We start from the raw sequence: 55567 nt of genomic DNA on the forward strand, positions 1-55567 counted from the left end.
CGATGACCAGTCCCAGATCGGTTACCCGCCGTTCGCGTTGGAGGAAATTTCTCAGCCGCTATGTCTCCTGATGGCCGATAGTGTGAGTTGATGAAAAGAGTAAGCGGTCATCCCGTTCGGATAACTGCGTGCCGACTTTGATGACCGCAGTGGCCCTCCCGCCAGGGTCCGATTGATACGCTCCCCGTCCAGCGCCATCTTGCTTATCTTGCGCCGGATCGCCGCTAGATGATCGGGCGGCAGCGCCATCAGGCCGTGCTTCAGCAGCGCCCATTCCGCCGCGCTCAGGCGCGGGACGTCGGCCATTCGCCGGCAGCAGGCAGTATGCCGGCCGCGGCTGGCAGCCGGTGGCGCTTGGGCAAGCTTGAGCTCAGGCACGCTCCGGCGTGAGCCGGGTGAAGGTGTTGAGGACGAAGGCCTGCGCATCGGGCGCGTAGTCCCAACGCTCGATGATGCAGTCCCCGCGCCCCGCGTCCTCGCCCGGCGAACCTGCGCTGCGCCAGCCGCTTCCCCCACCCCAGCGCACGATATTCACGGAATTGGGCCCCCCGGGTCGGGTGCGCGCGGACACGGCGGTGCCGGCCTGGACCACCCAGAGCCGGCGCGCCAGGCCGGCCGGCGCCAGCGTGTAGGGCAGGTGAATGTGTCCGCCCAGCACGAGGTCGGCCCCGGCTGCGGACCACGCCCGCAAGGCGGCATGGTGGCCGCGCAACAGGTGCCTGCGGTCCTCGGGCCGGCACACGGCCGCCGGCTGATGCACGACCACCACGCGCAGTTGCTGCGGTTGGGCCTCGCTCAGCGCGGCGGCCACGCGATCGATCTGCAGCGGGGACACCTCGCCGTGCTTGTGCCGCCAGGCGCGCGTGGTGTTGACGCCGACGACGAGCAGGTCCCGCGACGCATGCACCGGCTCGAGTTCGGTCCCGAAGGCGCTGACGTAGCGCGCGTAGGGCCGTGTCGCGCGCGCCCACAGATCGAAGAGCGCAATGTCGTGGTTGCCCGGCACGGCCAGAACCGGCGCGCCCAGGCGCTCGACGAAGGCCTTCGCGGCGCGGAACTGAGCAGGCCGCGCCCTTTGCGTGATGTCTCCCGAAAGCACCGCAAGCTCGGGCCGCTCACGGGCGGTCAGCGTGAGGAGGGCCTCGACCACCTGCGCGCGTTCGGTGCCGAAGTGAGTGTCGGAGAGATGCAGCAGGACGCTCATGGGACCGTCCGGGGCGCGGGGGTCGTGTCCGCGGCGTCATCGCGTCGGAGCAGGTACAGGGGCGTGTCGAGCACGCGGATGTCGATCGGCGTGCGCATGCGCGTGACCTCGCCGTCGCAGGCCACGACCACCTTGCGGTGTCCCGGCGCCAGCGTGGGCCTCACCACCATGTGCGTGAATTCGAAGCTCTCCACCCCGGCGGCCTCCCTGAGCCGGCCCATCGCCCCGTGCACCATCAGCCCCAGCAGCGCCAGCGTCCCGATCGGCCGCAGCACCAGCGCGGCGAGGCTGCCGTCGCCGGGCGTTCCCGGGACGGTGTCTTCCGGTTCAGCCCCGAACTGCTGCAGCTGGAGCGGGTTATTGCCCACGAACAGCGTCAGCGTCTGCACGTCGCGCACCGTGGCGCCCGTCTCGATGTGCAGGCGCAGCCGGCGCTGCGCGCGCAGCAGCGTTGCGACGGCCGCCACGAACGCCACCCAGCGGCTGCGGCCGAAGCGTGCCTTGAAGGCCTCGCGGTCCTGCAGCAGGTCCGGGTAGAGGCCGAGGCTGGCATTGACCAGAAAGACCCGCTCGTTGATCGAAGCCACCTGTATCGGCGTGGGACGCGCATCCAGCAGTTGGCGTGCGGCGGCGAGCGGCTCGGTGGGGATGCCGTGCGCGCGCGCGAAGTAGTTGAAGGTGCCGTAGGGGATGACGCCCATGGCGCAACCGGCCGCGTGCGCCGCGCGCGCCACCGTGCTCAGGCTGCCGTCGCCGCCGACCGCCACCACCGCCGTGCTGCGCGCCAGCGCCGCCGTCGCGGCCTCGGTGGCCACGCGTGGCAGCTCTTCGGGCTGGCAGACGAGCAACTCGCCCTTGCGCCCACACGCGGCGAGGGCCGATTCGATCACCGCACGCTTGGCCTCGATATCATGGGCGCCCGCAGCGGCGTTGATCACGAACAGCAGCGGCGACGCAGCATCGAGCCGAGGGACAGGGATCGAGGCGGACGGCGCGAAGGCCTCTCCGGGGGGCCGGGGCTGCAGGTCTTCAGGCACGCCGCACCCGCGTGGAACTGTGAAACTTCATCGGGAGTCCGAATGAGCAAGACGGCAACAAGTCTAGCGCTTGCCGATCGACCTGGGCTTCGGTGCAGGATCGGCAAGCGCGCTATTGGGATGATCGTGAGAGACGAGAACAGCCAGCCATCTTCCGGGGCAGAATCCATGAACGACAAACGCCGGACGACCGTCGAACGGATCGCCGGGGCACAGCTCGCATCGATGAACGGCACGATGGGCGATGCCCTCGGCCAGAGCAACCGCCAGCGCGTGGTCTGGCTGGGCCTGCTGGCGATGCCGCTGCTGTTTCCGGTTGCACTCCCCGGCATGGCCTCGGCGGTCGGCGCCCTCAGCCTGCTGATCGCCTTCGGCGTGTTGGTCGGTCAGCCGGTGCCCTTGCCGGGCTGGCTTGCCCGGCGCGAGATGAACGGTCGCGCCCGGGCCTTGCTGGAACGCATGCTCGGCCGCGTTGTGAATGTGATCGCCTTGTGGGGGCGACCGCGCCTGCTGCCCCTGAGCGACCGGCCGGCCCGCGTCCTCAACGGGATGATGCTGTCGGCCGCCGGGCTGTCGATGATGGTTCCGGTACCGATCATCAGCTTCGACAACGTGCTGCCGGCCCTGGCCATCGTGCTGATGTCCTGGGGGCTGCGTCTGCGCGACGGCCTGATGTTGCTCGGCGGCTACCTGGTCACGCTGGCCGCGGCGGCCTCGGTGATGCTGCTGTGGTGGGGCGGAGCTTCTGCCGCAGCCGACTTGATGTCGATGATCGGGCTGGCGCCCGCGCAGTGAGCGTGTTCGGGCCGGGCGCAGGCGGTCGCCAAGGCGCTCGGCTTCAGGGCGCGATGTCGCGTTCGAACCACTCCGTCAGCGCCCTCGCCTCACCCAGCGCGCCGAGCGCCTGGTCGACCGCATCGTGGTTGCCCCACACCACCTCGCCCAGTTCGCCACCTTCGACGCGCGCCTCGATGTCGCCGCAGTAGAGGCCGAGCCCGCGCTGCACGTAAAAGCCATACGTCCTGCACGCGACCGGGCGCCGGGCATGGACCCGGCAGGCGCCCGCCGCATGAACACCACATGAACACCCCCTTCAGCACGCATTCAGGCCCGGTGGCGCAGCATGGCATCACGGTCGAAGCAAGGCCGCCAACCAGACTGAAGGAGAAGCCATCATGCGTGCCACCACCCTTATCGCGACCCTCGCCCTGACCGGCGGCATCATCGGTGCCGGAGCCATGTTCGTGCCCGCGTTCGCGCAGAACGCCGCCGCCACGGCCACCACGACCACCCAGGCCAACTGGATGACGATGGAGCAGGTGCAGACCAAGCTGGAATCCGCCGGCTACCGCGACTTCGAGAAGATCGAGCACGACAGCGACAAGTACGAGGTCAAGGCGATTGATGCACAGGGGCGCCGCGTCGAGCTCGATGTCGATCCGGTGACCGGCGACATCCTCAAGACCGAAGTCAAGCGCAGCAAGTAATCAGCGGAGCCGGGGGGCGCGTGGCGTGCCTCCCGGCCGTCCAGCCTGGCAAGAGGAGCGTGCGTCATGGATCCGCGTCCCACCGAATTCTTCCTCGACCTGCCCGTCGCGCAGGAGACATTTCAATCTCCGCCTCGTTTCAGTGTTCAGGACGGCATGGCCGCCCACTTCCACCTGACGACGCAAGGGCAGCCTCACTATGAACATCCACTTTGCCGCCCGAATGCTTACGGTCAGCGCCCTCTCCATCCTCGGCGCCGTGTCGCCATCAGACCTTGCTGAAGCATCAAGGCCATGAAGGTGGCGACCCCCAGGCGAAGCGACGCACCGATCATGATGGATCAGCGCAATGTGTTCGAAGCAATCAAGGCGAGGAGCGCGTTGCGCGGCGGCAGCCAGCGGCGCGGCGCCTCGAGCTCCTGCAGGGCGAAGGGCTTGACCAGGTAGTCGTCACCACCGGCCTCGAAGCCGAGCAGCTTGTCCGCCAGGGCGTCGCGCGGTCAGTGTCAGGATCGGCGTCGCACACCCCTCGGTGCGCAGCCGGCGTGCGAGCGCGAGGCCGTCGCCGTCGGGCAGGTTGCGGTCGAGGACGAGGGCATCGACCCCGGTGCGCGCGAGCAGCGCCGAGGCCGCTGCGATCGAGTCGGCGTAATCGCACTGGTGACCGCGCGCCTCGAGGTAGTCGTCGATGTTCTCGGCGATGGTGCGGTCGTCCTCGATGATCAGCAGGTGCATCGGGGCGCGTTGGACTTGGTTGGACTTGGTTGGGCGTGGGTGATGATCAGGTCCGCTCGGCCGCGGTGAGGAGGATGATCAGCGCGGCGATGAAGATCAGCCCGCCTTCGAAGGCGGCAGAGAAATACACGGCCTTGCCGTGACCGTACTGGTGCTCGTCGTCGGCGGGCTGGCGGGCATAGGACACCATCCACAAGGCGAAGCCGTCGCCGGCCAGATTGACCACCGATTCGAGCGCGTCGGACAGATAGCCGATCGAGCCGGTGGAGATCTTCTTTCGCGGACAGGGCGGTCTGGCGGAGTCGGTCGGCGAGTGGGCCTTCTACGCAGCCGTGGTGCTGATCGTGCTGGCACTCGCCAAGCGCTTTCCCTACCGGCTGTTCTTCCTGATCAAGGGCATCGGCGACTACACCGCCTGCCTGCCCGAACTGCTCCGGGTCGGCGATCTCGACATCACGCCCTCCATCGCCCGCATGAAGGCGCTGGCGGTGGCGTCCGACTCACGGTTCAAGCAAGACCGCCCAGCAGACTGAAGGAGGAGCCACCATGCGTGCCATGCCGCTTGGCGCAACACGGGGCATGGGTGCCGAAATCCTCAAGACCGAAGTCAGGCGCAGCAAGTAAGCCGCGCTGCCTAAGGGGCGTGGAGTGCCTCGTGGCCGTGCCCCTGACACGCGGGCATCGTGCGAACCGCTACGGGGCGACGAAGCGCCCGGCTCAATGGGTCGCACACGCTGCCCGTCACCTAGCCCAAGAGGGTACGGGTCGCCACGCAACAGACCCATGATCGAAGCCCGCGCGGTGCCTTGCGCTCAACATCGTTGAGTCGGCGTCGCCTGCAAGCCTGGGCGCCACCGCCTACCAAGCAGGACGAGTCCAAGGCCGACGAGCAGCAGCACCGAAGGTTCGGGCACGCCCAAGGCCTCAAGCGCCAAGCTGCCGGCGAGCTCATGCAACGTTGCCGTGGGGTGGAGCTCATCCACGAACAGTGACGTATCACAGCTCGGGGCATTCGGCGCGAAGCATGGGAGCACGGCATTGACGAGGCCGAAGCGGCCGCCACCGGCCAATGCATCGGCATGCACGGCGCGCAGCAAGCCGAAGAAATCAAGCTCGACGACACTTGGCGCGAACACTGAATTGCGCAGCGTCTCGAGGCTGTCGGCGAGAATTGCGTTGAAGTAGGTACTCACCTGGGTGGAGGCCGCGGCCGCGCCTCCGAGAGCCGCCTCGGGGGTAAGGCCGAGATCGGGAACGTTGGGGATTAGAAGATTGCGCGCGCCGGCAGCAATCAGCGCATTCAGCGAGAAGCTGAGGTTCCCAAGGGCAGCGTCGGCGATCCCGTTGCGAAACGCGATGTCATCGGCTCCCATGCCGGCGTTCGCGCCCACGGCTTCGCGCAAGTCGTTAGCGCCAATGCCGAGGACATAGAGCGCGTCGGGGTCGGCAGCGCCGCCGCTGATGAGCGGCCACTGGCCGAAGACTTGGGTGAGCAGTCCGGTTCCCGCTCCGCCAGCCCCGTCGGCGCCCGAGTACGCACCGGCCCAGGCGAAATTGTTGCCACCCTTCAACCATGCGTCGGAGGCGGCCGGCAACCCGAGGCCGCTTGCGAGGTACTCCACCCACAGTGGGCCGTCCGAGAATCGTCCGTCTTGGTAGGGCGAGGGGGGAAAAGTCCCACCACTTGCCGTATAGCCGTTGCCCGTGTCGGACAGGCTATCGCCGAAGAAGAACACATTGGAAAACGCAGCCTCGCCCGACACCGCGGTCATCGACAGCAGGAGAGCGGCGAGATGCGACTTGATGCGGCGGATCGAGAACATGCTTTTTCTCCTGGGTCGTCATGCAAAGAGCGCTCAGTCAAAAAGAAACCGCTGATCAATTTCTGTCTTGAGGAAGCACGCCCAAGCCGGCCGTTCGCTCCACCCCGGCGATCGATTCTTGCGCGTCTTACGCTGCGTTTCGAGATCTCACCGCCCCCGAGCGAGGCGTGTGCGTCATCATCCTATGACCTGGGAATTCTAGCGACTTTGAATGAATCGGAGCCCCTCGAGTGCGTTCGCCTGGATTGCTCGGCGTGCCCGGCAGCTTCGAGGCTCCACCGGACGCTTGAGCGCGTTTCGTCTGGGTCGGGCCTTGCACTCAAGCACACATATTTGCTCACCATCGAGACACTTGCTCGGACCGCGTCTCGCGCTTCGGCCTGAGATAATTCCCCTGAGTTTGAAACCACGCTGCCGAGCGCTCGTTCCCCCCGACACCCACAGGACGCCCCTCATGCCCCTCCGCCAACTGACCGCCGTCGTACTGGCCCTCGCCAGCCTCCCGCTTTCCGCCCATGCCGTGGAAAACATCCGCCCCGGCCTGTGGGAGTTCCGCTCCACCCACCTGAGCGTGGGCGGCCTGCCCGACCTGTCGGCACAGATGGCGCAGTTGCAGCAGCAGCTCAAGAACCTGCCCGCCGATACCCGCCGCATGATCGAGCAGCAGATGGCGCAGCGCGGCGTGAGCCTCGGCCAGGACGGCACCGTGCGCACCTGCATCACGCCCGAGCAGGCACGCCAGGACGCGATCTACGCGGGCAAGGTCGAGGGCAACTGCACGCTGACCGAGGTGGTGAAGAGCGGCAACACCGTGAGCGGGGCGATGCGCTGCACCGGGCCGGAGGCGACTGGCAGCTTCCGCGCGCGGATCGACAGTCCGGAGTACTTCACGACGCGGGTGACGATGCGCTCCACCCGTGGTGATCTCGATGTCGAGACGGAGGGCCGCTGGCTGGCGGCGCAATGCGCCGGCTGACGCAGGCCGCGGGTGTGCGTCCGGTCACGGCACGATGATGATCGCCCGCCCGGGCGGTAGGAATTGAGCCGGAGCGTGACAACGATCACTCCCCTGCTTCGCTCAGTGCGGGAAAGTGGGTCAGGCTCGCAGCAAGCGGGCCGTTGAAGGCTTTGCAGGCCCACCCCCGGGCACCCCGACAGAGGTCATCATGAGCACCCAGTCCCTCTCCGTCATCGAGGGCAAACGCAGCGAGAACAGCCCTCACCCCTGCCACGGCGGCGTCGAGCTTGCCGTCAATCGTGCGATCCGCGCCGGCTACCGCGTCGGCCGGCGCGTCTGGATCGGCCATGTCGCCGGTTACGTGGTCGGATACAACATCGGCAGTTTCGGCCGCTTCAGCGGCGCAAGCTACCCGCTGCTGGTGCGGACCGAATTCGGCGTCACCAAGTGCAGCCTGAACGAGGTGGCTGCGGCCTGAGCAACTCCGCCGGCCCCGTGCTCAGCGGACCGGGATCGGCAAGGCGCGCGCCACTGGCACGGCGGTGACGTTGTTCTGCGGGCTGCCGTCGATGAGCTTGTCGCTATAGACGAGATAGACGAGCGTGTTGCGCGAGCCATCCACCATGCGCACGATGCGGATCTTCTTGAACAGGATCGAGGCGCTCTGGGAGAACACCTCCTCCTGCTTTCGCAGCGGCTCGGCAAACGCGATCTCGCCGACCTGGCGGCAGGCCACCGAAGCGTCGGCGGTATCCTCGGCGAGGCCCAGCGTGCCCTTGACCCCACCGGTGCGCGCCCGCGACACGTAGCAGGACACCCCCTTCACCTTCGGGTCGTCGAACACCTCGACGACGACCTGGTGGTTGCGGCCGATGAGCTTGAAGGCGGTATCGACACTGCCCACGGTCTCGGCCTGCGCCAGCGAGGGCAGCAGCAAGCCCAGCAGGGCAAGGGATAGTGCGGTTTTCACGACTGGTACCTCCACGTGGATAGGACAGGGAGTATCGCACCCGCATCGAATCGGCGCCGCACCCGCGCGCACGATTTACCCTGGATCAAGGCGCGGGGCTGCGCACCGGCGTATTCCTTTCATCCAGCGCCTGTCGATGTCGACGATCGGCTCCAACACACCACCGGCCCCCGTGCAGTGACCGCCTCCCTTGCCTTTCCTGAGCGCACCAACGCGCCCGCCCCCACTCCCGCGCAGGCTCATGCTGGCCGCATTCCCGGCAGCAAGGCGATGTGGGTGGGCATCTTTTGCGAGCTCACCGAGTTCGCCCTGCTGTTCGCGGTGTACTTCGTCGCCCGCGCCCATCACCCCGAGGCTTTCCGCGCCGGTCCCGGCCAACTGTCGCTCGCCGCCGGCACCGGCTACACCTTGATGTTGCTGACCAGCGGCTGGTGCGTGGCACGCGCCCTGCATTCGATGCGGGCGGCACGCAAGGCTGCCTGCCTGCGCTGGCTGCTGGCCGGCTTCGTGTTCGGCCTGGGCTACCCGCTGATCAAGGTGCTCGAGCTGCGCTGGAACTTCGCCCACGGGCTGGACGGCAGCGGGGGCGTCTTCATCATCACCTACTACTACCTGAGCTTCACCCACCTGGTGCACGTGTTCTGGGGGCTGCTCGGCATGCTGTGGGTGATGGCGCGCACCGCCGGCGGCGCCTACACCGTCGCCGAGCACGCCGGGCTGGAGGCCTTCGCCTGCTACTGGCACGCGACCGACATCCTGTGGCTGATGATCTTTCCGCTGTTCTACGTGCTGCGATGAGCGGGCGGGCGACATGAGCGGGACACGCAAACTCGATCTGGTCTGGCTGCTGCTGGTGCTGCTCAGCGTGGCCGGCGCCGGTCTCGGCGGCCGGGCCGAAGCCGGCTTCGGCGTGACCGTGGTGGTGGCCCTGGTGATGGGCATCAAGGTGCGCCTGGTGTGCGACCACTTCCTGGAGCTGGGCAGCGCGCATCGGCGCATCCGGCTAGCGGTGTACGGCTTCGGCTACGGCATGCCGCTGCTGGTGATCCTGACCAGTGCCTTCGGCGACACCCTGGCGCGGCTCACCGGGGCGCTGATCGCCTGAACCCGCTTACCAGTGCGGCGGGACCTCGTCCTCGGGACGCAGCGGATTACCGGGCTGGATGGTCTTCACCTGCTGGGCGAGCTGACGCACATGTTCGCGTAGCAGCTCGAGCTCCTGCTGCTGGCGCCACACCGTGCGGTTGAGTTCGTCGAGCAGATCCTCGGCGGCCATCAGCTTGGTCTCGAGCTTTTCGATGCGGTCTTCCATGCGGTCTTCCACGGGGTATTCGATGGGGTCTTCCCTGCGGGGCTTCCGGCGGAGGGCGGCCGATTCTAGCCGGTTGCCGCCGCCGCATGGCGCGCGAGCGCCCAGGCCACATGCTCGCGCACCAGCGCGCTGTCGTCCTGCGCGCGCGCGCGCAGCGCCGCCAGCACCTCGGGCGTCCCCGGCGCATTGCCCAGCGCGACGGCGATATTGCGCAGCCAGCGCTCGTGGCCGATGCGGTGGATCGCGCTGCCCGCGGTGCGCTCGGCAAAGTCGGCCGCTGACCAGGCGAAGAGCTCGACCAGGGTGGCGCTGTCGAGCCGATTGCGCGGCGCGAAATCCGGCTCGTGCGTGAGCTGGGCGAAGCGGTTCCAGGGGCACACGAGCTGGCAGTCGTCGCAGCCGTAGATGCGGTTGCCGAGCAGCGGTCGCAGGTCGGCAGGAATCGCGCCCTGCAGTTCGATGGTCAGATAGGAGATGCAGCGCCGTGCATCGACGCGGTAGGGGGCGACGATGGCGCCGGTGGGGCAGGCCTCGATGCAGGCGGTACAGCGCCCGCAGTGCGGCTCGACGCCGGCATCGAGTGGCAGCGGCAGGTCGGTGAAGATTTCGCCGAGGAAGAACCACGAGCCCCCCGCACGATCGAGCAACAGGCTGTGCTTGCCGCGCCAGCCCAGCCCGTTGCGGCTGGCGTGCTCCACTTCCAGCACCGGGGCGGAATCGGTGAACACCCGGTACTGGTGCGGCGCCACCGCCGCGATGCGCTCGGCGAACTTCTGCAGGCGGGCACGCAGCACCTTGTGATAGTCCCGCCCCAGCGCATAGCGCGACACATAGGCGCGCTGCGGATCGGCGAGCGCGGCGTCGGCGGGAGCTGCGTCGGGCCAGTAGTCCATGCGTGCGCTGATCACGCGCAGCGTGCCCGGTACCAGTTCGGCGGCGCGCGCACGCTTCATGCCATGGCGCGCCATATAATCCATCTCGCCATGGAAACTGGCCTCGAGCCAGGCCGCCAGACCGGGCTCGGCGTCGGTGAGGTCCACACCGCCGACGCCGACCGCCCCGAAGCCCAGTTCGAGCCCCCACTGTCTGATTTGCGCAACAAGCTTCGCGCCGTCGAATGGCGACGACGCCGGCGCGCTGATCATCCCGTTCCCCTGTCCAGCCGCCATCCCCGCGAGGTTCCCATGATCGAGTTGATTCAAGCCGCCGATGATAACGGCGCCCGTGTGGGCGCGCACTTGCCGGGCGAAATCGACACCGAGGCGCTGGGTGCCGCGCTGGCCCGCGCGCTGCATCCAGGGCTCAGGATCTGGCTGCAGGGCAACCTCGGAATGGGCAAGACCACCCTCACCCGCGGCCTGCTGCGGGCCCTCGGTCACGCCGGAAAGGTGAAGAGTCCGACATACACCTTGATTGAACCTTACGTAGTTTCTAGATTAGACTTATATCACTTTGATTTTTATCGCTTCAATTCGCCCGAAGAATATCTGGACGCGGGGCTGGACGAGTACTTTGCGGGACCGGGGGTGTGCATCGTGGAGTGGCCCGACAAGGCGGCCCCCTACCTTCCCGCTCCCGACCTCGAGATCCGGCTGCGAACCGAGGCCGACGGGCGCTTTGCGGAGATTTGCGGACACACGGATGCGGGGCGGAAATGCGTGATCGAACTGGGAAAGACATTGCAGGGCGCGGACCCGGCGCCCAGGACGGCTTGATCGAACACGACGCTGCGGGACAGGGCCTCGAACTCGCCCCGGCGCGCGCGCGCAGCCTCAATCGGCGCGAGCTGCTCAAGTTCGCCGGCGCGACGCTTGCGCTGATGGTCAGCCCGGTCGGCCACGCCGCCCCGGCCAGCCTGCTCGCCGTGCGCGTGTGGCCCTCGCCGGAATACACCCGCATCACCCTCGAAGGCGCTGCGGCCCTGCGTTTCAGCCACATGCTGGTGCAGGACCCGGACCGCCTGGTGGTGGACCTCGAGGGCGTGCGACTCGACAGCGTGCTGCAGTCGCTGCCGTCCAAGGTCATGGAGTCCGACCCCTACATCCGCCTGATCCGTGCCGGGCAGAACCGCCCCGGCGTCGTGCGCGTCGTCATCGAACTCAAGAACCAGGTCAATCCGCAGGTGTTCACGCTGGCGCCGGTCGGCGACTACGGCCACCGCCTGGTGCTCGACCTGCATCCGACCGAGGAACACGACCCGCTGATGGCGCTGATCCTGAAGGATTCGCCGATGGATGCGGCGATGGGCGAGGACGGCAAGGATGCCACCGCGGTCGCACGCGCGCAGCCACGCGAACCGGCCCGCCGCGGCGGACGCAACGAAGCGGCCGTCAATCGCCTATACACCGTCGTCCTCGACCCCGGCCATGGCGGCGAGGACCCGGGCGCGATCGGCCGTGGCGGCAGTCACGAGAAGAACGTCACCTTGTCGATCGCGCGCCGGCTCAAGCGCAAGATCGACGCCGAACCCGGCATGCGCGCGGTGCTGACGCGTGACGGCGACTACTTCGTGCCGCTGCACCAGCGCGTGGCACGCGCACGTCGTGTGCGCGCCGATCTCTTCGTGTCGATCCACGCCGATGCCTTCGTGCGGCCCGAAGCCAACGGCAGCTCGGTGTACGTGCTGTCCGAGCGTGGCGCCTCGAGCTCGGCCGCACGCTGGCTGGCGCAGAAGGAAAACGACGCCGACCTTGTGGGCGGCGTCAATCTCGCTCGCCAGGACGGCCACATTGCCCGCACCCTGCTCGACCTGTCGCAGACCGCCACCATCAACGACAGCTTCAAGCTCGGCCGCGCCATGCTCGGCGAGCTCGGCACGGTCAACCGGCTGCACAAGCCGGAGGTCGAACAGGCCGGCTTCGCCGTGCTGCGTGCGCCCGACATCCCCTCGGTGCTGGTCGAAACCGCCTTCATCAGCAACCCGCAGGAAGAGCGCCGCCTCAACGACGAGGCCTACCAGGACAAGATGGCCAACGCCTTGATGCGCGGCATCAAGCGCTACTTCCAGGAGCACGCGCCGAGCACGCCGACGCGCGTCGCCCAACTCGATTGAGCCGGCGGCGACCCGTCGCCGACCGCCTGGCTCCCCAGCCGCAAAGCCCGCAGACGCGGGCTTTGTCGCTATAATTGCGGCTTTTTCAGGCGCTTATGCAGGTTCACCGCGGGATTCCCGAGCAGGCCGACACGGCCTCGGTGCTCACCATCGGCAACTTCGACGGTGTGCATCGCGGCCACCAGGCCCTGCTCACGCTGCTGACCGGAAAGGCCCGCGAGCTCGGCCTGCCGGCGGTGGTGCTCACCTTCGAGCCGCATCCGCGCGAGTACTTCAGCCCGGCCGACGCGCCTGCCCGCCTGGCCTCGCTGCGCGAGAAGCTGTTGCTGCTGCAGGCAGCCGGGGTTGATCGCACCTACGTCTGCCGCTTCAATGCCCGCCTGGCGGCGCAATCGGCCGAGAGCTTCATCGACGACACCCTGGTGCGCGGACTGGGCGTGCGCCACCTCTTCATTGGCGACGACTTCTGCTTCGGCGCCCGCCGCCGCGGCAACTTCGCCATGCTGCAGGAAGCAGGCCGCCGCCACGGCTTCGGGGTCGAGGCCATGCCGACGCTGGGCGTGGACGGCGAGCGCGTGTCGAGCTCCGCGGTGCGTGCGGCCCTCCTCGAGGATGATCTTGGTCACGCTGCGCGCCTGCTCGGGCGACCCTACAGCATCGCCGGCCGTGTCAGCCACGGGGACAAGCTGGGGCGCCAATTGGGCTTTCCCACCGCCAACATCCAGATGAAGCACCGCCGTCCGGCGCTCACCGGCGTGTATGCGGTGAGCGTCGAAGGGCTGGCGCAAGAGCGCATCGCCGGCGTGGCCAACATCGGCCTGCGGCCCACGGCAACGGCCAACGGCCGTGCCAGGCTCGAAGTGCACCTGTTCGACTGGACCGCGGAGTGCTACGGCGCCCACATTCGCGTGCATTTCCTGCACAAACTGCGCGACGAACAGAAGTTCCCCTCGCTCGAAGCGCTACGTGCCCAGATCGCGCGCGACGCCGAGACGGCCCGCGCCTGGTTCGCCTCGCACCCGGCTCACCCGACCGAGCCGTCGCAACCGGATCACTCCTGACCGCCCCCGAGCACTGCAGGGCACTCGAAGAACCGAACCGACCCCAAAGACATCGAATCCGCCATGGCCGACTACCGCAAGACGCTCAACCTGCCCGACACCCCCTTCCCGATGCGCGGCGACCTGCCCAAGCGCGAGCCGAACTGGATCGCCGACTGGCAGCAGAAGAAGCTCTACCAGCGCATCCGCAAGGCCAGCGCCGGCCGGCCCAAGTTCGTGCTCCACGACGGCCCGCCCTACGCCAACGGCAGCCTGCACATCGGCCACGCGCTGAACAAGATCCTCAAGGACATCATCGTGCGCTCGAAGACGCTCGCCGGCTTCGACGCGCCCTACGTGCCGGGCTGGGACTGCCACGGCCTGCCGATCGAGCACAAGGTCGAGGTCACCCACGGCAAGAACCTGCCCGCCGACCGCGTGCGCGAGCTCTGTCGCGCCTACGCCGCCGAGCAGATCGAGATCCAGAAGGCCGACTTCATCCGTCTCGGCGTGCTCGGCGACTGGGACAACCCGTACCGCACGATGGACTTCGCCAACGAGGCCAACGAGATCCGCGCCCTGGCCGAGATGACGAAGAACGGCTACGTGTTCAAGGGCCTGAAGCCGGTTAACTGGTGCTTCGACTGCGGCTCGGCACTGGCCGAGGCCGAGGTCGAGTACGCCGACAAGCCCTCGCCGACCATCGATGTCGCCTTCCCGGTCTCGGGTGAGCATGCCGGGAGGCTTGCCGCCGCCTTCGGCCTGGCGAGGCTCGACAAGCCCGCCGCCGCGGTGATCTGGACCACCACGCCGTGGACCATCCCGGCCAACCAGGCGCTCAATGCCCATCCTGAATTCGACTACGCGCTCGTCGACACGGGCGAGCGCCTGCTGGTGCTGGCCAAGGAACTGGTCGAATCCGCCCTGCAGCGCTTCCAGCTCGAGGGCCGCATCGTCGCCACCGCGAAGGGCGCGGCCCTCGAGCGCATCGAGTTCCGCCACCCCTTCTACGACCGCGTGTCGCCGGTGTATCTGGCCGACTACGTGGGCATCGACGCCGGCACCGGTATCGTGCACTCGTCACCCGCACATGGCGTGGACGACTTCAACTCGTGGCGCGCCTACGGCCGCAGCAACGAGGAGATCCTGTCGCTGGTGATGGCCGGCGGCGAGTACGTGTCCGACCTGCCCTTCTTCGGCGGCATGAACATCTGGAAGGCCAACCCGGCCATCGTCGACAAGCTCGCCGAAGTCGGCGCCCTGCTGTCGCACGGCAAGATCACCCACAGCTACATGCACTGCTGGCGCCACAAGACGCCGCTGGTGTATCGCGCCACCGCGCAGTGGTTCGTCGGCATGGACAAGACCGCCGCCGACGGCTCGACCCTGCGCGAGCGCGCGCTGCGCGCGGTGGAAGCCACCAAGTTCTACCCCGGCTGGGGCCAGGCGCGCCTGCACGCGATGATCGCCAACCGCCCCGACTGGTGCATCTCGCGCCAGCGCAACTGGGGCGTGCCGATCCCCTTCTTCCTGCACAAGGAAACGGGCGAGCTGCATCCGCGCACCGTCGAGCTGATGGAAGAAGTCGCGTTGCGCGTGGAGCAGGAAGGCATCGAGGCCTGGTTCAAGCTCGACGCTTCCGAGCTGCTCGGCGCCGAGGCCGCCCATTTTGAGAAGATCAGCGACACGCTCGACGTCTGGTTCGACTCCGGCACCACGCACAAGCACGTGCTGCGCGGCTCGCACAACGACGGCCACGCGGAAGGCCCGCGCGCCGACATGTACCTGGAAGGCTCGGACCAGCACCGCGGCTGGTTCCATTCCTCGCTGCTCACCGGCTGCGCGATCGACGGCCACGCGCCCTACCGCAGCCTGCTCACTCACGGTTTCGCGGTGGACGGCCAGGGCCGCAAGATGAGCAAGTCGCTCGGCAACGTGGTCGTGCCGCAGGAAGTCACCGGCAAGCTCGGCGCCGAGATCCTGCGTCTGTGGGTGGCGTCCACCGATTATTCGGGCGAGCTGTCGATCTCCAAGGAGATCCTCGACCGCGTCGTCGAGGTCTATCGCCGCGTGCGCAACACCCTGCGCTTCCTGCTCGCAAACACCGCCGACTTCGACATCGACAAGGATGCGGTGCCGCTCGAGCAGTGGATGGACCTCGACCGCTATGCGCTGGCCTTCACCCGCCAGCTCGCGCAGCAGGCCGAGGCCGACTACGCGAAGATGGAGTTCCACCGCATCGTGCAGGCACTGCAGGTGTTCTGTGCCGAAGACCTCGGTGCCTTCTACCTCGACATCCTGAAGGATCGCCTGTACACCGCCGCCGCCGGCAGCCTCCCACGGCGTGCCGCGCAGACCGCGCTGTGGCACATCACCCAGACGCTGGTGAAGCTGATGGCGCCGATCCTGTCCTTCACTGCCGAGGAGGCCTGGGCCGTGCTCAACCCGCCCAAGGCCGGCGAGGAGCCCGACAGCGTGATGCTGCACACCTTCCACGCCCTGCCGGCACAGGAAGGCGAAGCCGGCCTGATCGCGCGCTGGGAGACGATCCGCGCGGTGCGCGCCGAGGGACTCAAGGTCATCGAGGCGCTGCGCACCGAAGGCAAGGTCGGCGCCTCGCTGCAGGCCGAGCTCGCGCTCGCGCTGAGCTCGGACAAGTTCACCGCGATGGCGAGCCTGGGCGAGGACCTGCGCTTCGTCACCATGACCTCGGCCGCGACCCTCAGCGAGGCCGCGAGTGCGGACGAAGAGCGCATCGTCGCCACCCCGAGCGCGACGCAGAAGTGCGAGCGTTGCTGGCACTACGTCGACTCGGTCGGCAGCCATGCCGAGCATCCGACCTTGTGCGGACGTTGTGTGAGCAACCTGTTCGGCGAAGGCGAAACCCGCGCCCATGCCTGACGCGACCGCAACGATGACGACGCCCCACCCGACGCCCCAACCAACACCCCACTCGCGCAGCGCGCTGGCCCTGATGCTGCCCTGGCTGATCCTGGCGGTGGTGGTCGGCGTGCTCGACCAGGTGACCAAGCAGCTCGTGCTGGCGAACCTGCATCACGGCCAGGTGATCCCGGTCACGAGCTTCTTCGACCTGGTGCTGGTCTTCAACCCCGGCGCGGCGTTCAGCTTCCTCGCCGACCATGGCGGCTGGCAGCGCTGGTTCTTCACCGTGCTGGCGGTGGTGATCAGTGGCTGGCTGCTGGTGCTGATGTACCAGCACCGCCACGAGAAGCTGCTGCCCGCCGCCTTTGCGCTGATCATCGGCGGCGCCATCGGCAACGTCTACGACCGCCTCGCGCATGGCGCGGTGGTGGACTTCCTGCATTTCCACTACGCCGGCTGGAGCTGGCCGGCGTTCAACCTGGCCGACTCGGCCATCACCGTCGGCGTCGTGCTGATGCTGTGGGGCCAGTTCCGCGGCCACCCTGCCCAGCCCTGACGCCACGCCGGAGCCCCATCGTGAGCCAGACCATCGAAGCCAACAGCCTCGTCACCCTGCACTACCGCATCTCGCTGCCCAACGGCCAGCCCCTCATCAGCACCTTCAACGCCACGCCCGCCACGCTGCAACTCGGCGCCGGCGAGATGCTGCCGGCGATGGAGACGCTGCTCGTCGGCCTCGCGCCAGGCACCCGGCACGTGTTCGAGCTGGAGCCGGAGAATGCCTTCGGCCCGCACCGTGCCGAGCTCATCGAACGCGTCAAGCGCGAACACATGCCGGACGAGGAGATCGAAGCCATGAGCATCATGGAATTCACCGCCCCGGACGGTTCACGCTACTCCGGCCTGGTGCGCGAGATCGACGAACAATCGGCGCTGGTGGACTTCAACCACCCGCTCGCGGGCAAGCACATCCGCTTCGAGGTCGAGGTCATCGGCATCCTCTGATGCCCTCGAGCGCCCCCAACCTGATACCCGAAAGTGAAACGATGAACGACAAGGAAATCCTGCTGGCCAACCCGCGCGGCTTCTGCGCCGGCGTGGAACGCGCGATCGAGATCGTGGAGCGTGCGCTGGCGCGCTTCGGCGCGCCGATCTACGTGCGCCACGAGGTCGTGCACAACAAGTTCGTGGTCGACGACCTGCGCAACAAGGGCGCCATCTTCGTCGAGGAACTCGATGAAGTGCCGACCGGCAATACCGTCATCTTCTCGGCCCATGGCGTCTCCCTCGCCGTCCGCGACGAGGCGGAGAAGCGTGGCCTGCGTGTGTTCGATGCCACCTGCCCGCTGGTGACGAAGGTGCACATCGAGGTCGGCCGCATGCGCGAGCAGGGCCGCGAGATCATCATGATCGGCCACAGGGGCCACCCCGAGGTCGAAGGCACGATGGGCCAGGTGAAGACCGGCATCCATCTGGTGGAAACGCCCGAGGATGTCGCCGCGCTGAAGGTGGCCGATCCCGAGCTGCTCGCCTACGTGACCCAGACCACGCTGTCGGTCGATGACGCCGCGACCATCGTCGATGCCTTGCGCGCACGCTTCCCCAGCATCGTCGGCCCGAAGAAGGACGACATCTGCTATGCCACGCAGAACCGCCAGGATGCCGTGAAGCTGATGATCCCGCACGCGGACGTGGTGTTCGTGGTGGGCTCGAAGAACAGCTCCAACTCCAACCGCCTACGCGAAGTTGCAGCGCTGCGCGGCGTGCCGGCCTATCTGGTCGACAACGCGGCCGGGATCGATCCGGCCTGGATCGAAGGCAAGCGCCGCATCGGCGTCACGGCCGGCGCGTCGGCGCCCGAGGTGCTGGTCGAAGAGGTGATTGCGCGCCTGAAGGCACTGAGCGGAAGTCCGGTGCGCAACCTGGACGGGGTGCCGGAGAAGGTGACCTTCCCGCTGCCGCGGGAATTGCAGGACGCACGCTGAGCCTGCACGGGCACAGTAAGAGCAAACCCCGGCCAGGCCCTTCGCCTGCCGGGGTTTTTTCTTGACGGCGCCGCCGCGATGCGCGGGCTCAGCGCCCGATGTGCGGCTCCATGATCCGCCGATAGAACTCGTGGAAGTGCTGCATGCCGTCCTCGTAGGGCGACTGGTAGGGGCCGGCTTCGTTACGCCCCTCCCTGAGCAGTGCCAGCCGCCCGCGATCCATGCGCTCGGCGATGTCGTCGTCCTCGATCGCCGTTTCCATGTAGGCGGCCTGCTCGGCCTCGACAAACTCACGCTCGAACTCGACGATGTCCTCGGGGTAGTAGAACTCCACCACGTTGGTCGTCTTGTTGATGTCGGTCGGGATCAGGGTGCTCACCACCAGCACGTGCGGATACCACTCGACCATGATGTTGGGGTAGTAGGTGAGCCAGATCGCGCCGTGCTCGGGCCTTTTCTCGCCGTAGTAGTCGAGCACCGCCTTGTGCCACTTGGCGTAGGTGGCCGAGCCCGGCTTGGCAAGCGAGGTGATGCCCACCTTCTGCACCGAATACCAGTCGCCGAACTGCCACGACAGGTCGTCACAGGTCACGAAGTTGCCCAGGCCAGGGTGGAAGGGGACGACGTGGTAGTCCTCGAGATAGACCTCGATGAAGGTCTTCCAGTTGTAATTGCACTCGTGGATCTGCACCCGGTCGAGCTTGTAGCCGGAGAAATCGAGCTCGCGCCCGACCTCCATCCCGGCAAGGTCGGCATTGGCCGAGCGCGGCCCCTTGAACAGCAGGCCCTGCCAGTTCTCGAGCGCATCGCGCCTGAGCCCCAGACAGGGCTTCTGGGCAAAGTGTGGCGCGCCGATCAGCTCACCTTGCTGGTTGTAGGTCCAGCGGTGAACCGGGCACACCACGTGCTCGGTGGTGCCGCTACCCTGCAGCATGATGGCCTGGCGGTGGCGGCAGACGTTGGACATCTGATGCACGCCGGCGTCGGTACGGAACAGCAGCTTGGCGTGGTCCAGCCATTCGAGGGAACGGTAATTGCCGACTTCAGGCACCATCAGCTCATGGCCGACGTACCCCGGACCGGCATCGAAGAGGAGTTTCTTCTCCAGCTCGAAGACCTTTTCATCGAAGTACCACGACACCGGCAGTTGCGAAACTGCCTGAGCCAGATCGGTATTGAAAGCCATGTCGGACACGCCCGAACCCCCCTTGTGCGACCAGAAAGCCGGAAAAATAAACGAGTTAGTTTAAGTCAGCCCCCGTTTGACCGCCAGACGTGCGATCGGTTATTTTTCCGCCTTTGCCGCGCCAGATATTCATCCATGCCAAAGTCGGCGACCTCCCCCAAATCCTTCGAAGCCGCCATTACCGAGCTCGAGGCCATCGTCCAGGAGATGGAATCGGGCAATCTCCCGCTGGAAGATTCGCTCGCCCGCTATCAGCGCGGCGTAAGCCTGCTGCGCTACTGTCAGGGCACGCTCAGCGACGCGGAGCAGCGCGTGCGGATTCTCGAAGGTGACACGTTGGTCGATTTCGCAGCGGAAGGGTTCCGCGGCGACACAAAAGAGGCAGGCGAATGAACGAGCCCCACTCCCATCTCTCTTTCCAGGACTGGATGGGCCAGGTGCAGCAACGCACCGAGGCTGCCCTCGCCGAGGTCCTGCCCGAAGCTTCGATTGCACCGACGCGCCTGCACGAGGCGATGCGCTACGCCGTGCTCGGCGGTGGCAAGCGCGTGCGGCCGCTGCTCGCCCATGCCGCCGGCGAACTTGCCGCGGCACGCCCCGAGCACCTGGACCGTGTGTCGTGCGCGGTCGAGCTGATCCACGCCTACTCCCTCGTCCATGACGACATGCCCTGCATGGACGACGACGTGCTGCGCCGGGGCAAGCCCACCGTGCATGTCGAGTACGACGAAGCGACCGCGCTCCTCGCCGGCGATGCGCTGCAGACGCTCGCCTTCCAGGCGCTTGCCGACAGCTCGCTCGGCCTCGCCCCCGCGACCCAGCTCGACATGCTGTCGCAGCTGGCAATCGCATCGGGCTCGCGCGGCATGGCTGGCGGCCAGGCCATTGATCTCGCCTCGGTCGGCCTCCAGCTGAGCCGGGCCGAGCTCGAGTTCATGCATGTGCACAAGACCGGCGCGCTGATCCGCGCGGCGGTGCTGCTCGGCGCGCGCGCCGGGGCCGGCCTGTCGGCCGACGATCTCGATCGGCTCGACCACTACGCCAAGGTGATCGGCCTGCTGTTTCAGGTCGTCGATGACATTCTCGACGCCGAGGCCGATACCGCCACCCTGGGCAAGACCGCTGGCAAGGACGCCGACAACGACAAGCCCACCTATGTCAGCCTGCTCGGCCTGACCGACGCGCGCCGCCTGGCCGAGGACATGCTCGCCGACGCCTTGCAGACCCTCGCCCCCTTCGGCGCGCGTGCGACCCGCCTGGCCCAGCTCGCGGACTACATCGTGCATCGCGCCTTCTGAGTCCGCGACACCCTGCCGACGACGCCCCACGACAACAAGCAAGGAACGCCGGACCCATGGCCCCCTACCCCAACCTCGAACGCATCGGCTCGCCCGCCGAGCTGAGGGCGCTCGACCGCCGCGAACTCGGCACCCTGGCCGATGAACTGCGCGCCTTCCTGATCGAGTCGGTGTCGAAGACCGGCGGCCACCTGTCGTCGAACCTGGGCACCGTCGAACTGACCATCGCCCTGCACCACGTCTTCAATACCCCCTATGACCGCATCGTGTGGGACGTCGGCCACCAGACCTACGGCCACAAGGTACTCACCGGCCGTCGCCTAGCCATGCACGGGCTGCGCCACTGGGGCGGCATCTCGGGCTTCCCGCGCCGCTGCGAGAGCGAATACGACACCTTCGGCACCGCGCACTCGTCGACCTCGATCTCGGCCGCCCTCGGCATGGCGGTGGCGGCGCGCGCACGCAAGGAAGACCGCCATGCGATCGCGGTGATTGGCGATGGTGCGATGAGCGCAGGCATGGCCTTCGAGGCGCTCAACAACGCCGGCGACATGGAAGACCTCAACCTGCTGGTCATCCTCAACGACAACGAGATGTCGATCTCGCCACCGGTCGGCGCACTCACCAAGATCCTTGCCCGCATGCTGTCTGGCTCGACCTACAACACCGCACGCCGCATGGGCGAGAAGGTGCTCGGCATCGCCCCGCCGGTCGCAGAGCTCGCGCGCAAGGTCGAGGAGTACGCGAAGGGCATGATCAGCCCGGGCACGCTGTTCGAGGAGTTCGGCTTCCACTACTACGGCCCGATCGACGGCCACGACCTCGACGCGCTGATCCCGACGCTGCAGAACCTGAAGAAGCTCACCGGCCCGCAGTTCCTGCACGTGATCACCCGCAAGGGCCAGGGCTACAAGCTGGCCGAGGCCGACCCGATCCTGTACCACGGCGTGTCGAAGTTCGACCACACGGCAGGCATCCAGACCGGCAAGGGCGGTGGCAAGCTCACCTACACCCAGGTGTTCGGCGACTGGCTGTGCGACATCGCCAAGGCCGATCCGCGCATCGTCGGCATCACCCCGGCCATGCGCGAGGGCTCGGGCCTGGTTCGCTTCGCCCACGAGTACCCCGAGCGCTACTTCGACGTCGGCATTGCCGAGCAACACGCGGTGACCTTCGCCGCCGGCCTCGCCTGTGAAGGCTTCGTGCCGGTGGTGGCGATCTACTCGACCTTCCTGCAGCGGGCCTACGACCAGCTGATTCACGACGTCGCGCTGCAGAACCTGCCGGTGGTGTTCGCCATCGACCGCGGCGGCCTGGTGGGCGCCGACGGCGCCACCCACCACGGCGCCTTCGACCTCTCCTACCTCAGCTGCATCCCCAACATGGTGGTGATGGCACCGGCAGACGAGGACGAGTGCCGTCAGATGCTGTACACCGCCACCCGTCATCCGGGGCCGACGGCAGTGCGTTATCCGCGTGGCAGCGGCAAGGGCGTGGCGCCGGTGGCCGAAATGCGCGCGCTGCCGATCGGCAAGGGTGCGCTGCTGCGCCAGGGCAAGCGCGTCGCGCTGCTGGCCTTCGGCAGCCTGGTCGAGGTCGCCTGCAAGGTGGCCGACACGCTCGACGCCAGCGTCGCCAACATGCGCTTCGTGAAGCCGCTCGATGAGACGCTCATCGCGCAGCTTGCCGCCGACCACGACTTGCTCGTCACCCTCGAGGAGAACGCCGTCATCGGTGGCGCCGGCAGCGAAGTCGCGCGTGTGGTCGACGGGCTGCGAACCCGCCCGCGCGTGCTGCGCCTCGGCCTGCCCGACCGCTTCATCGATCACGGCGACCAGGCGCAGCTGCTCGCCTCGGTCGGCCTCGACCACGACGGCATCCTCGCCCGCATCCGCCAGGCGCAGGAGCTCGACACACAAGGTTGAGCGCGCGGCGCCGCGTGCACCGCCGAAAGTTGAGCAATTTTGTCGGGAAAGCTAAGATTCGGGCCAGGTGCAACTCGCTTGCACCTGGCCCGATGACTTCGAATCAAGAGAAACGCCCATGAACGCCCCCACCGAACTCTCCATGCCCGACGTCCAGGGCAGCGCGGATACCCGTCAGATCGCGATCAACAAGGTCGGCATCAAGTCGATCCGACACCCGGTGAAGGTCGCCGACAAGGCGGGCGGCGTGCAGCACACGGTGGCGAACTTCAACATGTACGTCGGCCTGCCCCACAATTTCAAGGGCACCCACATGTCGCGCTTCATCGAGATTCTCAACGACAACGAGCGCGAGATCTCGGTCGAGTCCTTCGAGCCGATGCTGCGCGCGATGGTCGAGCGCCTCGAGGCCGAGACCGGGCATGTGGAGATGAGCTTCCCCTACTTCATCAACAAGACCGCCCCGGTGTCGGGCGTGCAGAGCCTGATGGACTACGAGGTGTGCTTCATCGGCTCGATCGGTGAGGGCGGCGATTACGAATTCTCGATGAAGGTCGTCGTGCCGGTCACCAGCCTGTGCCCGTGCTCCAAGAAGATCTCGGCCTATGGCGCCCACAATCAGCGCTCGCACGTCACCGTGACCGCGGTGCTCAATGGTCACCTGTGGATCGAGGAGATGGTGCAGCTGGTCGAGGCGCAGGCCTCCTGCGAGGTCTTCGGACTGCTCAAGCGCCCCGACGAGAAGTGGGTCACCGAACGTGCCTACGACAATCCCAAGTTCGTCGAGGACATGGTGCGCGACGTCGCCAGCCAGCTCGACCGCGAGCCCCGCATCGATGCCTACGTGGTCGAGTCGGAGAATTTCGAGTCGATCCACAACCACTCGGCCTACGCCCTGATCGAACGCGACAAACGCAGCGCAAACCCGTAATATAAGCGGCTCCTAAATTACGGGAGCAGCGCGATGTCGAAGTCCTTCGTCCAGATCACCACCGACGTGTCCAAGGCGCTGGCGATCCTGCGCAAGGAGACGCCGGACACCATGCAGGGCTTCAGCGCAATGGCCAAGGGCGCGCTGCAGGACGGTGCCCTCAGCGAGCTGCACAAGGAGCTCATCGCGCTGGCCATTGCCGTCACCCAGCGCTGCGACGCCTGCGTCGGCTTCCACATCAAGGCCCTCATCCGTCTCGGCGCCAGCCGGGAGCAGATCATGGAGACCCTCGCGGTATGCACCTACATGGGCGGCGGACCGGCGCTGATGTACGCGGCCGAGGCGGTGCGCGCCCTCGACGAAATGCAGCCCAGGGGCGCATGATCGATGCCGCAGAAACTTGTTCACATTTCCCGAAAACTCACTATAATGCCGACCTTCGAGCGGAGAGGTGGCAGAGTGGTCGAATGTACCTGACTCGAAATCAGGCGTAGGTGCGAGCCTACCGTGGGTTCGAATCCCACCCTCTCCGCCAAAAAAAAAAGCAGTTGAAGGCGTTGCATCAGGCGATATAATGCCGCTCCTTCGCAGTGCAGTACGAAGCGCCCGTAGCTCATCTGGATAGAGTACCTGGCTACGAACCAGGGGGTAGGAGGTTCGAATCCTTCCGGGCGCGCCACTCATAGCCTTCCGACTTCGGGCTCTAAACGATATCGGCAACGCGCCCGTAGCTCATCTGGATAGAGTACCTGGCTACGAACCAGGGGGTAGGAGGTTCGAATCCTTCCGGGCGCGCCAGATCGCTGAAAAAAGGCCCGGTCCCGAGATCGGGCCTTTTTTCTTTTCTCGGCCGGCTCGGCCTCTGCCGCTTCTTCAGCCTCCTGCGCTCGGTTAAGCTCACGGCTTGCCGCCCCTGCCCCACGACCCCCTGAAGATGCACGACGCTCACGAACTGCTCGGCCTCCAACCCGGCGCCACGCGCCCGCAGATCAAGCGCGCCTTTCGCCATCTGGCGATGCGCTGGCACCCCGATCGCAACACCGACCCGCATGCGGTGGAGCACTTCAAGGCTTTGCGCCAGGCCCACGATGCCCTGCTCGCAGCCCTGCTCGATCAGCCGTCAGGCCACCAGCGGGCGCACGCGGATCCCGCCGAAGACGCCCCCACCCCAGCGCGCGGCGCCGATCGCTTGCAGACCTTGGAGATCAGCTTCGAGGACGCCTTCCTGGGCGTGCCCAAGGACGTCTGCGTGCGCAGCCCCCGGTCGTGCTCGCAGTGCAATGGCAGCGGTCTCGAGCGCTTCAGCGTCAGTCGCCTGTGCGAGCCATGTCGAGGCTCGGGCCGGCTGCGCTCGGACAGCGGCCTGGTGCGCTGCCGCGCCTGCGATGGCCGTGGCTACAGCCACACCCGCCCCTGTGGCGGCTGCGGGGGTAGCGGCGAGGAGCAGGTCGAACGCTGGCTGCAGGTTCAGGTGCCACCGGGCATGACGGACGATGACGAGCTCCGCCTTGCGGGCGAGGGCGAGCCGCATGCCAACCCCGCATATGCGCCCGGCGACCTGCGCCTGCGCATCCGCCTCGCCCCCCATGCCCTGTTCCGCCGCGATGGCCGGAACCTCGTGCTGCAACGTCCGGTCAGTGCCTTGCGCATGCTGGTCGGGGGCCCGCTGCCCATTCCGCATCCCGCCGGGCCGCGCATGGTGCTGCTCGAGCCCGGCCTCGCCCACCCACGCGAGATGCGGGTTGAGGCGGCTGGTTTTCCCGCCCGCGGCAGCCGCCCGGCGGGCGACCTGATCGTCGAGCTGTTGCCGATGCTGCCGCAAGCGCCCGACGCACGTCTGCGGGCGTTGATCGAGCAACTCGAGCTCGAGTTGCGAACCGAGGCGGACAAGCACTTTCCCGAACTGGCGCAGTGGGAGTCGGACTGGCTGGCGGAGTGAGCCGCGGCCGCCAAACCTCCCTGGCAGGGGTGGGCGCCGAACTGCAGGAAGGCGAGCGCTGGCTTGCGGGCAGCGTTAAAATAAGCAACTCCTGATAGACACGCAGCATCGCTGCGATGAAGGCCCTGCCGATGCGACGCCTGCTCCCCGTACTGATCCTCCTCGTCGCCATCGCGGGCTTTGCCGGCCTGCGCGCAACCCGGCCCGAGGCCCCCTTGGTGGAAGTCCGCGAACGGGTGTGGCGCGTCGAGGCGCATGAGCTCGTCGCCGCCAGCCTGCATCCCACCCTGGTGCTGTATGGCCGCATCGAGGCCCCCGACCAGCTGCAGGCGGCGGCACCAGTCAGCGCGCGCGTGCTCGAGGTCCGGGTGCGCGACGGCGATCGCGTCGAAGCCGGCACCGTGCTCGCGCGCCTCGACCCGCGCGACCTCGAGCCGCGGGTAGCCCAGGCGGCGGCCGAGCTCGAGCGCGAGCGCATCCGCCACCGCGCCGACCAGGAAGCCATCAGCCAGGAGCGCACCCTGCTGCAACTGGCCCAGACCAAGCTCGAGCGCTTCGAGCGTCTGAAGAACGCCCGCCTTGGCGCCGAGAGTGCCTTCGACCAGGCACGCGAGGAGCTCGCCCGCGTGCGCCTGTCCCTCACCCAGCGCCAGCAGGCCATCGCCGAGCACCCCGCACGCCTGGCGCAGTTGCAGGCGCGCCTGGACGAGGCACGGCGCGATGCCGAGCGCGGCGAGATCGTCGCCCCCTTCGCGGCCCGCATCGGCACCGTCGAGGTGGCGCCCGGCAATCAGGTGCAAGCCGGCCAGACCCTGCTCAGCCTCTATTCGTCGGATGCGCTCTACCTGCGCGCGCGCGTTCCCGCCATCTATGCCGAGGAACTGCGTGCCGCGCTCGGCCGCGGCGAGACACCGCGCGCCCGCGCCGAGTTCGGTGCCACCACGCTGGTCGCCCACCTCCAGCGCATCAGCGGCGAAGCCGACGCACGCGGCGTGGATGTGCTGCTGCGCCTGGAGGACGCGGCCAAGGTGCCGGTGGGCGCCTTCGTCAATGCGGTCCTCGAGCGACCGCTCGCCAACGACGTGTTCGCCGTGCCGCCCTCGGCCCTGCATGGCGGTGACCGCCTGTACCGCATCGAGGACGGTCGTCTCCGTGGCCTGCGCGTGGCACGCGCGGGCGAGCAGCGCGAGGGCGACGGCCTGCAGTTGCTGGTGCGGGCCGATGGCCTGGCCACCGGCATGCAGATCATGCGCACCCACCTGCCGCACGCGATCGACGGCTTGGCCGTCGACGTCGTCGAGACCGCCGCGCGATGAAGCGCACCGGCATGCTGCAGATGCTGGCCGGCCACAAGGTGGCGGCCAATGTGCTGATGCTGCTCGCCTTCGTGCTCGGCGCCGTCGGCCTGATGCGCATGAACGTGCAGTTCTTTCCGAGCTTCGAGCTCGACGTGATCTCGGTGCGGGTAGTGTGGAGCGGCGCCGCCGCCGAGGACGTCGAGGCCGGCATCACCTCGCCCCTGGAAGAACGCCTGAAGACGGTGGACGGCCTCAAGCGCATGAGCTCGACCTCGGCCCAGGGCGTCGCGAGCATCACCCTGGAACTGCACGAAGGCACGGACGCCCTGCTCGCACTCGACCAGGTGCGCCAGCGCGTCGATGAGTTCCGCAACCTGCCACGCGACGCCGAGGCGCCGGAGGTGAGCCGGGTGTCGCGCTACGAGCCCATCGCCCGCCTGCTCGTGCGCGGCAATAGCGTCGAGGAGCTGCGTCCCTGGGTGCGCCGCTTCGAAAGCGAACTGCTCGCTGCCGGCATCGACCGCGTCAGCATCACCGGATTGCCGGAGGAGCGCATTGCCATCGAGCTGCCTTCGGCGGCGCTCGAGACCCTCGGCCTGTCGCTGGTCGAGGTCGGCGAGCGCGTCGGCCAGCTTGCACGCGACGTGCCGGCGGGCATCGCCGGCGAGGTCGACGGCGCGCGCGAGATCCGCGGCCTCGAGCAGCGCCGCAGCGCCGAAGCCTTCGCCTCGCTGCCGATCATCAGCGATGAGCGCGGCGTCGTACGCCTGGGCGAGATCGCCACCATCACGCGCGAGCCACGCGCCAACGAGCTCGCCCTGTTCGAACGCGGCGACAGCGTGGTCGAGTTGCAACTGCAGCGCAGCGAGAGCGGCCACTCGCTGAAGGCCGCGCGGGTGCTCGACGACTGGCTGGAGAAGACGCGCCCCACCCTGCCGCCGACGATCAGGCTGGAGGTGTTCGACGCCCAGTGGCAATTGATCAACGACCGCATCCGGCTGCTCGTCAGCAACGGCCTGTCGGGCCTGCTGCTGGTGGTGGCGGTGCTCTACTTCTTTCTGCCCGCACGCGTGGCGCTATGGGTGATGGTCGGCATCCCCACCGCCTTCCTGGCCACGCTGGGGCTGATGTACTTCTTCGGCGGCACGATCAACATGATGAGCCTGTTCGCACTGATCATGGCGCTGGGCATCATCGTCGACGACGCCATCGTCGTCAGCGAGGACGCCGACACCCATCGCCAGATGGGCGAAGGCCCGGCGCAGGCTGCGCTCGGCGGCGCGCAGCGCATGCTGTGGCCGGTGGTCGCGGCCTCGCTGACCACGGTCGCCGCCTTCCTGCCGCTGATGATGGTGGGGGGCGTGATCGGCAACATCCTCGGCGACATCCCCTTCGTGATGATCATGGTGATCACCGCCTCGCTGCTCGAGAGCTTCCTGATCCTGCCCGCCCACCTGCGCATCGCCCTCGCGGGCGAGGCCGGGCTGCACCACTCCGCGCTGCGCGAGCGGCTCGACGCCGGCTTCGCCCGCTTTCGCGACGGGCCGTTCCGCCGCCTGGTCGAACGCAGCCTGGCATGGCGCGGCACCACGGTCGCGCTCAGCGTCGGCCTGATGGTGCTGGCGGTGGGGCTGATCGCCGGCGGGCGGATCGGCTTCGTGTTCTTCCCCACCCCCGAGGGCCAGGTCGTGTTCGCCAATGCCACCTTCGTCGCCGGCACGCCGCGCCACCACACCGAGGCCTTCCTGCAGGATCTCGAGCGCGCGCTGTTCGAAGCCGAGGCCGAACTCGGCGGCGGCCTCGTGCACACGGCGGTGGCACGCCTGGGCGGCACCATCAGCAGCGGCAGCGGCACCAGCGCGCGTGGCGACCAGCTCGCCGGCGTGATGGTCGAGCTGACACCCCCCGACGAACGCGAGGTGCGCAACGAGCGCTTCCTCGCCGCCTGGCGCGAAAAGCTCGGCCCGGTCGCCGGCATCGAACTGCTCACCTTCACCGCGCGTCAGTCGGGGCCGCCCGGACGCGACCTCAACGTCCGCCTCACCGGCGATGACGCCGAGGCGCTGAAGGCGGCCGCGCTGGCGCTGGCCGAGACGCTCAAGGGCATTCCCGGCGTGAGCGAGACCGAGGACGACATGCCTTTTGGCCGTGAGCAACTGGTGTATCGCCTGACCCCGGCCGGCGAAGCCCTCGGCCTCACCACCGAGAGCCTCGGCCGTCAGTTGCGCGCCGCCTTCGACGGCGCGCTGGCGCAGCTGGTCCAGGTCGGCCGCGACGAGCTCGAGGTGCGCGTGCTGCTGCCGCGCGACGAACGCAGCCGGCTCGACGTCTTCGAGCGCATCACGGTGAGCCTGCCCGACGGCCGCTTCGCACCGCTGGCCACGGTGGCGAGCTGGGAGTCGCGGCGCGGCTTCGAGGCCCTGCGCCACGCGCAGGGGCGGCTCGCGGTCGAGGTGTCGGGCGCGGTCGACACCGAACTCAACAACGCCAATGCCATCCAGGCCGAACTGGCACGCGACACCTTGCCACGACTGGCCACCCGCTACGGCATCGAGTACAGCTTCGAGGGGCGCTCCGCGGACCAGCGCGAAACCCTGGCCGACATGCGCGCGGGCCTGGTGCTGGGCCTGGGCCTGATCTACCTCGTGCTGGTGTGGTCGTTCTCGTCCTGGAGCTGGCCGCTGGTGGTGATGTCGGCCATCCCGCTCGGCCTCGCCGGCGCGATCTTCGGCCACTGGCTGCTCGGCATCGAGCTCACCATCCTGTCGATGTTCGGCCTGTTCGGCCTGGCCGGCATCGTGGTCAACAACTCGATCATCCTGGTGACGCTGTTCAAGGAGCTCAAGCACAAGGGTGCGAGCCAGCATGATGCGCTCGTCAACGCCTCCTGCGGCCGCCTGCGGGCGGTGCTGCTGACCTCGCTCACCACCATCGGCGGACTCACGCCGCTGCTGTTCGAAGGCTCGCTGCAGGCCCAGTTCCTGATCCCGATGGCGACCTCGATCGCCTTCGGCCTGGGCTTCTCGGCCCTGCTGGTGCTGTTCTTCGTGCCTGCCCTGTTGTCGCTGCTGGAAAGCTTCCACGGCTGGCGCCAGGGCTGCGGCCCCGGCCTCGCACCCGCCGCCTGAACCTCAGGCGAAGGGGACGTCGCAAGCCATCGTCAGAGCGGCGCCTCGATGCGCTCCAGCCCGCCCATATAGGGTTGCAGGGCGGCGGGGATGAGGATCGAGCCGTCGGCCTGCTGGTGGTTCTCGAGCACCGCCACCAGGGTGCGGCCGACCGCCAGGCCCGAGCCGTTGAGCGTGTGCACCAGCTCGTTCTTGCCCTGCGCATTCTTGAAGCGCGCCTGCATGCGTCGCGCCTGGAAGGCCTCGCAGTTCGAGCAGCTCGAGATCTCGCGATAGGTGTTCTGCGCCGGCAACCACACTTCGAGGTCATAGGTCTTCGCCGCGGAAAAGCCCATGTCGCCGGTGCACAGCGTAATGACGCGGTACGGCAGCTCGAGCTTCTGCAGGATGGCCTCGGCATGGCCGACCATCTGCTCGAGGGCCGCGTCGCTCTGCGCGGGCTCGACGATCTGCACCATCTCGACCTTGTCGAACTGGTGCTGGCGGATCATGCCGCGCACATCGCGGCCGCCGCTGCCGGCCTCGGAGCGGAAGCAGGGACTGTGCGCAGTGAGCCGGATCGGCAGCGCATCGAGCGCCAGCACGTCCTCGCGCACGCTGTTGGTGAGCGTGATCTCGGCGGTCGGGATGAGGTACTGCTCCAGCCCCTCCTCGTCGCCACCGCGCAGCACCCAGAACAGGTCTTCCTTGAACTTGGGCAGTTGGCCGGTGCCGTACAGCGCCTCGCGGTTGACGATGTAGGGCGTGTAGCACTCGGTATAGCCGTGCTCGAGCGTGTGCGTGTCGAGCATGAACTGGGCCAGCGCGCGGTGCAGGCGTGCGACCGGGCCGCGCAGGAAGGCAAAACGCGAGCCCGACAGCTTGGCGCCGGTGTCGAACTCCAAGCCCAGCGGCGCGCCCAGGTCTACGTGATCGCGCACTTCAAAGTCAAACTGCGCCGGTGCGCCCCAGCGACGCACCTCGACATTGGCGGTTTCGTCCGCACCCACCGGCACGCTGTCCTGCGGCAGGTTGGGCAGGCGCGAGACGAAATCGCTGATGCGCTCGAGCAGGCCGGGCAGCGCCTGTTCGCAGGCCTTGAGCTCCTCGCCGAGCTGGCCGACTTCCGCCATCACGCCCGTCGCATCCTCGCCCTTGGCCTTGAGCATGCCGATCTGCTTCGACAACGCGTTGCGCCTCGCCTGCAATTCCTGGGTGCGCGTCTGCAACTGCTTGCGCTCATCCTCCAGGGCCTGGAAGGCGGCGACGTCCACCGTCAGCCCGCGCGTGGCAAGGCGGGCGGCAACGGTGTCGATGTGGGAGCGGAGAAGCTGGATATCGAGCATCGGGAAATTCCTGGTACGTTTTTCTATCAATGAGTTGGGAACGAATGCTCGCAGAACGTCACGGCAAACGGCTGCAAGCCCATGGTCACACGCGCCTTCTGGAAGCACCGCGGCTGATGGCGCAGTGCAAAAATTAACTTTTCCAATCAATAACTTGATTAGTCACCGACACTTAAATCGAACTTGCAAAACCTATGCTGTCCATTATGCTTGAGACAGAGAGGCATCAAGCCGCGTCAGACGGCTCAACCTTGGAGGAGAACGGCATGCTATCTATTCGTGACTGCCTTGACTATTGCGATCTGACCGATGATGAGGTCGCCCTGATCGCCGAGCACGAGGACATCCCTGACGCTGCAGCGGCTCAGATGGTCTGCGGGCTTGTGCAAACGCCCGAAGGCGTGATGGTGCTGACCAACTACATGCTCGAGCTGATCGAGCGCGCCAATGCGTGCGGCGACGCGCGCAAGGCCAAGCAGGCTGCTTCGGTGTGCGCGCGCTTCATGGCAGATCATCCCCTGCCCCACTAGATCTCTCCCCGCCCGCATCGCATTCTGCGTGCGGGCCTTGGCGTGAGGGGGCACCGAATCCGGTGCCCCCTCACGCTCTATTGGTTGTCAGACTTTCTCGCCGCGGCCGCAGCGTCGAGCGCGCGCAGGCGTGCGAGCTTTTCGGCGATCTTGCCTTCCAGGCCGCGCGGCGTAGGCTGGTACCAGTTCGGCGCATCCAGCCCCTCCGGCAGGTAGTTCTCGCCCACTGCGTAGGCGTCGGGCTCATCATGCGCGTAGCGGTAGGCCTTCCCGTAATCGAGCGACTTCATCAGCCGCGTCGGCGCATTGCGCAGGTGCAGGGGAACCGGTCGCGAGCCGTCCTTGGCCACGAAGGCGCGCGCTGCGTTGTAGGCCGTGTAGGCCGCGTTCGACTTCGCGGCGCAGGCCAGGAAGATGGTCGCCTGGGCGAGGGCGAGTTCGCCTTCGGGCGAGCCGAGGCGCTCGTAGGTCGCGATCGCGTTGAGCGCCATCTCCAGCGCGCGCGGGTCGGCGAGACCGATGTCCTCCACCGCCATCCTGATCAGTCGGCGCCCAAGGTAAAGCGGATCCGCCCCCCCATCGAGCATGCGGCACAGCCAGTACAGGGAAGCATCCGGGTCCGAGCCGCGCACCGACTTGTGCAAGGCCGAGATCTGATCGTAGAAGGCCTCGCCGCCCTTGTCGAAGCGCCGCAGACTGCGCGACAGCGCCTGCTCGACAAAGGCGCCCGTCACCGGTGCCACGCTCGCGGTCTCGGCCGCCACCTGGACCTGTTCGATCAAGTTCATCAGCCGGCGCGCATCGCCGTCGGCAAAGCCGATGAGGCGCTCGCGAGCATCGTCCTCGAAGACGAGCGCGGGGCAGGCCACGGCTCTGGCGCGCTCGAACAATGCCGCCATCGCCTCGGCGTCGAGGGCCTCGAGCACGTACACGGCCGCCCGCGACAACAGTGCCGAATTGACCTCGAAAGACGGGTTCTCGGTGGTCGCCCCGATGAAGGTGACCAGGCCCTGCTCGACGTAGGGCAGGAAGGCGTCCTGCTGCGCCTTGTTGAAGCGATGGACCTCGTCGACGAACAGGATCGTGTGGCGACCACGAGCCTTGGCCACCTGTGCCTGCTGGATCGCCTCACGGATCTCCTTGACGCCGGAGAACACCGCCGACAGCGCGATGAACTCCGCATCGAAGCCTTCGGCCATCAGGCGCGCGAGCGTGGTCTTGCCGACACCGGGCGGCCCCCACAGGATCATGGAATGCGGCCGGCGCGCCTCGAAGGCCAGGCGCAGGGGCTTGCCCGGGCCCAGCAGGTGGGCCTGCCCCGCCACCTCGTCCAGCATCTTGGGGCGCATGCGCTCTGCCAGCGGCACGCGCGGCGGCTCGAGCGACTCGAACAGATCGGCCATGGCCGGCAACAGACCTCAGCGTCCCGGCGTCGTCCGCGAAGCCCCAAGGTCGTCGGGGATCTCGCCGATGATGTCGGCCCCGGCCGGCGGGACGAAGCTGAAGCGGTCGGCCGCGAGCGGGGGATTGGGCTGCAGGCGGGTGAAACGGATCAGCGTCGTCTGGCCGAAGTTGTCGCGCATCTCCATCTGCTGCAACTGGCCGTTGGCGAGGCCGATGCGCAGCGACTCGAAGCCGCTCTCGGCCTGCCGCGGCCGCGCCTCGACCCAGGCCAGGCCATCGCTCACACCGCCGTCGGTGAGCTCGAAGCTGTCATCGAGGGCGCCCGCGCCGAACAGGATCGCCGCCGGCGTCGCCCCCAGCGCGTCGCCGATCTCGCGCACCGTGACCTGGTTGAGGTCGGGATCCCAGGTCCACAGGGCCCGCCCGTCGCCGACCAGTACCTGGCGGTAGGGGCGCGTGTACTCCCAATGAAAGCGGCCCGGGCGCTCATAGGCGAACTGCCCCTCGGCCTCCTGCGGACGGCGCCCGGATCGCGCCATCACGAGCTGCTCGAACTCGCCCTCGGCGCTGCGCGCATGGGCGACGAAATCACGCAGTTGGGCGACCCCATCGGCCGCTGCGGCGAGCATGGCCATGCTCGCGAGCACGAGGGCGACGCCGCCGCGGGCGAGCGCGGCGACGGACAGGCTGCGAGTGTTCATTCGTTCTCCTTGGCCGGCACGATGACTTCGCGGTTGCCGTTGCTGCCCATCGGCGACACGAGGCCGGCACGCTCCATCTGTTCGATCAGGCGCGCGGCGCGGTTGTAGCCGATGCGCAGATGACGCTGGACCAGCGAGATCGAAGGCCGGCGCGTCTTCACCACGACCTCAACCGCCTGGTCGTAGAGCGGGTCGGCCTCGCCCTCGCCGCCCTCGCCACCGCCGCCGAGTGCGGCGTCCATGTCGTCCTCGCCCGCGGACAGGATGCCCTCGACGTAATCGGGCGGTCCGATCGTCTTCAGGTGATCGACGACCTTGTGCACCTCTTCGTCGGCGACGAAAGCACCATGCACCCGCACCGGCAGACCGGTCCCCGGCGCCAGGTAGAGCATGTCGCCCATGCCGAGCAGGGTTTCGGCGCCCATCTGGTCGAGGATGGTGCGCGAGTCGATCTTGCTCGACACCTGGAAGGCGATGCGGGTCGGCACGTTGGCCTTGATCAGGCCGGTGATCACGTCCACCGAGGGGCGCTGGGTGGCGAGGATCAGGTGGATGCCAGCGGCGCGCGCCTTCTGCGCGAGGCGGGCAATCAGCTCCTCGACCTTCTTGCCAACCACCATCATCATGTCGGCCAGCTCGTCCACCACCACCACGATGTAGGGCAAGGGCTCGAGCGGCTCGGGGTTCTCGGGGCTGATCGAGAACGGGTTGGTGAGCGGCTTGTCGGCCTTGCGCGCTTCCATCACCGCCTTGTTGAAGCCGGCGAGGTTGCGCACGCCGACCGCGGCCATCAGCTTGTAGCGCTTGTCCATCTCCGCCACGCACCAGTTGAGCGCGTTGGCGGCGTGCTTCATGTCGGTCACCACCGGCGCCAGCAGATGCGGGATACCCTCGTAGATCGACAGCTCGAGCATCTTCGGGTCGACCATGATCAGGCGCACCCGCTCGGGCTCGCTCTTGTACAGCAGCGACAGGATCATGGCGTTGATGCCCACCGATTTGCCCGAGCCAGTGGTGCCGGCCACCAGCAGGTGGGGCATCTTGGCCAGATCGGCCACCACCGGCTGGCCGCCGATGTCCTTGCCGAGCACCACGGTGAGCGGCGAATGCGCATCCTGATACACCTTGGAGCCGACGATCTCGGACAGGCGCACCATCTGACGCTTGGGGTTGGGCAGTTCGAGCGCCATGCAGGACTTGCCGGGGACGGTCTCGACCACGCGGATCGATACCAGCGACAGCGCGCGAGCAAGATCCTTGGCGAGGTTGACCACCTGGCTGCCCTTGACGCCGGTGGCGGGTTCGATCTCGTAGCGGGTGATGACCGGGCCGGGATAGGCCGCGAGCACCTTCACCTCGACGCCGAAATCGGCAAGCTTGGTCTCGATCAGGCGCGAGGTGAACTCGAGCGACTCCGGCGACGGCGGCTCCACCCCGCCCGCAGCCGGATCGAGCAGTGCGACCGGCGGGATCGCCCCGCCAGGCGCATCCGTGAACAAGGTCTGCTGACGTTCCTTCTCGACGCGCTCCGACTTGGGCACCGCGACCACCGCGGGCTCGATGCGCAGCGGCGCGGCGGCGACCTTCTCGGTCTTGCGCCGGCGGGTCTCGACCACCGCCTCGCGCTTCTGGGCGATCTCGCGGCCGACACGCCGGTCCTGCCAGCGCTGCCAGGCCTGCAGCACCCCGACCACGGCCTGTTCGAGCGCCAGGCCCACCCGCTCGACGATGGCGAGCCAGGACACCCCGGTAAACAGCGACAGCCCGCAAGCCAGCAGCGTGAGCAGCATCAGGGTGCCGCCCGTGAAGCCGAAGTAGCGCTGCGTGAGCTGACCGAGCTCCATCCCCACCAGCCCACCGGGCTCCAGCGGGACCGCCGCACCGTGCGAGTGGAAACGCAGGAACTCCAGCGCACTGCTGGTGAGCAGCACGACGAAGAAGCCGAGCATGACGAAAATGAAGGAGCGGCGGTCGAGCTCGAGCTTGTTCTTCAGCCGCCGGAAGCCCCACAGCAGGCTATAGCCGAGGAAGACCACCCACCACCAGGACGACAGTCCGAACAGGTAGAGCAGCAGATCGGCTAGCCAGGCGCCGAAGCGGCCGCCCGGATTGGACACACGCGCGACCTCGGAGGCGTGCGACCAGCCCGGATCGGCCTCGCTGTAGCCGATCAGGATCAGACCGACGTAGAGCGACATCACGCCCAGGATCAGCCAGCGTGCTTCCTGCAGCAGGAGGGAGATCTTTTCCGGCAGGGGCTGGGAGCGGGAGGACGAGCGAGACAGCATGGAGGGCGTGGCAGGTAGCGACAGTGATACGACGCCCGGATTATACGGGATCGATCACCCGCCCCGGCCGCGATTGTTGCGCCTGCTCACAAAGCATCGCGCCAGCGCCGGCCCGCGCACCGAGGCACTCAGACGTCGTTAAGGCGCTCGCGCAGCACGATGCCGTCGGGCCGCTCCTCGATCAGTCCCTGCTGGCCAAGGTCCTTCATGACGCGGCTGACCATCTCGCGCGAGGCACCGATCATCTTGGCGATGTCCTGCTTGGACACCTTGCGCACCACCACCGCCTGCCCGCCGACGTCTTCCGACATTTCGATGAGCAGGCGTGCGACCCGTCCATACACATCCATCAGCGCCAGGCTCTCGATCTTGCGGTCGGCGTTGCGCAGCCGCTCGGCGAGGTTGCACATGATGCGCCAGGACACGTCGAAGCTGTCCTGCATCAGGCGACGGAAATCCTGCTTTGAGATCAGCACCAGGTCGGAAGGCACGACCGCGATCACCGAAGCCGAACGCGGGCGCTCCTCGAACATGCCCATCTCGCCGAACAACTCGCCCTGGCCCAGGATGGAAAGGATGACCTCGCGCCCGTCCTCGTCGCTGACCACGACCTTGAGGCTGCCGGTCAGCACCAGATAGACGTAGTCGGGCCGGTCGCCGGCGCACACCACCGACTGCCCGCGCGGAAACCGGCGCATCATCGACACGCGCGCCACGTTGCTCAACACTTCGTCGCTAAGCCCATGAAAAAGCGGAAAAGTCTTCAGGGCGACGACGGAAACGGCGGTAGTCTGGGACATGCTGGCTCCGGTTGACACAAGAACAATCGGTTTGTCGATGAATCAGCGCATAAGTTTATACGAATGTCACCCCAATCATGAGAACGGCGTGACGTAGGTCACGCCCGCCTGCGGCGCACAGTCAAAGCTTCGCGCAAGACCTCCTCGCCTCGGACCGCTGGCGGGCCAATATGGCCGCCCTATCGCGGGCATCGCCGCAGGCGAAGGGGGGCTCGGCTATAATCCTGGCCTCGTTTGCAACCCGCAGGAATGCTCCTCATGACCACGAAACACGCCCGCCTGCTGATCCTCGGCTCCGGTCCCGCCGGCTACACGGCGGCTGTCTATGCCGCCCGTGCCAACCTCAACCCGGTGCTCGTCACCGGCCTGGCGCAGGGTGGCCAGCTCATGACCACGACCGACGTGGACAACTGGCCGGCTGATGCCGATGGCGTGCAAGGCCCCGACCTGATGGCGCGTTTCCAGAAGCATGCCGAGCGCTTCAACACCGAGATGCTCTTCGATCACATCCATACCGTGAAGCTGGGCGATCGGCCCTTCCGCCTGATCGGTGATGCGGGCGAGTACACCTGCGACGCGCTCATCATCGCCACCGGCGCCACCGCCAAGTATCTTGGCCTGCCGTCCGAGGAGAAGTTCGCCGGCCGCGGCGTCTCGGCCTGCGCCACCTGTGATGGGTTCTTCTACCGCAACCAGGATGTCGCCGTGGTCGGCGGCGGCAACACCGCGGTCGAGGAAGCCCTCTACCTCGCCAACATCGCGAAGAAGGTCACCCTGGTCCACCGCCGCGAGAAATTCCGCGCCGAGAAGATCATGATCGACAAGCTGATGGAGAAGGTCGCCGCCGGCAAGATCGAGCTCGCCCTCAACGCCACGCTCGACGAGATCCTGGGCGACGATAACGGCGTGACCGGCATGCGCCTCAAGGACGTCAACAGCGGCGCCACGCGCGAGCTCGCTCTGCACGGGGTGTTCATCGCCATCGGTCACAAGCCCAACACCGACATCTTCGAGGGCCAGCTCGAGATGGAAGGTGGCTACATCGTCACCCATGGCGGTCGCAACGGCAACGCCACCCAGACCAGCGTGCCCGGCGTGTTCGCCGCCGGCGACGTGCAGGACCATGTCTACCGTCAGGCCGTGACCTCGGCCGGCACCGGCTGCATGGCCGCGCTCGACGCCGAACGCTATCTCGACGCCCTCGGCAACTGAGTGCGGCCGTGAGTCACCGCCCGCGCCCCCCCAAGCCTGCCGCTGACGTCAGGGATGGCGGCAAGGCCGCGGGCGCGAGCCAGCGCACCAGCATCGGCCTCGCCGACCTGCGCAGGCAACTTCGCGAGCACGGGTCACCGGCGGCCGACGCGGCCGCGCAACGCCCCGCGGCGCCAAGCCCGCGCGGCAAGCAGATCCGCCACCCGGTGGCACACAGTGGTGCCGGCAAGGACAGGGGAAGGTCTGCGCCCGCCGAGGCAGGCGCAAGCCCTGACGAGGCCGAGCTCGCCCTCTTCCGTCGCACGGTCGGCGCGATCGAACCCGTTCGCGGCGGCAACCGCGCCGAGCTCGAACGGCCACGCCCCGCGCCGGTGCCACGCGCGCCACAGGCTGCGGATGAAGCTTCCGAAGCCACCCCGCCGCGTGTCGAGCTCGACCCCTTGCGCGCGGCCTACGCCGGTGTCGTTCCACTGCGCGACAGCGGCCGCGCCGAACTCGACACCCCGCAACGCCATCACCATCGCAGCCAGAGCGCCCAGCCGACACGCATCCAGCGCCCCGATGCGATCGTGCTGCCGGCCAACGCCGAGCTGAGCGACCCGGCGAGCCTGTTTCGCGCCGTCGTCGGCGATGCCCGACCGGTCGACGATCGCAACCGCGTGCAGCTCGAGCGCCCTGCCCCTCCGCCCGCCCCGGTCAAGCGCGAGGCGGACGAGCGCGCCGCGCTCGACGAATCGCTGGCCGCGCCGCTGACCTTCGAGGACAGGCTGGACATGGGCGACGAGGCGGCCTTCCTGCGCCCCGGCCTGCCCCGCCGCGTGCTGACCGACCTGCGCCGCGGGCGCTGGGTGCTGCAGGCGCAGATCGACCTGCATGGCCTCACCCGCGACGAGGCGCGCGCGGCGCTCGCACGCTTCCTGCACGACAGCCTGGGCCAGGGCCAGCGCTGCATCCGCGTCATCCACGGCAAGGGCCACGGCTCGCCCGGTAAGGTGCCGATCCTCAAGCAGCTGTCACGCGGCTGGCTGGCCCAGCGCGAAGAGATCCTCGCCTTCTGCCAGGCGGGGCCGCATCACGGTGGCGGCGGCGCGCTGCTGGTGCTGCTCAGAGCGCAAAACGCCGCCTCGCGCTGAACGCGAGGCGGCGTCGGGCGGGGTACCTTGCCGCTTGTGGCAAACAGCGGCCGCGCGGCCGCCGCATCGGCCTCAGATTGCTGCTTCGTTGGTTTCGCCGGTGCGAATGCGGATCACCTGCTCCACCGGCGAGATGAAGATCTTGCCATCGCCAATCTTGCCAGTATGCGCAGCCTTGACGATCGCCTCCACCGCCTGGTCGACGACGTCATCACCCAGCACCACCTCGACCTTGATCTTGGGCAGGAAGTCGACCACGTACTCCGCACCACGATAGAGCTCGGTGTGGCCCTTCTGGCGACCGAAGCCCTTCACCTCGGTCACCGTCAGCCCGGTGATGCCCACTTCGGACAAGGCCTCGCGCACTTCGTCCAGCTTGAACGGTTTGATGATCGCCTCGATCTTCTTCATCCACCTCTCTCCTATGTCTCAGAACTCGTCCTGGTAGCGCGATGTTATCGGATAACGCCAGTCCCTGCCGAAGCCGCGCGGGGTCACGCGGATGCCCACCGGCGACTGGCGGCGTTTGTATTCGTTGCGCTTGAGCATGCCCACGGTGCGCCTCACCTCTGCCTCGGGGTAGCCAGCGGCGATGATCTCGCGCGGCGACTCGTCGCGCTCCATGTAGGCCTCGATGATGGCGTCGAGCACTTCGTAGGGCGGCAGGCTGTCCTGGTCCTTCTGGTCGGGCTTGAGCTCGGCCGAGGGCGGGCGATCGATGATGTTCTGCGGGATCACCTCGCCCACGGTATTGCGCCAGTTCGAGAGGCGGAAGACGAAGGTCTTGTACAAGTCCTTGAGCACCGCAAAGCCGCCCGCCATGTCGCCGTAGAGGGTCGCATAGCCGGTGGCCATCTCGCTCTTGTTGCCGGTGGTGAGCACGATCGCACCGGTCTTGTTGGACAGGGCCATCAGGATCATGCCGCGGATGCGACTCTGCAGGTTCTCCTCGGTGGTGTCGGCCGCCAGCCCGGCAAACTGCGGCGCGAGCAGCTCGGCAAAGACCGCCATCGCCGGCTCGATCGGGATCTCGTCATAGCGCACGCCGAGCCGGCGCACCATCTCGCGCGAATCGTCCAGGCTCATCTGCGCGGTGTAGGGCGAAGGCATCATCACCGCGCGCACGCGCTCCGCCCCCAGCGCATCGACCGCGACTGCAAGCGTGAGCGCCGAGTCGATGCCGCCCGACAGGCCGATGATGGCGGACGGGAAGCGGTTCTTGCCGAGGTAGTCGCGAACGCCGGTCTTCAGCGCCTCATACACCTCGGCCTCGAGCCGCCGCGGATGCACATGCACGGCGCTGCGCCAGCGCCCCTCGGCGAACTGCACCACATCCAGATGTTCGACGAAGCTGGCGGCCTGGTAGCCGAGCGTGCCGTCGCGGTCGAGCGCGAAGGAGGCACCATCGAACACCAGCTCATCCTGACCGCCCACCATGTTGCAGTACAACACCGGCAGCCCGGTCTCGCGCACACGGTCACGCAGCACCTGGATGCGCTGGACCTGCTTGTTCATGTGATAGGGCGAGGCGTTGAGCGCCAGCAGCACCTGCGCCCCGGCGGCCTGGGCGGCCTGGGCCGGCCCGCTCTCCCACACGTCGGCGCAGATGTTGATGCCGAAACGCACGCCCTTGCCGTCGAACACGCAGGCTTCGCCGCCGGCCTCGAAATAGCGCTCCTCGTCGAACACCTCGTAGTTCGGCAGCAGGCTCTTGTGATAACGCGCCAGCACCTTCCCCCGGCTCAGCACCGAGGCGGCGTTGTAGCGCTGCAGCCCCTCCTCGAAGGGATGGCCCAGGACCACGATCAGCTCACCCGCGGCATCGGCGATGCGCTGCGTCTCGCGCGCGCAGGCGCGGTAGAAGTCGGGTCGCAGCAGCAGGTCTTCGGGCGGATAGCCGGCCAACGCGAGCTCGGGCGTGATCAGGATGTCGGCGGCCATCGCGCGCGCGCGTCCAATGGCCTCGATGATGAGATCGGCGTTGCCGACGAGATCACCGACCGTCAGGTTGAGCTGCGCGACGGCGATCGAAACAGGGGTATGGGCAGGTGCATTCATGGGCGAAACTATACCGCTTCGGCGCGACTCAGGTTCGACCCACAGCGGGCGTGAGCAAGCCTGTGGATAAGTCGTGGATCGCGCTTGCAAGTGGATGACGCGCAAGCGTATCGTCGCAATGCACAAGAATGAGGCAGGCCGCCCCATGAAGAGACCCGACGGATTCCATCTGCTCGCCAGCCTCGGCGAACTCGAGCCGGCGCAATGGGACGCCTTGCTCCACGCCACCGACTCAGCCGCTGCGCCCTGCCTGCGTCACGCCTACCTCCATGCGCTGGAGCGCGAGCACTGCGTGGGCGGACGCAGTGGCTGGACGCCGGCCCACGCCAGCCTGTGGCGGAAAGGCGCGCTGGTGGCAGCGATGCCGCTGTACCTCAAGGCGCACTCCTACGGCGAATACGTGTTCGACTGGGCCTGGGCCGAGGCCTATCAGCGCCATGGGCTGGACTACTACCCGAAATGGCTCGCCGCCGTGCCCTTCACCCCGATCCCGGGAACCCGTCTGCTCGGCCCCGACCCCGCCGATCGCCGCCAGTTGCTGGAAGCGGTGCTCGCGCACGTGCGCGACAGCGGCCTGTCTTCCTTCCATCTGCTGTTTCCCAGCGCGCAGGACGCGGCGATGCTGGCCGACGCCGGGCTGATGCTGCGTGAGGGTGTGCAGTTTCACTGGCAGAACGATACTGCTGGCAAGCTCGAGGGCAGCAGCGACGACTCCCTGCACCTGTGGCCGGACTTCGACGCCTTCCTCGCCAGCCTCAACCATGACAAGCGCAAGAAGATCCGCCAGGAGCGGCGTCGGGCGGCGGCACACGGGCTGAGCCTACGCTGGCTCGACGGCCACACGGCCAGCGTCGCCGAGTGGGATTTTTTCCACCACTGCTATGCCCTGACCTACGCCCTGCATCGCTCCACCCCCTACCTGGGCGCAGGCTTCTTCCACAGGCTCGCCGCGCGCATGCCCGACGCGGTTCGCCTGTTGCTGGCCGAGCGTGAACGGTCGCCGGTCGCTGCGGCCTTCTTCCTGTGCGACGAAGCGGGTCTCTACGGCCGCTACTGGGGCGCGATCGAACCGCTGCCCTTCCTGCATTTCGAGCTGTGCTATTACCAGGCGATCGAATATTGCATCGCGCACGGCCTGCGGCGCTTCGAGGGCGGCGCCCAGGGCGAACACAAGCTGTCGCGCGGGCTGTTACCCGTGCGCACGCAATCCGCGCACTGGATCGCCGACCCGCGCTTTCGCAACGCAGTCGACGACTACCTCGCGCGCGAACGCAAGGGCATCGACTTCTATCTGGATGAGCTCGCAGAGCGCTCGCCCTTCCGCCGCGACTTCACGCCGGCGTGAGGCCGTACGGCCGAGGCTCAGCCCGCTGCGGCGACGCGGATCAGGGACAAGGTGCGATAGACGGCGGTGATGGTCTTGCCATCGGTGATTTCGCCCGCCTGGATGCGGGCCTCCACCTCGGCGAACGGCAGCTCGAGCAACTCGAGGAACTCCCCCTCGTCCCAGGCATGACCCACATGGCGCAGGCCGCTGGCAAAGAAGATCTCGATGCGTTCGTCCGAGTAGCCGATGCACGGATGCATCACGCCGACATGCTGCCAGTGGCGCGCCTCGTAGCCCGTCTCCTCGCGCAGCTCACGGACGGCACAGTCGAGGATGTCCTCGCCGGCGTCGATCTTGCCCGCCGGCAGCTCGAGGAAGGCCCGACGCAGCGGATAACGGAACTGGCGCTCGAACAGCAGCGCACCGTTGTCGAGCACCGCGACCACCACCACCGCGCCGGGGTGGCGGATGTACTCGCGCACGCTCTCGCTGCCGTCAGGCAGTGCGACCCGATCGCGGCAGACCTTCAGCAAAGCGCCGCTGAAGACCTGCTCGGAGCAAAGCATGCGCTCCTCGAGTGGATCGACGTGCGGCACGCTCATCGGTGTCGAGCCAAGCTCATCGAAGGCTTACAGCGAACCCAGCAGGGCGTAGGCGCACAGTGACATCAGCATCTGCGGCGCAAGTCCCAGCGCCGCGATCGCGAGGCCATTGGCCGACAGCATCACCCGCACCTCGGCCGGGGCGTGAATCGGCGAGGCGTCGAGCGGCTCGTCGAAGTACATCACCTTGACCACGCGCAGGTAGTAGAACGCGCCGATCACGGACATGACCACCGCCAGCACCGCGAGCCAGAAATAGCCTGCGGCCACCACTGCCTGCAGCACCGACAGTTTGGCGAAGAAGCCGATGAAGAAGGGTACGCCTGCCATCGAGAACATCACGAACAGCATCATCAGCGCATACCAGGGGCTGCGCTTGTTGAGGCCCTTGAAGTCGTCGATGTTCTCGGCCTCGAAACCGGCACGCGACAGCAGGATCAGCATGCCGAAGGAGGCCAGGCTCATGATCACGTAGGAGATCGCGTAGAACATCGCCGAGCTGTAGGCATTGAGCGCGAAGTGGCGATCACCCTCGACCACGCCTGCGAGCAGGCCGAGCAGCATGAAGCCCATGTGCGAGATGCCCGAATAAGCGAGCATGCGCTTGATGTTCTGCTGCGCGATCGCGGCAAGGTTGCCCAGCACGATCGAGGCCGCCGCCACCAGCATCAGCATCACCTGCCACTCGGCGGCGATATCGAACAGCGCCCAGATCAGCAGCCGCACCGCCATCGCGAACGCTGCCAGCTTGGGCGCACTGGCGATGATCAGGGTCACTGCAGTCGGCGCGCCCTGATAGACGTCCGGCACCCACATGTGGAAGGGCACGACGCCGAGCTTGAAGCAGATGCCCGCGACGAGGAACACCAGGCCGAACATCAGCACAGTCTGGTTGGCCGACTGGTTGTAGATCGACTGCGCAATCGCCGAGAACTCGAGCGAGCCGGTCGCCCCATACACCATGGACATGCCATACAGCAGCAGACCGGAGGCGAGCGCCCCGAGCACGAAGTACTTCATTGCCGCCTCGGTCGAGCGCGGCGACTCGCGGTCGAAGGCCACCATGGTGTAGAGCGCCAGCGACATCATCTCGAGGCCGATGTACATCGGCAGCATGTGGTTGGCGGTCACCATCACCATCATGCCCAGGGTCATCAGCAGCGCGAGCAGGTAGAACTCGGGCTTGTCGATCTTGCGGTCGGCCAGGTAGGCGCGGCCGTAGAGCAAGGCGATCGCGGTCGAGAAGTAGATCATCAGCTTCAGGAAGTCGCCCATCAGGTCGCTGATGAACAGATTGCTGAAGGTGTAGACCACCTCGCCTTCCATCGTGAAGATCGTGATGAAAGCCGCCGCGATCAGCGTCGCCTGCGTCAGGTGGTAGCTCAGCCCGCGTGCGATGCTGCGGGCGAAGGTGCTCGCCAGCATGATCACGAGGGCCATCACGGCGACAAAGATCTCGGCCGCTGCGGGGTAGAAGTCGGGGACGACGAAATTCATCTTCTGACCAGTCCGTTAAGTGTCTCTCGGGCGCTTGCGCTGAACCGCGCTCAGAGCTTGCTCACGGCAACATGCCGCAGGAGTTCGTTGACCGAGGCATGCATCACTTCGGTGAAGGGGAAGGGATACAGGCCCATTGCCAGCACGCAGAACGCCAGGATGCCCAGGAAGGCGAATTCGCGCCCGTTGATGTCCTCGAGTTCGGCGACGTGCTTGTTGGCGACCTTGCCGAACACCACCCGCTTGTACATCCAGAGCGAATAGGCCGCGCCCAGGATCAACGTCATGGCGGCAATGAAGCCGATCCAGAAGTTGTACTGCACGGCGCCGAGCACGACCATGAACTCTCCGACGAAGCCCGAGGTGGCGGGCAGGCCGGAGTTGGCCATCGCGAACAACATGAAGAAGGCCGCGAACTTGGGCATGGTGTTCACCACCCCGCCGTAGTCGGCGATCTGGCGCGAGTGCATGCGGTCGTAAAGCACGCCGATGCAAAGGAACATGGCGCCCGACACGAAGCCGTGGGAGATCATCTGCACCAGCGCGCCCTCGACGCCGAGCGGATTGAACATGAAGAAGCCCAGGGTCACGAAGCCCATGTGCGAGATCGACGAGTACGCCACCAGCTTCTTCATGTCGGCCTGCACCAGCGCGACGAAGCCGATGTAGACCACCGCGATCAGCGACAGCGTGATCACCAGCGGCGCCAGCTGCTGCGCGGCATCGGGCACGATCGGCAGCGAGAAGCGCAGGAAGCCGTAGGCACCCAGCTTGAGGCCGATCGCCGCCAGCACCACCGAACCGCCGGTGGGCGCCTCGACGTGGGCGTCGGGCAGCCAGGTGTGCACCGGCCACATCGGCACCTTGACGCCAAAGGCGATCAGGAAGGCAAGGAAGATCAGGACCTGCGGCTCGATCGGCAGCGGCAGCTGGTGCCAGTCGAGGATGCTGAAGCTGCCACCGGACTGCATGAACAGATACAGCAGCGCGATCAGCATCAGCAACGAGCCGAGCAGCGTGTAGAGGAAAAACTTGATCGCCGCATAGACGCGGTTGGCACCACCCCAGATACCGATGATGAGGTAGAGCGGAATCAGCGAGGCTTCGAAGAAGACGTAGAACAGTACACCGTCGAGCGCGGAGAAGATGCCGTTCATCAGGCCCGACATGATCAGGAAGGCGGCCATGTACTGCGCCACCTTGTCCTGGATCACCTGCCACCCCGCCATTACCACGAGGATCGTGATGAAGGCGTTGAGGATCACGAACAGAACCGACAGGCCATCCACCCCGAGGTGGTAGTTGATGTTGAAGCGCGGCACCCAGGAACTGAGCTCGACGAACTGCATCGCGCTGGTGGCGGTGTCGAACCCGGTGTAGAGCGGAATGGTCACGACGAAGCCAGCCACCGCGACCGCGAAGGCGAGCATGCGCGCAAGCGGGGCATTGCGATCCGAGCCGGTCGCCAGCACCAGCAGGCCCCCGATAATCGGGACCCAGATCGCCAGACTGAGGAGAGGAATGTCCGTCATCGTTGCTTTCCGTTCAGTGCGTCGCGGACGACGCGTTCGATCTTGTTATGTGTATCCGAGTGGGCGTGCGTGGCCTGAGCCGGGCGTCAACCGCGGTTGATCCAGTAGGTGAGCAGGATGAACACGCCGATGATCATCATGAAGGCGTACTGGTACAGGTGGCCGGTCTGGAACAGGCGCGACATCTGCGCGATCCAGCCCACCAGCCTGGCCGAGCCATTGACCGCCACCCCGTCGATCAGGCCCTGGTCGCCCGCCTTCCACAAGCCCTTGCCGAGCGCGCGGGCGCCGCCGGCGAAGAAGATCTCGTTGAAGCGGTCGAAGAAGTACTTGTTCTCGAGCAGGCTGTGGATGGGCTTGAAGGTGCGCTGGATCGCGGCCGGGATGTCCGGGCGCTTCATGTAGAAGAACCAGGCCAGCGCAACGCCGCCGATCGCCAGCCAGAACGGCGCCGTCTGCAGGCCGTGGATCGCCATCGCCACCGGACCATGGAAGGACGCCTCGAGCTCCTTCAGGCCGACGTGGTTGTCGCCGACGAAGATCACGTCCTTGAACCACTCGCCGAACAGCATCGGCTCGATGGTGAAGAAGCCGATCAGCACCGACGGGATGGCCAGCAGCACCAGCGGCAGGGTGACCACCCAGGGCGACTCGTGCGGCTTCTGGCCCGGCGCCAGGCCATGGTGGTGATCGGCCGAGGGCTCCTCGTCATCCTGGTCACCGTGGTGGTCATGGTGTCCGTCCGCCTTGCCGAAGCGCTCCTCGCCATGGAAGACGAGGAAGTACATGCGGAAGGAGTAGAAGGCGGTGACGAAGACGCCCAGCAGCACGCAGAACAACGCATAGCCCGCCCCCGGGATGGTCGACGCGTGCACCGCCTCGATGATCGAGTCCTTGGAATAGAAGCCCGAGAACAGCGGGAAGCCGATCAGCGCCAGCGAACCGAGCAGCGAGGTGATCCAGGTGATCGGCATGTACTTGCGCAGGCCGCCCATGTTGCGCATGTCCTGGTCGTGATGCATGCCGATGATCACCGAGCCCGCGCCGAGGAACAGCAGCGCCTTGAAGAAGGCGTGCGTCATCAGGTGGAAGACGGCGGCCGAGTAGGCCGACACGCCGAGCGCCACGGTCATGTAGCCGAGCTGCGACAGCGTGGAATAGGCGACCACACGCTTGATGTCGTTCTGGACGATGCCGAGAAAACCCATGAACAGCGCGGTCGTCGCGCCAATGACGAGAACGAAGGACAGCGCCGCATCGGACAGTTCGAACAGCGGCGACATGCGCGCCACCATGAAGATGCCCGCGGTCACCATGGTCGCGGCATGGATCAGGGCCGAGATCGGCGTCGGGCCTTCCATCGAGTCGGGCAGCCAGACGTGCAGCGGCACCTGGGCCGACTTGCCCATCGCGCCGATGAACAGGCAGATGCAGATCGCGGTGATCAGCGGCCAGCCGGTGACCGCCATTTCCGTGGAGGCAAGCTGGTCGGCCTGCGCGAACACCTCGGCGTAGTTGAGGCTGCCCGTGTAGGCGGCGATGAGGCCGATGCCGAGCAGGAAGCCGAAGTCGCCCACGCGGTTGACCAGGAAGGCCTTCATGTTGGCGTAGATGGCCGTCGGCCGCTCGTACCAGAATCCGATGAGCAGGTAGGAGACCAGGCCCACTGCTTCCCAGCCGAAGAACAACTGCAGGAAGTTGTTCGACATCACCAGCATCAGCATCGAGAAGGTGAACAGCGAGATGTAGCTGAAGAAGCGCTGGTAGCCCGGGTCTTCCGACATGTAGCCAATGGTGTAGATGTGCACCATCAGCGACACGAAGGTCACGACCAGCATCATCATCACCGTCAGCGAGTCGATCAGGAAACCGACCTCGAAACTGATCCCACCCGACACCATCCAGGTGTAGACGGTGCCGTTGAAGGTGTTGCCGGCCGCCACGTCCTGATAGATCACCACCGAGGCGACGAAGGCGATCGCCACCCCGAGGATGGTGACGATGTGCGAACCCGCGCGGCCGATGGTCTTGCCGAACAGGCCGGCGAGGATGGCGCCGGCCAGCGGCGCCAGCGGCACGAGGAGATAGAGAGTCTGCATGTCCGTCATCGTGACGCTTCCTTAACCCTTGAGGCTGCCCAGATCATCCACGTGGATCGTGCGCATGTTGCGGAACATGACGATCAGGATCGCCAGGCCGATCGCGGACTCCGCGGCTGCGACGGTGAGGATGAAGAAAACGAAGACCTGGCCGGCGATGTCGCCCAGGTAATGGGAGAAGGCCACGAAGTTCATGTTGACCGCGAGCAGCATCAGCTCGATGGCCATCAGCAGCACGATCAGATTCTTCCGGTTGAGGAAGATCCCGACCACGCTGATCGCGAACAGGATCGCGCCCAGGATGAGGAAATGGGAAAGCGAAAGCATCTGTGACTCCCTGATCGCGCCGGTACCCTACCGGCGCGGTTCTTGTTCGCGTGCGGCTTCAGTCTTCTTTTTCGGCCTGCATCTTCACCAGCTCGACCCGGCCTTCGCGCTTGACCGCGACCTGCTCGGACGGCTGCATGTACCTCAAGCCCTTACGCTTGCGCAGGGTCAAGGCCACCGCGGCGACCATCGCCACCAGCAGCACCAGCGAGGCAAGCTCGAAGGCATAGACGTAGTCGGTGTACAGCACGCGGCCGAGTTCGCGCGTATTGCTGAAACCTTCCGCGGCCGCCGGCGGCGCGGGCATCGCCTCGAGCCCGAAGTAGGATCCGCCCAGCACCATGATCATCTCGATCAGCATCAGGATGCCCACCAGCGCTCCCACCGGCAGGTAACTCCAGAAGCCCTCGCGCAGGCGATCGAGGTTGATGTCCAGCATCATCACGACGAAGAGGAAGAGCACCATCACCGCGCCGACGTACACCATGACCAGCACGATGGCGAGGAACTCGGCCTGCAGCAGCAGCCACAGCCCACCGGCATTGAAGAAGGTCAGCACCAGGAACAGCGCGGCATGCACCGGGTTGCGGGCAGTGATCACCCTCAGCGCCGCGAACACCATGATCACGGCGAGAAAGTAGAAGACGAAGGTCTTGAATTCCATGTTCTTGACTCGTGGCGCCGCGGCGCCCTCCCCTTAGCGGTACTTGGCGTCCTGCTCGCGGTCGGCCGCGATCTGGGACTCGTAACGATCTCCGACCGCCAGCAACATCTGCTTCGTGTAGTAGAGGTCGCCGCGCTGCTCTCCGTGGTACTCGAGTACCCGCGTCTCGACGATCGCGTCGACCGGGCAGGCTTCCTCGCAGAAGCCGCAGAAGATGCACTTGGTGAGGTCGATGTCGTAGCGCGTGGTCCGGCGCGAACCGTCGTCGCGCTGATCCGACTCGATCGTGATCGCCATCGCCGGGCACACCGCCTCGCACAGCTTGCAGGCGATGCAGCGCTCCTCGCCGTTGGGATAGCGGCGCAGGGCGTGCAGGCCGCGGAAGCGGTTGCTCTGGGGCGTCTTCTCCTCCGGGAACTGGACGGTGATCTTGCGCTGGAAGAAGTGGCGTCCGGTCAGGGCCATGCCCTTGACGAGTTCCTTCAGGAACAGACTGCCGATGTAATCCTTGGCACCCATGGTCTTCTCAACTCCAGATCGACAGCGGCGACATCATCCACACCGCCACCACAAACACCCACACCAGGGTGACCGGGATGAACACCTTCCAGCCCAGACGCATGATCTGGTCGTAGCGGAAGCGCGGGAAGGTGGCACGCGCCCACAGGAAGATGAACAGGATCGCGGCGGTCTTCAGCGCCAGCCAGTGGAAACCGTCGGGCAGGAAACCCACCGGCGACAGCCAGCCACCGAGGAACAGGATCGAGGTCAGGATGGAGACCAGGATCATGTTGGCGTACTCGGCGAGGAAGAACAGCGCGAAGGTCATGCCCGAGTACTCGACCATGTGCCCCGCCACCACCTCGGCCTCGCCCTCGACCACGTCGAAGGGCGCACGGTTGGTTTCGGCGATACCCGAGATCACATACACGACGAACATCGGGAACAACGGGATCCAGTTCCACGACAGCACGCCCAGGCCCATGTCGGCGAAACGGCCCTCGCCCTGCGACATGACGATGTCGGTGAGGTTGAGGCTGGCGGAGATCAGCAGCACGCAGATCAGCGCGAAACCCATCGACACCTCATAGGACACCATCTGCGCCGCGGCGCGCATCGAGCCCAGAAAGGGGTACTTCGAGTTCGAGGCCCAGCCCGCGACGATCACGCCATAGACTTCCATCGAGGTGATCGCGAGCAGGAACAGCAGGCCGGCATTGACGTTGGCCAGCACCAGGCCGTCGTCGAAGGGGATCACCGCCCAGGCCGCGAGCGAAGGCGCGAGGGCGAGGATCGGGCCCAGGATGAACAGACCCTTGCTCGACCCGCTCGGGATGATGATTTCCTTGAACAGCAGCTTCACGCCGTCGGCCATCGGCTGCAGCAAGCCCTTCGGGCCGACGCGGTTGGGGCCGATGCGCACCTGCATGTAGCCGATCACCTTGCGCTCGGCAAGGGTCAGATAGGCGACGCAGATCATCAGCGGGGCGATGATGGCGATGATCTTGACCAGCGTCCAGATCGCCGTCCAGCTCGGGCCGAAGAAGTCGGCAACGGGTTGCAGCATCGCTTCCATCAGGCACGCTCCACGCTGAGTTCACCGCTCATCGCACCCAGCGCGGCGGTCGAGGGATGTGCCGTCGCGATGCGCACACAACCGGCGGCCAGGCCTTGGTCGGCCTGTGCGAGCAGTTCCGCCTGCCCGCCCCCCTGCACGATCCGGACCCTGTCGCCTGCGGCGATGCCGAGCGTGGCCATCGTCGAAGGCGCCATGCGCGCCACCGGTGCGGCGGCATCGCGCGTCTTCTGCAGCGCGGGCGCACGACGCACGAGCGGATCGGCGAAGTGGATCGGCACGTCGGTCACGCGTTCGAGCGCCGCGGCAGATGCAGTCGCGGTCGACACCACCACGCCTTCGACGCCATTGCCCAGCGCCGCGCCGATGTCGGCCGGCAGCGCTTCGGCGCGCACCGACTCGGAGTCGTGGTAGCCAAAGCCTTCGAGCGCAAGCAGGTTGCCGAGCACCCGGAGCACCTTCCAGCCCGGTCGCGTATCGCCTTGCGGCCTGGCCACCGCGGTAAAGCTCTGCGCACGGCCTTCGCAGCTCACGAAGGTGCCGGAGGTCTCGGTGAAGGGCGCGATCGGCAGCATCACGTCGGCGAGCTCGCGCAGCGTGGCCGACTGGAACGCCGTCATCGCCACCACCAGTTGCGCGCCACGCATCGCGGCGACGGTGGCCGCCGGGTTGGCGAAATCGAGATCGGGCTCGGCGCCGAGCAGCACATAGGCCTTGCGCGGCTGTTCGATCATGGCGGCGGCGTTGAGACCGCCTTCGCCCGGCAGCGCACCCACGAGCGCGGCACCGACGCTGTTGGCCGCCTCGCCGATGAAGCCGAAGCAACCGCCGCTGAGGCGGGCGATCTCCTGTGCAAGCATCTGCAGTTCGCTGGCGCGGGCGTGCTGGGCGGCAAGACTGCCCAGCCACACCGCCACCTGGCGGCCGGAGGCCAGGCTCTGCGCGATGGCACGGGCATCGTCGGACACGACCGCAGGCAGCTTGCCGAGCAGCACGACGCTGACTTCGGCGCCCTTTTCCTGGGCGAGCGCAACCACCACCTGGGCCAACGTCGCCACCATCGCGGAGGGCGCGACCAGCGCGCGCTGGCGCACCGGCAACAGCCAATCCTCGGCATTGGGGCCGATCGCGCTGACGTGAAGGCCCTTCTTTGCCGCCTGGCGCACGCGTTGCGCCAGCAGCGGCGCGTCCTTGCGCAGGAAGCTCCCCACCACCAGCAGGCGATTGAGATCCTTGACCTCAGCGATCTTCATGCCCAGCCAACTGGCGCCCTGGCGCTTGCCATCGGCACGGAAGTCGGCCTGGCGCAAGCGCGCATCGACGTTCTCCGACCCCAGGCCACGGACCAGCTTCTGCAACAGGAAGAGCTCCTCGACCGTGCTGTGCGGCGATGCGAGCGCGCCGATCGCGGCGGCGCCGTGATCCTTGGCGATGCCGCGCAGGCCGGTGGCGACGAACTCGAGCGCCGCCTGCCAGTCGACCGGCTTCCATTGCCCGCCCTGACGGATCATGGGCGTGGTCAGGCGCTCCTCACTGGCAAGCGCCTCGTAGGAGAAGCGGTCCTTGTCGGACAGCCAGCACTCGTTGACGTCCTCGTTCTCGAGCGGCAGCACGCGCTTCACGACGTCGTGCTTGGTCTGCACGATGAGGTTGGCACCCAGCGAATCGTGCGGGCTCACCGACATGCGCCGCGACAGCTCCCAGGTGCGGGCGGCGAAGCGGAAGGGCTTGGAGGTGAGCGCGCCGACCGGACACAGGTCGATGATGTTGCCCGACAGCTCGGAGTCGATCGTCTTCTCGATGAAGGGCATGATCTCCGCGTGCTCGCCGCGGAAGGCCTGGCCGAGCTCCATCTCGCCGGCGATCTCGGCGGTGAAGCGGACGCAGCGCGTGCAGTTGATGCAGCGCGTCATGTCGGTCGACACCAGCGAGCCGAGGTTCTTGTTGAACACGACGCGCTTTTCTTCCTGGTAGCGCGAGGCGGTCGAGCCGTAGCCGACGGCGAGGTCCTGCAGCTGGCACTCGCCACCCTGGTCGCAGATCGGGCAGTCGAGCGGGTGGTTGATGAGCAGGAATTCCATCACCCCCTTCTGCGCCTTCACCGCCAGTTCGGAGTGGGTCCACACCTTCATGCCGTTGGTGACCGGCGTCGCACAGGCTGGCAGGGGCTTGGGCGCTTTCTCGACCTGGACCAGGCACATGCGGCAGTTGGCCGCGATGGACAGCTTCTTGTGGTAGCAGAAGTGCGGAATGTAGGACCCGGCAACCGCTGCAGCCTCGATCACGGTGCTGCCGTCGTTGACCTGGACCTGCTTGCCGTCGATTTCGATCTCTAGCATGACGGGCTCACGTAGATTTGACTGCCGGCGCGCTGGACTTCGGGCGGCACCAGGCACTTCTTGTTTTCGATGTGGTATTCGAACTCGCTGCCGAAGTGCTTGACGAAGCTCTGCACCGGCATCGAGGCCGCATCGCCGAGGGCGCAGATGGTGCGACCCATGATGTTGGCGGTAACGGAGTTGAGCAGATCGAGGTCGTCCGGACGGCCGAGGCCGTGCTCGATGCGATGCACCACGCGGTACAGCCAGCCCGTGCCCTCGCGGCAGGGGGTGCATTGACCGCAGGACTCCTCGAAGTAGAAATACGACAGGCGCTCGAGCGCCTTCACCATGCAGGTGGTCTCATCCATGACGATGACGGCACCGGAGCCCAGCATGGAGCCGGCCTTGGAGATGGAGTCATAGTCCATTGTGCTGTCCATCATCACACTGCCCGGCACCACCGGCGCCGACGAACCGCCCGGGATCACCGCCTTGAGCTTGCGCCCGCCGCGCATGCCGCCCGCCATCTCGAGCAGTTCGGCGAACGGCATCCCGAGCGGGACCTCGTAGTTGCCGGGGCGATTGACGTGGCCCGACACCGAGAACAGCTTCATGCCGCCGTTGTTGGGCTTGCCGAGGTTGAGGAAGGCTTCGCCGCCCATGTTCATGATGAAGGGCACCGAGGCGAAGGTCTCGGTGTTGTTGATCGTGGTCGGCTTGCCATACAGCCCGTAGCTCGCCGGGAAAGGCGGCTTGAAGCGCGGCTGGCCCTTCTTGCCCTCGATCGACTCGAGCAGCGCGGTTTCCTCGCCACAGATGTAGGCACCATAGCCGTGGTGGGCGAACAGCTCGAAGGAGAAGTCGCTGCCGAGGATATTCTGGCCGATGAAGCCGGCGGCACGCGCCTCTTCCAGCGCCTCTTCGAAGCGCGCATACACCTCGAAGATCTCGCCGTGGATGTAGTTGTAGCCGCGCCCCGCGCCCATCGCGTAGGCGGCGATCGCCATGCCCTCGATGACGCTGTGCGGGTTGTAGCGCAGGATGTCGCGATCCTTGAAGGTACCCGGCTCGCCCTCGTCCGAGTTGCAGGCGAGGTACTTTTCACCCGGGAAGGAGCGCGGCATGAAGCTCCACTTCAGGCCGGTCGGAAAACCTGCGCCGCCGCGGCCGCGCAGTACCGAAGTCTTCAGCTCGGTGATGATCGCGTCCTGCGAGGTGTTCTCGGCAATGATCTTCTTGAGGGCCGAATAACCGCCGCGGGCGACATAGTCCTGGAGCCGCCAGGTGCGGTCGCCGTCACAACCGGCGAGGATCATTCCTTGCGTGCTCATTTCTTGTCCAGCTCGGCCAGCATCTGGTCGATCTTCTCGGTGGTCATCCAGCTGCACATGTGATGGTTATTCACCAGCAGCACCGGGGCGTCGCCACAGGCACCCATGCACTCGCCCTCCTTCAGCGTGAACTTGCCGTCAGGCGTGGTCTCGTTGAATTCGATGCCGAGCTTCTTCTTGAGGTAGTCCGCGGCATCGACACCGCCGGACAGGGCGCACGGCAGATTGGTGCACACGGTGACCTTGTGCCGGCCGACCGGCTCGAGGTCGTACATGTTGTAGAAGCTGGCGACCTCGTAGGCCGCGATGGCCGGCATGTCGAGATAGCGGGCGACGAACTCGATGAGTTCCTTCGGCAGCCAGCCCTTCTCGACCTGCGCGATCCGCAGTGCGGCCATCACCGCGGACTGCTTCTGATCGGACGGATATTTCGCGATCTCTCGATCGATCTGTTGCAGCGATTCCTGGCTCAGCATGTCGTCTTGATCTTCCGGATAGCCTGCCGATTCTTGTTTGATCCTGCGACGCCCCGCGGCGCCGGTACCTTCCTTGCCTGCGCCCGGCGCCTCAGCGGTCGATCTCGCCGAACACCACGTCCATCGTGCCGATGATCGCGACCACGTCGGCGATCATGTGCCCGCGCGCCATG

54 protein-coding genes, 3 tRNA genes and 1 pseudogene (1 of these 58 cut by a window edge) are annotated in these 55567 nt (G+C 66.9%); 29 read left to right on the forward strand and 29 right to left on the reverse strand.

From position 1 onward, the window contains the following. Positions 1-370: 370 nt before the first annotated feature. On the reverse strand, positions 371-1204 hold the full coding sequence (locus ACMV5O_RS12550) for a metallophosphoesterase family protein (protein WP_416163772.1): 834 nt from the start codon (positions 1202-1204) through the stop codon (positions 371-373). After that, a complete protein-coding gene (locus tag ACMV5O_RS12555) occupies positions 1201-2241 on the reverse strand; it encodes a diacylglycerol/lipid kinase family protein (protein ID WP_416163773.1) in 1041 nt (346 codons plus the stop codon). The genes ACMV5O_RS12550 and ACMV5O_RS12555 overlap by 4 nt, the downstream gene beginning before the upstream one ends. Positions 2242-2409: 168 nt before the next feature. On the opposite strand from ACMV5O_RS12555, the gene ACMV5O_RS12560 reads away from it, so the two are divergent. Then, on the forward strand, positions 2410-3036 hold the full coding sequence (locus ACMV5O_RS12560; protein WP_416163774.1) for an exopolysaccharide biosynthesis protein: 627 nt from the start codon (positions 2410-2412) through the stop codon (positions 3034-3036). A 43-nt stretch (positions 3037-3079) separates the two neighbouring features. Here the strand turns inward: ACMV5O_RS12560 and ACMV5O_RS12565 are convergent, their stop codons facing one another. Then, a complete protein-coding gene (locus ACMV5O_RS12565; protein ID WP_416163775.1) occupies positions 3080-3247 on the reverse strand; it encodes a hypothetical protein in 168 nt (55 codons plus the stop codon). Positions 3248-3416: 169 nt separating this feature from the next. On the opposite strand from ACMV5O_RS12565, the gene ACMV5O_RS12570 reads away from it, so the two are divergent. Beyond that, the gene (locus ACMV5O_RS12570) at positions 3417-3728 is read left to right on the forward strand and encodes a PepSY domain-containing protein (RefSeq protein ID WP_416163776.1); all 312 of its coding nucleotides are present in this window, start codon (positions 3417-3419) and stop codon (positions 3726-3728) included. Between the two features lie 450 nt (positions 3729-4178). Here the strand turns inward: ACMV5O_RS12570 and ACMV5O_RS12575 are convergent, their stop codons facing one another. Together ACMV5O_RS12575 and ACMV5O_RS12580 are read right to left on the reverse strand one after the other, a co-directional pair. Beyond that, a complete protein-coding gene (locus tag ACMV5O_RS12575) occupies positions 4179-4463 on the reverse strand; it encodes a response regulator (RefSeq protein ID WP_416163777.1) in 285 nt (94 codons plus the stop codon). A 52-nt stretch (positions 4464-4515) separates the two neighbouring features. Further along, positions 4516-4728: pseudogene (locus ACMV5O_RS12580) on the reverse strand (cation diffusion facilitator family transporter); the annotation flags it as partial. Here ACMV5O_RS12580 and ACMV5O_RS12585 point away from each other — a divergent pair. Then, positions 4727-4996, forward strand: a complete 270-nt coding sequence (locus tag ACMV5O_RS12585) for a hypothetical protein (RefSeq protein ID WP_416163778.1) — start codon at positions 4727-4729, stop codon at positions 4994-4996. The pseudogene ACMV5O_RS12580 and the gene ACMV5O_RS12585 overlap by 2 nt on opposite strands. Positions 4997-5275: 279 nt before the next feature. On the opposite strand, the gene ACMV5O_RS12590 is transcribed toward ACMV5O_RS12585, so the two are convergent. Next, the gene (locus tag ACMV5O_RS12590; RefSeq protein ID WP_416163779.1) at positions 5276-6286 is read right to left on the reverse strand and encodes an SGNH/GDSL hydrolase family protein; all 1011 of its coding nucleotides are present in this window, start codon (positions 6284-6286) and stop codon (positions 5276-5278) included. A gap of 454 nt (positions 6287-6740) precedes the next feature. On the opposite strand from ACMV5O_RS12590, the gene ACMV5O_RS12595 reads away from it, so the two are divergent. Then, complete coding sequence (locus ACMV5O_RS12595; protein ID WP_416163780.1) at positions 6741-7262, forward strand: DUF3617 domain-containing protein; 522 nt, start codon at positions 6741-6743, stop codon at positions 7260-7262. Positions 7263-7452: 190 nt separating this feature from the next. Beyond that, entirely contained in the window at positions 7453-7722 is a 270-nt protein-coding gene (locus tag ACMV5O_RS12600) for a hypothetical protein (protein WP_416163781.1), read from the forward strand. A 21-nt stretch (positions 7723-7743) separates the two neighbouring features. Here ACMV5O_RS12600 and ACMV5O_RS12605 read toward each other — a convergent pair whose 3' ends face one another. Further along, on the reverse strand, positions 7744-8214 hold the full coding sequence (locus tag ACMV5O_RS12605; protein WP_416163782.1) for a CreA family protein: 471 nt from the start codon (positions 8212-8214) through the stop codon (positions 7744-7746). A 270-nt stretch (positions 8215-8484) separates the two neighbouring features. On the opposite strand from ACMV5O_RS12605, the gene ACMV5O_RS12610 reads away from it, so the two are divergent. Continuing rightward, a complete protein-coding gene (locus ACMV5O_RS12610; protein ID WP_324538116.1) occupies positions 8485-9012 on the forward strand; it encodes a cytochrome c oxidase subunit 3 family protein in 528 nt (175 codons plus the stop codon). 13 nt (positions 9013-9025) lie between these two features. Next, positions 9026-9319: a cytochrome C oxidase subunit IV family protein gene (locus tag ACMV5O_RS12615; RefSeq protein ID WP_416163783.1), complete on the forward strand. Its 294-nt coding sequence runs from the start codon at positions 9026-9028 to the stop codon at positions 9317-9319. A 6-nt stretch (positions 9320-9325) separates the two neighbouring features. Here the strand turns inward: ACMV5O_RS12615 and ACMV5O_RS12620 are convergent, their stop codons facing one another. After that, a complete protein-coding gene (locus ACMV5O_RS12620; RefSeq protein ID WP_324538105.1) occupies positions 9326-9526 on the reverse strand; it encodes a SlyX family protein in 201 nt (66 codons plus the stop codon). Between the two features lie 65 nt (positions 9527-9591). Beyond that, positions 9592-10671 carry a tRNA epoxyqueuosine(34) reductase QueG gene (gene queG, locus ACMV5O_RS12625; protein WP_416163784.1) on the reverse strand — a complete coding sequence of 360 codons (1080 nt, stop codon included), beginning with the start codon at positions 10669-10671 and terminating at the stop codon, positions 9592-9594. Between the two features lie 39 nt (positions 10672-10710). Here queG and tsaE point away from each other — a divergent pair, with 39 nt between their 5' ends. The 7 genes from tsaE (at position 10711) to ispH (ending at position 18486) form a co-directional block, all read left to right on the forward strand. After that, complete coding sequence (gene tsaE / locus ACMV5O_RS12630) at positions 10711-11241, forward strand: tRNA (adenosine(37)-N6)-threonylcarbamoyltransferase complex ATPase subunit type 1 TsaE (protein ID WP_416163785.1); 531 nt, start codon at positions 10711-10713, stop codon at positions 11239-11241. A 104-nt stretch (positions 11242-11345) separates the two neighbouring features. Then, positions 11346-12578 carry an N-acetylmuramoyl-L-alanine amidase gene (locus ACMV5O_RS12635; protein WP_416163900.1) on the forward strand — a complete coding sequence of 411 codons (1233 nt, stop codon included), beginning with the start codon at positions 11346-11348 and terminating at the stop codon, positions 12576-12578. Positions 12579-12673: 95 nt separating this feature from the next. Beyond that, positions 12674-13639, forward strand: a complete 966-nt coding sequence (locus ACMV5O_RS12640) for a bifunctional riboflavin kinase/FAD synthetase (RefSeq protein ID WP_416163786.1) — start codon at positions 12674-12676, stop codon at positions 13637-13639. A gap of 63 nt (positions 13640-13702) precedes the next feature. Next, complete coding sequence (gene ileS, locus ACMV5O_RS12645) at positions 13703-16519, forward strand: isoleucine--tRNA ligase (protein ID WP_416163787.1); 2817 nt, start codon at positions 13703-13705, stop codon at positions 16517-16519. 73 nt (positions 16520-16592) lie between these two features. Next, positions 16593-17057 (forward strand): signal peptidase II, encoded by a 465-nt coding sequence (gene lspA, locus ACMV5O_RS12650; protein WP_416163901.1) that lies wholly within the window; start codon positions 16593-16595, stop codon positions 17055-17057. Positions 17058-17077: 20 nt separating this feature from the next. Then, entirely contained in the window at positions 17078-17506 is a 429-nt protein-coding gene (locus ACMV5O_RS12655) for an FKBP-type peptidyl-prolyl cis-trans isomerase (RefSeq protein WP_416163788.1), read from the forward strand. 41 nt (positions 17507-17547) lie between these two features. After that, positions 17548-18486: a 4-hydroxy-3-methylbut-2-enyl diphosphate reductase gene (gene ispH / locus ACMV5O_RS12660; protein WP_416163789.1), complete on the forward strand. Its 939-nt coding sequence runs from the start codon at positions 17548-17550 to the stop codon at positions 18484-18486. An 88-nt stretch (positions 18487-18574) separates the two neighbouring features. Here the strand turns inward: ispH and ACMV5O_RS12665 are convergent, their stop codons facing one another. Beyond that, complete coding sequence (locus tag ACMV5O_RS12665) at positions 18575-19672, reverse strand: aromatic ring-hydroxylating oxygenase subunit alpha (protein WP_416163790.1); 1098 nt, start codon at positions 19670-19672, stop codon at positions 18575-18577. Positions 19673-19807: 135 nt separating this feature from the next. Between ACMV5O_RS12665 and ACMV5O_RS12670 the strand changes: the two genes are divergently transcribed. From ACMV5O_RS12670 to ACMV5O_RS12720, 11 genes are all read left to right on the forward strand, one after another. Continuing rightward, the gene (locus ACMV5O_RS12670; protein ID WP_416163791.1) at positions 19808-20065 is read left to right on the forward strand and encodes an exodeoxyribonuclease VII small subunit; all 258 of its coding nucleotides are present in this window, start codon (positions 19808-19810) and stop codon (positions 20063-20065) included. Continuing rightward, a complete protein-coding gene (locus tag ACMV5O_RS12675) occupies positions 20062-20970 on the forward strand; it encodes a polyprenyl synthetase family protein (protein ID WP_416163792.1) in 909 nt (302 codons plus the stop codon). Before ACMV5O_RS12670 ends, ACMV5O_RS12675 begins: the two co-directional genes overlap by 4 nt. A gap of 56 nt (positions 20971-21026) precedes the next feature. Beyond that, positions 21027-22895 carry a 1-deoxy-D-xylulose-5-phosphate synthase gene (gene dxs / locus ACMV5O_RS12680; RefSeq protein ID WP_416163793.1) on the forward strand — a complete coding sequence of 623 codons (1869 nt, stop codon included), beginning with the start codon at positions 21027-21029 and terminating at the stop codon, positions 22893-22895. 118 nt (positions 22896-23013) lie between these two features. After that, a complete protein-coding gene (gene folE2 / locus ACMV5O_RS12685) occupies positions 23014-23826 on the forward strand; it encodes a GTP cyclohydrolase FolE2 (RefSeq protein WP_416163794.1) in 813 nt (270 codons plus the stop codon). A 33-nt stretch (positions 23827-23859) separates the two neighbouring features. Next, positions 23860-24210 (forward strand): carboxymuconolactone decarboxylase family protein, encoded by a 351-nt coding sequence (locus ACMV5O_RS12690; RefSeq protein WP_416163795.1) that lies wholly within the window; start codon positions 23860-23862, stop codon positions 24208-24210. A gap of 61 nt (positions 24211-24271) precedes the next feature. Then, positions 24272-24361, forward strand: a tRNA-Ser gene (locus ACMV5O_RS12695). A gap of 67 nt (positions 24362-24428) precedes the next feature. After that, positions 24429-24505 (forward strand) — tRNA-Arg (locus ACMV5O_RS12700). A 42-nt stretch (positions 24506-24547) separates the two neighbouring features. After that, positions 24548-24624 (forward strand) — tRNA-Arg (locus ACMV5O_RS12705). Between the two features lie 136 nt (positions 24625-24760). After that, the gene (locus tag ACMV5O_RS12710; RefSeq protein WP_416163796.1) at positions 24761-25765 is read left to right on the forward strand and encodes a DnaJ C-terminal domain-containing protein; all 1005 of its coding nucleotides are present in this window, start codon (positions 24761-24763) and stop codon (positions 25763-25765) included. A 116-nt stretch (positions 25766-25881) separates the two neighbouring features. Continuing rightward, a complete protein-coding gene (locus tag ACMV5O_RS12715; protein ID WP_416163797.1) occupies positions 25882-27081 on the forward strand; it encodes an efflux RND transporter periplasmic adaptor subunit in 1200 nt (399 codons plus the stop codon). Continuing rightward, positions 27078-30191, forward strand: a complete 3114-nt coding sequence (locus ACMV5O_RS12720) for an efflux RND transporter permease subunit (protein ID WP_416163798.1) — start codon at positions 27078-27080, stop codon at positions 30189-30191. The genes ACMV5O_RS12715 and ACMV5O_RS12720 overlap by 4 nt, the downstream gene beginning before the upstream one ends. Before the next feature lie 32 nt (positions 30192-30223). Here the strand turns inward: ACMV5O_RS12720 and serS are convergent, their stop codons facing one another. Next, positions 30224-31516 carry a serine--tRNA ligase gene (gene serS, locus ACMV5O_RS12725; protein ID WP_416163799.1) on the reverse strand — a complete coding sequence of 431 codons (1293 nt, stop codon included), beginning with the start codon at positions 31514-31516 and terminating at the stop codon, positions 30224-30226. A gap of 266 nt (positions 31517-31782) precedes the next feature. Between serS and ACMV5O_RS12730 the strand changes: the two genes are divergently transcribed. Further along, on the forward strand, positions 31783-32046 hold the full coding sequence (locus ACMV5O_RS12730) for a hypothetical protein (RefSeq protein WP_416163800.1): 264 nt from the start codon (positions 31783-31785) through the stop codon (positions 32044-32046). 77 nt (positions 32047-32123) lie between these two features. Here ACMV5O_RS12730 and ACMV5O_RS12735 read toward each other — a convergent pair whose 3' ends face one another. The 4 genes from ACMV5O_RS12735 to ACMV5O_RS12750 all read right to left on the reverse strand — a co-directional run bounded on the left by ACMV5O_RS12735 (position 32124) and on the right by ACMV5O_RS12750 (position 37239). Beyond that, the gene (locus tag ACMV5O_RS12735) at positions 32124-33449 is read right to left on the reverse strand and encodes a replication-associated recombination protein A (protein WP_416163801.1); all 1326 of its coding nucleotides are present in this window, start codon (positions 33447-33449) and stop codon (positions 32124-32126) included. Positions 33450-33464: 15 nt separating this feature from the next. Continuing rightward, positions 33465-34151, reverse strand: a complete 687-nt coding sequence (lolA, locus tag ACMV5O_RS12740; RefSeq protein WP_416163802.1) for an outer membrane lipoprotein chaperone LolA — start codon at positions 34149-34151, stop codon at positions 33465-33467. After that, the gene (locus tag ACMV5O_RS12745; RefSeq protein WP_416163803.1) at positions 34148-36439 is read right to left on the reverse strand and encodes a DNA translocase FtsK; all 2292 of its coding nucleotides are present in this window, start codon (positions 36437-36439) and stop codon (positions 34148-34150) included. Before ACMV5O_RS12745 ends, lolA begins: the two co-directional genes overlap by 4 nt. Positions 36440-36567: 128 nt before the next feature. Further along, entirely contained in the window at positions 36568-37239 is a 672-nt protein-coding gene (locus tag ACMV5O_RS12750; protein WP_324538084.1) for a Crp/Fnr family transcriptional regulator, read from the reverse strand. A 258-nt stretch (positions 37240-37497) separates the two neighbouring features. Between ACMV5O_RS12750 and trxB the strand changes: the two genes are divergently transcribed. Beyond that, entirely contained in the window at positions 37498-38451 is a 954-nt protein-coding gene (trxB, locus tag ACMV5O_RS12755) for a thioredoxin-disulfide reductase (protein WP_416163804.1), read from the forward strand. An 8-nt stretch (positions 38452-38459) separates the two neighbouring features. Then, positions 38460-39584: a Smr/MutS family protein gene (locus tag ACMV5O_RS12760; protein ID WP_416163805.1), complete on the forward strand. Its 1125-nt coding sequence runs from the start codon at positions 38460-38462 to the stop codon at positions 39582-39584. A gap of 72 nt (positions 39585-39656) precedes the next feature. Here ACMV5O_RS12760 and ACMV5O_RS12765 read toward each other — a convergent pair whose 3' ends face one another. Together ACMV5O_RS12765 and ACMV5O_RS12770 are read right to left on the reverse strand one after the other, a co-directional pair. After that, positions 39657-39995: a P-II family nitrogen regulator gene (locus tag ACMV5O_RS12765; protein ID WP_416163806.1), complete on the reverse strand. Its 339-nt coding sequence runs from the start codon at positions 39993-39995 to the stop codon at positions 39657-39659. 18 nt (positions 39996-40013) lie between these two features. After that, positions 40014-41642 (reverse strand): NAD+ synthase, encoded by a 1629-nt coding sequence (locus tag ACMV5O_RS12770; RefSeq protein ID WP_416163807.1) that lies wholly within the window; start codon positions 41640-41642, stop codon positions 40014-40016. A gap of 145 nt (positions 41643-41787) precedes the next feature. Here ACMV5O_RS12770 and ACMV5O_RS12775 point away from each other — a divergent pair, with 145 nt between their 5' ends. Next, complete coding sequence (locus ACMV5O_RS12775) at positions 41788-42987, forward strand: GNAT family N-acetyltransferase (RefSeq protein ID WP_416163808.1); 1200 nt, start codon at positions 41788-41790, stop codon at positions 42985-42987. A 17-nt stretch (positions 42988-43004) separates the two neighbouring features. Here the strand turns inward: ACMV5O_RS12775 and ACMV5O_RS12780 are convergent, their stop codons facing one another. The 12 genes from ACMV5O_RS12780 to ACMV5O_RS12835 all read right to left on the reverse strand — a co-directional run. After that, complete coding sequence (locus ACMV5O_RS12780; protein ID WP_416163809.1) at positions 43005-43571, reverse strand: NUDIX domain-containing protein; 567 nt, start codon at positions 43569-43571, stop codon at positions 43005-43007. A 27-nt stretch (positions 43572-43598) separates the two neighbouring features. Then, positions 43599-45068: an NADH-quinone oxidoreductase subunit NuoN gene (nuoN, locus tag ACMV5O_RS12785; protein WP_416163810.1), complete on the reverse strand. Its 1470-nt coding sequence runs from the start codon at positions 45066-45068 to the stop codon at positions 43599-43601. Positions 45069-45118: 50 nt separating this feature from the next. After that, the gene (locus tag ACMV5O_RS12790; protein ID WP_416163811.1) at positions 45119-46600 is read right to left on the reverse strand and encodes an NADH-quinone oxidoreductase subunit M; all 1482 of its coding nucleotides are present in this window, start codon (positions 46598-46600) and stop codon (positions 45119-45121) included. An 86-nt stretch (positions 46601-46686) separates the two neighbouring features. After that, the gene (gene nuoL / locus ACMV5O_RS12795) at positions 46687-48708 is read right to left on the reverse strand and encodes an NADH-quinone oxidoreductase subunit L (protein WP_416163812.1); all 2022 of its coding nucleotides are present in this window, start codon (positions 48706-48708) and stop codon (positions 46687-46689) included. Positions 48709-48720: 12 nt separating this feature from the next. Beyond that, positions 48721-49026 carry an NADH-quinone oxidoreductase subunit NuoK gene (nuoK, locus tag ACMV5O_RS12800; RefSeq protein WP_324538074.1) on the reverse strand — a complete coding sequence of 102 codons (306 nt, stop codon included), beginning with the start codon at positions 49024-49026 and terminating at the stop codon, positions 48721-48723. 58 nt (positions 49027-49084) lie between these two features. Continuing rightward, positions 49085-49690, reverse strand: a complete 606-nt coding sequence (locus ACMV5O_RS12805; protein WP_416163813.1) for an NADH-quinone oxidoreductase subunit J — start codon at positions 49688-49690, stop codon at positions 49085-49087. 33 nt (positions 49691-49723) lie between these two features. Beyond that, entirely contained in the window at positions 49724-50209 is a 486-nt protein-coding gene (gene nuoI, locus ACMV5O_RS12810; RefSeq protein ID WP_324538072.1) for an NADH-quinone oxidoreductase subunit NuoI, read from the reverse strand. A 7-nt stretch (positions 50210-50216) separates the two neighbouring features. Then, on the reverse strand, positions 50217-51266 hold the full coding sequence (nuoH, locus tag ACMV5O_RS12815; RefSeq protein WP_416163814.1) for an NADH-quinone oxidoreductase subunit NuoH: 1050 nt from the start codon (positions 51264-51266) through the stop codon (positions 50217-50219). After that, positions 51266-53605 (reverse strand): NADH-quinone oxidoreductase subunit NuoG, encoded by a 2340-nt coding sequence (nuoG, locus tag ACMV5O_RS12820; RefSeq protein WP_416163815.1) that lies wholly within the window; start codon positions 53603-53605, stop codon positions 51266-51268. Before nuoG ends, nuoH begins: the two co-directional genes overlap by 1 nt. After that, on the reverse strand, positions 53599-54903 hold the full coding sequence (gene nuoF / locus ACMV5O_RS12825; protein WP_416163902.1) for an NADH-quinone oxidoreductase subunit NuoF: 1305 nt from the start codon (positions 54901-54903) through the stop codon (positions 53599-53601). The genes nuoG and nuoF overlap by 7 nt, the downstream gene beginning before the upstream one ends. Positions 54904-54914: 11 nt before the next feature. After that, a complete protein-coding gene (nuoE, locus tag ACMV5O_RS12830; protein ID WP_416163816.1) occupies positions 54915-55394 on the reverse strand; it encodes an NADH-quinone oxidoreductase subunit NuoE in 480 nt (159 codons plus the stop codon). A gap of 91 nt (positions 55395-55485) precedes the next feature. Then, a protein-coding gene (locus ACMV5O_RS12835; RefSeq protein WP_416163817.1) for an NADH-quinone oxidoreductase subunit D crosses the window boundary here: on the reverse strand, positions 55486-55567 show its end. 1172 nt of this gene lie beyond the right edge of the window; 82 of the gene's 1254 nt are visible here — the last part of the coding sequence; its start codon lies beyond the right edge, outside the window; the stop codon is at positions 55486-55488.

The organism is Thauera sp. WH-1 (genome assembly GCF_047806685.1).
Classification (GTDB): domain Bacteria; phylum Pseudomonadota; class Gammaproteobacteria; order Burkholderiales; family Rhodocyclaceae; genus Thauera.

Bases quoted from the DNA above. Each gene is read 5' to 3' on its own strand.
- ACMV5O_RS12550 (WP_416163772.1), bottom strand. From the start codon at position 1,204: ATGAGCGTCCTGCTGCATCTCTCCGACACTCACTTCGGCACCGAACGC.
- ACMV5O_RS12560 (WP_416163774.1), top strand. From the start codon at position 2,410: ATGAACGACAAACGCCGGACGACCGTCGAACGGATCGCCGGGGCACAG.
- ACMV5O_RS12570 (WP_416163776.1), top strand. From the start codon at position 3,417: ATGCGTGCCACCACCCTTATCGCGACCCTCGCCCTGACCGGCGGCATC.
- ACMV5O_RS12575 (WP_416163777.1), bottom strand. From the start codon at position 4,463: ATGCACCTGCTGATCATCGAGGACGACCGCACCATCGCCGAGAACATC.
- ACMV5O_RS12590 (WP_416163779.1), bottom strand. From the start codon at position 6,286: ATGTTCTCGATCCGCCGCATCAAGTCGCATCTCGCCGCTCTCCTGCTG.
- ACMV5O_RS12595 (WP_416163780.1), top strand. From the start codon at position 6,741: ATGCCCCTCCGCCAACTGACCGCCGTCGTACTGGCCCTCGCCAGCCTC.
- ACMV5O_RS12600 (WP_416163781.1), top strand. From the start codon at position 7,453: ATGAGCACCCAGTCCCTCTCCGTCATCGAGGGCAAACGCAGCGAGAAC.
- ACMV5O_RS12610 (WP_324538116.1), top strand. From the start codon at position 8,485: ATGTGGGTGGGCATCTTTTGCGAGCTCACCGAGTTCGCCCTGCTGTTC.
- ACMV5O_RS12615 (WP_416163783.1), top strand. From the start codon at position 9,026: ATGAGCGGGACACGCAAACTCGATCTGGTCTGGCTGCTGCTGGTGCTG.
- ACMV5O_RS12620 (WP_324538105.1), bottom strand. From the start codon at position 9,526: ATGGAAGACCGCATCGAAAAGCTCGAGACCAAGCTGATGGCCGCCGAG.
- queG (WP_416163784.1), bottom strand. From the start codon at position 10,671: ATGATCAGCGCGCCGGCGTCGTCGCCATTCGACGGCGCGAAGCTTGTT.
- tsaE (WP_416163785.1), top strand. From the start codon at position 10,711: ATGATCGAGTTGATTCAAGCCGCCGATGATAACGGCGCCCGTGTGGGC.
- ACMV5O_RS12635 (WP_416163900.1), top strand. From the start codon at position 11,346: ATGGTCAGCCCGGTCGGCCACGCCGCCCCGGCCAGCCTGCTCGCCGTG.
- ACMV5O_RS12640 (WP_416163786.1), top strand. From the start codon at position 12,674: ATGCAGGTTCACCGCGGGATTCCCGAGCAGGCCGACACGGCCTCGGTG.
- ileS (WP_416163787.1), top strand. From the start codon at position 13,703: ATGGCCGACTACCGCAAGACGCTCAACCTGCCCGACACCCCCTTCCCG.
- lspA (WP_416163901.1), top strand. From the start codon at position 16,593: ATGCTGCCCTGGCTGATCCTGGCGGTGGTGGTCGGCGTGCTCGACCAG.
- ispH (WP_416163789.1), top strand. From the start codon at position 17,548: ATGAACGACAAGGAAATCCTGCTGGCCAACCCGCGCGGCTTCTGCGCC.
- ACMV5O_RS12665 (WP_416163790.1), bottom strand. From the start codon at position 19,672: ATGGCTTTCAATACCGATCTGGCTCAGGCAGTTTCGCAACTGCCGGTG.
- ACMV5O_RS12670 (WP_416163791.1), top strand. From the start codon at position 19,808: ATGCCAAAGTCGGCGACCTCCCCCAAATCCTTCGAAGCCGCCATTACC.
- ACMV5O_RS12675 (WP_416163792.1), top strand. From the start codon at position 20,062: ATGAACGAGCCCCACTCCCATCTCTCTTTCCAGGACTGGATGGGCCAG.
- dxs (WP_416163793.1), top strand. From the start codon at position 21,027: ATGGCCCCCTACCCCAACCTCGAACGCATCGGCTCGCCCGCCGAGCTG.
- folE2 (WP_416163794.1), top strand. From the start codon at position 23,014: ATGAACGCCCCCACCGAACTCTCCATGCCCGACGTCCAGGGCAGCGCG.
- ACMV5O_RS12690 (WP_416163795.1), top strand. From the start codon at position 23,860: ATGTCGAAGTCCTTCGTCCAGATCACCACCGACGTGTCCAAGGCGCTG.
- ACMV5O_RS12710 (WP_416163796.1), top strand. From the start codon at position 24,761: ATGCACGACGCTCACGAACTGCTCGGCCTCCAACCCGGCGCCACGCGC.
- ACMV5O_RS12715 (WP_416163797.1), top strand. From the start codon at position 25,882: ATGAAGGCCCTGCCGATGCGACGCCTGCTCCCCGTACTGATCCTCCTC.
- ACMV5O_RS12720 (WP_416163798.1), top strand. From the start codon at position 27,078: ATGAAGCGCACCGGCATGCTGCAGATGCTGGCCGGCCACAAGGTGGCG.
- serS (WP_416163799.1), bottom strand. From the start codon at position 31,516: ATGCTCGATATCCAGCTTCTCCGCTCCCACATCGACACCGTTGCCGCC.
- ACMV5O_RS12730 (WP_416163800.1), top strand. From the start codon at position 31,783: ATGCTATCTATTCGTGACTGCCTTGACTATTGCGATCTGACCGATGAT.
- ACMV5O_RS12735 (WP_416163801.1), bottom strand. From the start codon at position 33,449: ATGGCCGATCTGTTCGAGTCGCTCGAGCCGCCGCGCGTGCCGCTGGCA.
- lolA (WP_416163802.1), bottom strand. From the start codon at position 34,151: ATGAACACTCGCAGCCTGTCCGTCGCCGCGCTCGCCCGCGGCGGCGTC.
- ACMV5O_RS12745 (WP_416163803.1), bottom strand. From the start codon at position 36,439: ATGCTGTCTCGCTCGTCCTCCCGCTCCCAGCCCCTGCCGGAAAAGATC.
- ACMV5O_RS12750 (WP_324538084.1), bottom strand. From the start codon at position 37,239: ATGTCCCAGACTACCGCCGTTTCCGTCGTCGCCCTGAAGACTTTTCCG.
- trxB (WP_416163804.1), top strand. From the start codon at position 37,498: ATGACCACGAAACACGCCCGCCTGCTGATCCTCGGCTCCGGTCCCGCC.
- ACMV5O_RS12765 (WP_416163806.1), bottom strand. From the start codon at position 39,995: ATGAAGAAGATCGAGGCGATCATCAAACCGTTCAAGCTGGACGAAGTG.
- ACMV5O_RS12770 (WP_416163807.1), bottom strand. From the start codon at position 41,642: ATGAATGCACCTGCCCATACCCCTGTTTCGATCGCCGTCGCGCAGCTC.
- ACMV5O_RS12775 (WP_416163808.1), top strand. From the start codon at position 41,788: ATGAAGAGACCCGACGGATTCCATCTGCTCGCCAGCCTCGGCGAACTC.
- ACMV5O_RS12780 (WP_416163809.1), bottom strand. From the start codon at position 43,571: ATGAGCGTGCCGCACGTCGATCCACTCGAGGAGCGCATGCTTTGCTCC.
- nuoN (WP_416163810.1), bottom strand. From the start codon at position 45,068: ATGAATTTCGTCGTCCCCGACTTCTACCCCGCAGCGGCCGAGATCTTT.
- ACMV5O_RS12790 (WP_416163811.1), bottom strand. From the start codon at position 46,600: ATGACGGACATTCCTCTCCTCAGTCTGGCGATCTGGGTCCCGATTATC.
- nuoL (WP_416163812.1), bottom strand. From the start codon at position 48,708: ATGACGGACATGCAGACTCTCTATCTCCTCGTGCCGCTGGCGCCGCTG.
- nuoK (WP_324538074.1), bottom strand. From the start codon at position 49,026: ATGCTTTCGCTTTCCCATTTCCTCATCCTGGGCGCGATCCTGTTCGCG.
- ACMV5O_RS12805 (WP_416163813.1), bottom strand. From the start codon at position 49,690: ATGGAATTCAAGACCTTCGTCTTCTACTTTCTCGCCGTGATCATGGTG.
- nuoI (WP_324538072.1), bottom strand. From the start codon at position 50,209: ATGGGTGCCAAGGATTACATCGGCAGTCTGTTCCTGAAGGAACTCGTC.
- nuoH (WP_416163814.1), bottom strand. From the start codon at position 51,266: ATGGAAGCGATGCTGCAACCCGTTGCCGACTTCTTCGGCCCGAGCTGG.
- nuoG (WP_416163815.1), bottom strand. From the start codon at position 53,605: ATGCTAGAGATCGAAATCGACGGCAAGCAGGTCCAGGTCAACGACGGC.
- nuoF (WP_416163902.1), bottom strand. From the start codon at position 54,903: ATGATCCTCGCCGGTTGTGACGGCGACCGCACCTGGCGGCTCCAGGAC.
- nuoE (WP_416163816.1), bottom strand. From the start codon at position 55,394: ATGCTGAGCCAGGAATCGCTGCAACAGATCGATCGAGAGATCGCGAAA.